Below are 57,671 nucleotides of genomic sequence, written 5' to 3'. Positions count from 1 at the left end.
GCGATTGCCACACGCTGCTTCTGTCCACCGGAGAGTTGGGAAGGATAAGCGTCTGCCTTTTCCTTCAGTCCTACGATCTCGAGCAGTTCCATAGCGCGCTTTCTGGCTGTCTGCTTCTTCACACCCACGATCTCCATGGGAAAGCATACATTGTCCAGAACACTTCTCTGCATGAGCAGATTAAAATGCTGAAAGATCATCGCAATGCCTGTACGAACCTTACGAAGTTCGGCCTCAGTCAGTGTCGAAAGATCCTGATCTTCTACGACTACGGTTCCCGTGGTGGGCTTCTCCAGATAGTTCAGGCAACGTACCAGGGTAGATTTTCCGGCACCACTCATACCGATGATGCCGTAGATGTCTCCCTTGTTGATATCCAGGCTGATACCCTTTAAGGCTTCTACCTGATTATCTTTACCAATAAAAGTTTTTGTTACATTCTTGATCTGAATGATCGGTTCCATAAGTTCCTCCATTCCAGGTTCGCGCTTTTAAGGGGAGAAAAGCGCAAATTCCTTGAATTCCTAGTACCATGCCATACATTCTAACACAAGAATGCAAGTCTGTCCAGTTCTGCAAATTTCGTCTTAAGCTTCTGCAAACATAGGGGTGGACAGGTATCTGTCACCGGAATCGGGAAGCAATGCTACGACTGTTTTGCCTGCATTTTCAGGGCGTTTTGCGATCTGTGCTGCTGCGTACAGAGCTGCGCCGGAGGTGATTCCTACCAGGATACCTTCCTTATGAGCGATGAGGCGGCCGGTGGTAAATGCCTGATCGGTAGTAACGGTAAAGATCTCATCATAAATGCCGGTATTCAGAACGGAAGGAACGAATCCTGCGCCGATACCCTGCAGCTTATGCGGTCCGGGCTGTCCGCCGGAAAGTACGGGAGAATCTGCAGGCTCTACTGCTACGATCTTCACATTGGGATTCTTGGATTTTAAATAAGTACCAATGCCGGTCACGGTTCCGCCGGTACCTACACCCGCTACGAAGATATCAACCTTTCCATCAGTGTCTTCCCAGATCTCAGGACCGGTGGTAGCTGCATGTGCGGCAGGGTTCGCGGGGTTATCAAACTGTCCGAGGATTACAGCTCCAGGGATGGACTTTTCTAACTCCTCTGCCTTGGCGATAGCACCCTTCATGCCCTTGGCGCCTTCGGTCAGTACCAACTCTGCACCGTATGCCTTCAGGAGGTTACGGCGCTCCACACTCATGGTCTCGGGAAGGGTAAGAATGGTTCTGTATCCCTTGGCTGCAGCCACACTTGCCAGGCCGATACCGGTGTTGCCGGAGGTGGGTTCGATGATGGTGGAACCTTCTTTTAAAATACCCTTCTTCTCGGCATCTTCGATCATTGCCAGTGCGATTCTGTCCTTAACGCTTCCTGCGGGATTGAAGTACTCCAGCTTTGCCAACAGTTCTACGCCTTCGATATTCTGGTCTTTCAAGTAATTGTTTACTTTTAAAAGGGGTGTATGTCCGATCAGCTGGGTTGCGGATGTGTAAATCTTACTCATAATGAAATCCTCCTTATACTTGAAAATTGTGTTCGCTTTCCATTTCCTACTTATCTGATAGGGATGTTATGAATTTATGCTATACTATTCCGCTAGGAATGTCAACAATTATTTTATATTTTTTTTGGAATTGTGCCAGAGGAGAGAAGATGGTATGATTTATACAATTAGTCCGTAGCCTCCATTGGGGCCAGGAGCCGCTTTTGCGTCTCCGTAGTCACGACAGCAGGTAAGAAACGCGGCACGCTCATACTTTAGTACGATGCGCTCATGTCGCAGAGCGTAGCGGTACATAAGCGTGAAAAGTACTTGCGCAATGCGTCCCTTAGGACTCTATGATACCGACGTCTGCTTACGGCCTGCTTATTCTTACCTGCTGTCGTGACTACTGGGTTATTGTCATATTTTATGATACCAGGGTCAAAAGGTCTAATCCCATATGAGCTTGCTCATAAATGGGTGAAAGACCTTGGGACCCGCCCCGATATGAGCATAAAAGTGGGATGATAATCCCACGGTATGCGAATATTGGGTAGGGTGCTATGTGCCAGTGGCACATGTCTAGCACGGACCGAAGCGGAGCGGAGACGTGGGAGTGCGTAGCACGGAACAATCCGTAGGCATCAAAGTCGGGGGCTTTTGGCCCCGACATCATTTCAGGGAAATATTGTAACTCCCTTTTTACAAAAGTGTGTCTGATGCATATTAACTCATAATTATACGAAACACCACTTTTTATTCATTTTCTATTCATTTCTGGCTAATGAGTATTCATTTTTACTCTAAGTTGTCGTGCAATTTATTAGATTGGAATTTTGAAAGAGCCAGCACCTTGAATGGACTGGCTCTTTCAATATCTCATGTAATTGACAAATTGGAATTGTTCTGCTTAGTTTGGCAACTCGCTTTCTTCAACGGGAACTGCCTCTAAATCAGTGTTGCTCCAATAAGAGCTAATATCTGCACTTGTAAAGTATTCAAAATTATCTGTGGAAGATTTCAGATTGCCTGTCTTTACTCCATAGCAACCATAAATCAGTTCATAACTTGTTCCATCAGAAAGATTAAATCTGAAACTGGTTATCTCTGCTCCAGCGGTTTCCTCTACTTCTTTGAGTTCCAAGGATAGCCCCTCAAACATATCATACAAGTTCTTTATGGTTTCTTCGGCAACAATGACCTTCTTTTCTGCTGACACAGGTGCTCCAACAAAGTGATACATTTCTATATTTTCAACATCACCTACCTCAAAAGGCAAATCAATATTGACTGTCTTGTTGTTGCACCCAACCAAGCCAAGCACACAAACCACTGCTAAAACTAATGCTATCAACTTTTTCATACAATCAACCTCCTTCGTCAAATTCCGATTGAGATTTCACCTGTTTTAAGAAATTTAATAACTGTTATATTTTGTTATCAAATTCTCCGCAATCCCTTGAAAACACTGGATTTGCCGCAGGTGAGCTTTCCCTTATTGTTTTCCTTGTGTTATATCTTCCCATATAAGTTTACGAACTCTGATAAGGGAAAATACAAGGGCAAGAAAAATCTATAAAACAGTATAACACAAAATAAAACTGACATGGTGAACTGATTGAAATGCTTCTTAATTTTTACAATTAATGATTGATTGAATAATAAGGAGATGGAATACGATGAGAACAATATTTGCAGAATACAATCCACTTTTTTTAATAATATTCTCGTTCTTCCCACCAGTCTTTCACTTAACATCGGATTCCAATATAAATCACATTCTCAGGCAATAACAGTACAATAAGATTTATCGGATATTTCAACAGACGCTTATAACAATCCACTGTATATTTTTAAATCTTCATCCTTAAACACATTAAAGATTACCTTTTTTATTCTGCTGTCTTTGTTAAGATACTGCTTTACAGTGTTCGTTGCAATCTCGGCAGCTCGTTGCTGTGGAAAATGGAATACACCTGTAGACAAACAACAGAATGCAATAGATTCCACACCAGTATCAGCTGCAAGCTTTAGGCACTCTGTGTAGCAGCCTGCCAACAGGTCTTCATCTTCTTTTGTGACTTTCCATTGTATAATAGGTCCTACCGTATGAAGAATATATTTTGTCGGAAGATTGTATCCCGATGTTATCTTTGCTTTGCCGGTCTCTTCTTCATGCCCCTGCTTTGTCATAATTTCATGCATTTTCAGACGAAGTTCCATTCCAGCATAAGTATGAATAAAGTTATCAATACAGGCATGCATCGGTGAAAAACAACCAAGCATCTGTGAGTTACACGCATTCACGATCGCATCACATTTCAAAGTGGTAATATCCCCCTGCCAGATATATAATCTCGAATCGGATTTTACAGGTGCAAGCGTGTCAACATCTGTGATTCCACGCTCTATATTTCTTTCTGTAAGATACTCATCCTGTATTTTCAAAAAATCATTACTGATTGGTCTTGGCGGTCTGACATTCATAAGTGAGCGGAGCAGATTTTCCTGCCCCTGCTTATCCGTAGGAATGTTCTGTCTGCCAAACGGTATTTCTTCTTTTAAAAGATACTGAATCAGATATTCTCTTCGCTCATCCTGTGTCATAATACCAGCCCCCTTATATCAGTAATTGCCTTTGCCATATCACCGCCAATACCGATTGCACGTTCCCCGAAGCTTTCCGGAACTACCGCTTCATCCATATTCAGGCGTATCAAACTATAAGACGAGTTCTCCCTCACCATCTTTTCAAAAGGGAAACGTATAATAATCGGCGTATTAAATCCAACTCCAAGTTCCAAAAGAACAACCTTTTTATCTTTATTCTGTTCCAGAAAACCCGCATACCTGTCAGCTGCCTCATGCCACGCTTCATCTTCCACAAAATAATTATCACAACGGAGATTCATAGCCATATTGCCGCCACACACCGGACATTTTGGTACAAGTTCTGATGGAATCAGGCAGTCTCTTCTTGCTTTATCCATTTTACGAAACAGGTCTTTTGCATCGTAAGTCTTTGGATGACAGGCTTTCTGGCACTGGATTTTCCCATAATCTCCCTGTGTTGCAAATATTCTTTTTTCATCGAATCCCGCTTTATAAAACTGATGATCCACATTGGTTGTAAGTACAAAATATTCTTTGTTCTTTACAATATCATGAAGCTCTGTATAAAGCGGCAATGCCGGAGGATCAAAGCGGTTCATCAATGCATGTTTTGACCAGTATCCCCACTTTGTCTCCTCAGACGGATATGGATAAAATCCGGCTGCATACATATCTGTCATGTAGTACTCACCGTATTTTTTTATAAATTCTGCAAAATTGTCTGTAAACCTTTTACCACCATATTGGATTCCCGCAGCTGTCGATGCCCCGGCTCCTGCCCCGATTATAACACAGTCTGTATTTCTTATATTCTTTGCTGCCCTGTCAATCTGGTCTTCATATGCATCTTTTTGGAATACATAATCCCTTGCCGGAGTACTACATAAAAAGTTTCTCCAGTCAGCATGCCCTTTTCTGATTTTCTTAAAAATCATAATGAACCTCTTTTCTCAATACACTGCTTCAGACAAATTTCTGCACATCTTCCGCAATGCAGACAATGATTCTGGTTGATAGTAACCGGAACTGAAGATATATCAATGCATTTTTGCGGACATACAGAGTAACACAGTTTGCATCCAATACATTCTTTTCCAATAAAATACCCTGTCTGAACTGCCTCGGTTTTTCCAATTGTTATAGTATCCCTCACAATATTTGATGGATTGCTGATATCAAAATACTCTCCCTGTGCCTCATACAGCCGAAACACTTCGATTGCGTCTTTCGTATCTCCCGGATAGATTTTCTTCATATATGGATTTTTTTCAAACATAATATCAAGATTCTTTTTTCCGATGTTCTTTATTTTTCCACGCAGAGACACCGCAATTTTGTCTTTTGTTGCGGATATTGCCACATACTGCTGCTCCATTAACTGGTCATAAAATGCTTTTCCCTTTGCTGTAAGGAAGTACACACCTTCTTCATCATAGTACATCATATCTATGATTCTTGTCTGAGGATGTCCATCTGAACCTATCGTTGCAACTGTTGTTGAATGAATTTCATCCACCAGAAGTTTAAGATAATCCATTTTTGTCATTTTAAAGTCTCTCCTTTTAGTATCGGTGTAAGTTTTTTATATATCATCATGGCAATTGCTCCAATCACCAAGCCTTTTAAGATATTAAACGGCAATGCATTGAATAGCACAACGTCCAGCTTGGTCTTAATAAATGGCAGAAATTCGCCAAATGATGCAATCAGCTGCTCCAGCGGCATAAATGTTTCAAACAGTGGAAGTAGAATAAAATAATTTGCAATCGCTGCCGCTATTCCCATAACCACACTTGAAATAACACATGCCCACTTCGCCATTTTCTTAGTCTTTTTGTATTTGTATATAAAACCGGCAGCCAGTACATAGGATGCCCCCATCAGGAAATTGGCAAGTTCACCAATTCCTCCTGTTGATGTTGACAGAAGCTGTAATATATTTTTTATCAATTCTATCATCACTCCTGTAACCGGTCCAAAAGCAAACGCCCCAATCAGTGCAGGTAAATCTGACAGATCCATTCGTGCAAATGATGGACTCAAAGGAACCGGAAACTCTAAAAATGCCAACACATATGATATAGCTGCCAGTAGAGCTGTCATTGTTATCGTCCTTGTAGAAACTAAATTTTTTCTTGTTTTAATAGTTGCTGTATTGTTACTCATAAATCTCCCTTTTGTGAGATATGCCTGAATTTAAAAACAGCCCGCAGGACGGGATTCCCTGCGGGACTTGTTTTATCATATCTTCTCTCATCCGGACTTTACCGTCGGTTATGGAATTGCACCATATCAGCTTTTGCTCGCAGACTATACTGCCGGTCAGGAATTACACCTTGCCCCGAAGACTGTAATTTTTTCTGTTAATTATCTTTAAAATTCATAAGGTGGATTTCCAGAGAAATCTGCGATTAAACCATGCGGATTTTCAAGATAGAATACCTCAAAAATAGGATTATCTGCTGTCTGGTACTGTCCCTTAACGATAGGATTGTTCATGCATCCTTCCTTTACACTCTTGTTGTCCTCAAATACTGCTTTGCCATGAAGGCGAATCCATGCGTATTCAGGGGAAGATACTGATACTTCTACTTCAGGATTTGCTAACATATCCTTGTAAACATCCTTTGTGTTGTTAGTACAGAACCAAAGCTTTCCGTCCTGCTCAAAACAGAACATGAATGGACGGCATTTTGCCTTTCCATCTCTTCCGACGGTTGCTAAATACTGAACCGGGTTTTTCTGTAAAAATTCTACTAATTTCTGCATTTTATATTACCTCCTCGATATGTTGTAACAATGATTATTACATCTTGTAGCTATACAATATCATCCGCTTAATGTAATGTCAATAGTTACATCAAACTTTTTGTAACTTTTTTTGTTACAACTCCTTTTGAAGATTTTACATTGATTATGAAAAACGAAAAGGCTCCGGAAATTGTGATGATATAATCACTCATCCGAAGCCTTCTGTAGGCTACTCTTCCTCTGTATACACTGCAATATCTTTTTTCACATCAGCAAGTGTCATTTCTGAAAGTTTTTCTTCCATTGCCTTCTGTACTTCTAACAGTCTCTTATCAAGAACATGGTGAATATTCTTTCCTACCGGACATTTCTGATTGGGATTCTCATGAAAATGAAACAGTTCTTCATCTGGTGCACATTCCACTGCTTTATACACATCAAGGAATGTAATCTGCTCCAATGGTCTGGTAATTGTCACACCGCCTGTCCCTCTTGCAACTTCAATAAGACCAGCAGCCTTTAATTGTTGCAATATTTTACGAACAATCACCGGATTAGTTCCAATGCTTGCTGCCATAAAATCACTAGTCATCTTCTGATCCGAAAATGTATCTATACAGGCAAACATATGGATTGCCATTGTAAATCTGCTTGAAATCTGCATTATAAACACCTCTCTTTGACAGTAATCATATCAAAAAACAGATGTAATTTCAATGGTTACATTGTTGTTGAAAACTTAATATAAATACAATCAATAGTCTGCTTTAGAAAAAACAGGAAGATACTTTACAAAATCTTCCTGTTTTCTTTTTGTTTTAGTAATATCCTCGTTCCTCCCGCCAGTCTTTCACATAACATCGGATTCCGATATAGACCACGTGCACAAGAATTAACAGTAGAATAAGGTTCATCGGAATGATTGATTTTATCCATTTTCCGAAGTAGATTGCAATAGTTGTACTCGTTATCGTCACCATAATACTGATGATATCCCAGCAATATTTCCGGTAGATTTTCCCCACCTGATAACCAATCCAGACTATAAGTCGCCCCTCCTCATCGTTACAAATAGCAACAAAGAAAAAAACAATTTTATGGTCTATCGACATCTCGCCAAATGGAATTTACCTAACGCAGCGATGCCCCGAACGCCCTTAGTTCTTCTCTCTTTTTCTCGCTCTTGTTTTCAGACCCATGTGCTGTAAACACACCCATGTTTTCAAGTCCAAGATAATCCAGAAAGTCTCCTTTGAACGAGAAAAGAGCACCCTCATACATATTAGCATCTCCGGAGCTAAGTATCATGGCAACTTTTTTCAAATTCTTCGGTTCTCTCGGATATGCCGCAGAATAAAATCTGTCGATTACACATTTTAGCTGACCGGATATGCCGTGATAATAAATGGGCGATGCAATAACAAGCATTTCTGCTTCTTTCAAAAGATTATATACTTCCTGCATATCATCCTTCTGAATACACTCACCGTGTCCTTTGCTATGACAGTATTCACATGCCAAACACCCACCTATCTTCTTTTTGCATACATCCACCACATCAACGATATGTCCTGCACTCTCAGCTCCTTTCTTAAATGCATTAACCATATCTTTTGTACTTCCCTGTGGATGTGGACTTCCATTTAATACTAATATCTTCATTTCCATCACCTTATCTTTTTATTCTTCAATCTTAGTAAGAGTACTATTTTACAATCTGTTTCGCCCACTTTTGAATTTCGTTATCAGAAGTAATCTATTTTTCTTCATTAAAGCGTACATTGAGTCCCGCATGAACCGTTTTTTTAGACATAAACCAATAAAATATAACACAAAATGCTAAAGCAAACACAACACCAAAAACATTTTGAATCACTCTAAGACTAACCGCTCCTTGTAGTCCATAAGTCTCTGCAGCAATGGCTAAAGCACCAAATGTGTTAAATACTGCCTGCCAGCCATATTGTGCTGAAAATCCTACACCGATTCCACCAAGAATTCCTATATATGCATAGATTGACGAAGGAAGCAGAAAATATAATACTGTAAAACATATAACACCTGCAATATTTCCGACAATCCTTTTACGGACTCTGTAGTGCATATCTTCCATAAACGGCAAAATCGTGGACATGGCCGCAATACCAGCCCACATTGCACGTGGCATATTACAAAGTTCTGCAATGCAAAGGACAATCGGTACGCATAAAATCTGACATATCTGCCATTTTGTTCTGGAAGAAGTGATATCAAATTCTTGTATCAGATCTTTCAGATTTCTTTTATAGGTTCTGTTTTTATGATTTCGATAAAATACGAAGCAGGTAAGTGCTGCACCTAAAGCCATTCCGACTAATCGCATCTGATAGCTTTTTCCCGTAACATCATAACCATATAGCAGTAGATACCCAAGAACCAATGTAGATTGATTAAACATGAATGGATTATGGCATCCGAACAGAATCAACACAGCCAGTGCCGCAATATTTAACAGCATTCCCAATACCGGTGAAAACTGATTTGCTAAATGCGGACATACAGTCATAATTACAAAGAACAAAGCCAAAAGCATCGTAGATTGTCCGGTGTGGATCCCCAGATCCGCATTTCTAAACACCATGAGACATAATAAGACTACTACACCTACAATGCTGTTCTCCTTTCCAAATAGGATGCTGAAAATACTAACAAAGAAAAAACAAAATGCCATTGTAACAGCTATCTTCACCAGATATACCCACATATGATATAATTTTTCTTTTAGTGTTTCACTCTTTTTCAACAGGTTTTTAGAACCTGCCTGATTTAACTGCAACTCCTGATAAAATGTCATGTAATTCCTCCTCTATCTGTTTTTCTTAAACTTATATGGCCTCATCTTTCTGTATTGGAAGCTCTATAACAAATCTGCATCCACCATATTCACGGTTTTCTGCTTTGATTGTTCCTCCGGCACTATCTACAATCCGTTTTACAAGTGCAAGACCCAGGCCATTTCCTTCTGCTTTATGAGATCCATCTACCTGATAGAACTTGTCAAATATTCTGGATTTTACATCATCCTCTATTCCTGGTCCTTCATCTTCCAGAATGAACTTAACAGAATCCTGTTCTTGTTTCAGAAACATCGTAATTGTCCCCTTTGAAGGACTGAACTTAATCGCATTATCCAAAAGATTTATCCAGATATGCATAAAAAGTCCTTCATTCCCAGTATATTTAACTTCCTCCAATTCTACCTGAAAACCAATTTCTTTTTCTGTCCATTTTGTTTCCAATGAAAGAAATGCCTGGCGGATCTGTTCATCCAGACGATATTCTGTTTTTTTCATTGGTATATTCTGATTCTCTAACTTGGATAACAGCAAAATATTACCAACCAATCCGGAAAGTCTTTGGGTGTTAAATAAGATTTTTTCTACATATTCCTCTTGATCCGGAGACAGTTCTTCTCCCTGAAGCAGCATTGTATATCCTTCAATGGCATTGATCGGGGTCTTAAACTCATGAGAAACATCAGATACAAAATCCATCTGCAGCACCTCTGTTGCACGAAGTTCTTTTGTCATAACGTTAAAACTCTGATAAGATTCTCCAACTTCTGCTATACGGCTGTTCGTTTCCAAATGCTGTTCAAAATCTCCCCGAGAAACTTCCTTCATTGCTTTACTAAGTCTGGTAATTGGTTCCAGTAACTTTGCATTAATAAAGGAAGTGATCAGCCCTGCAATCAATGTATTGAAAATCAAAAGCCAGCCAAGCACAGGTATGCTGCCCGGCAGATGAAAAAAATGATTCAAAAAAGCAAATAATAAAGCAGATATGACTGTTGAAAATACAAGTGCCAGCCAGATTGCACCAGTCAGACAGGATCGGATCCGCAATCCTTTTTCTTTCTTTTGTTCCATTATTTTTTCACCACCTTGTATCCAATTCCACGCATTGTTACGATTTCAAAATCAGGGTTATCTTTAAAACGCTCTCTGATTCTTCCTATATGTACCTCTATCGTATGTGGGTCTGCCTCCGTCTCGTATCCCCATACTTCATCCATCAACTGTTGTTTTGTAAATGTTCTGCCTGGCGAAGCTGCAAGCTTATATAAAAGCAGGAATTCTTTTTTAGGCAAAACAAGACTTTCCTTATCAGTTATAACCGTCATTGCATCATAATCAAACTCTGTTGAACCGATCACAATTTTGTGTTCATTCAGTATCTGTGCACGGCGAAGCAGTGCTCCGACTCTTAAAACCATTTCATTCACATTTACCGGTTTTACCATATAATCGTCACTTCCCGAAAGAAATCCCTGGCGCATATCATCAAAGGAACCTTTCGCAGTGATCATAAGTACCGGTATCTGATATCCTGCTGAACGGAGTTCCGACACCAGTTCATAACCATCCATAACCGGCATCATAATATCGGAAATGATCAGATCAATATACTCTTTATCCAATATTTCTAATGCCAGTGCTCCATCCGATGCACTTTTGACCTGATATCCATTCTTCTCAAGCACTTTTTGGAATAGCTGGCTTAATTCTTTATCATCTTCTACAATTAATATTTGAAACACGATCTTCTTCCTCCTTTATCAGAACAGATATCTTGCCCATCCAAGCAGATGCTGTACCAAAAGTATGTTTCTCTGACGCTTCTTTGTCAATTCAATTGGCTCTACATGATACGGATCACGATAGGTTCCATCTTCCAATACCTGTCGGGACACTCTTTCATATTCCATCATGCCTTCTTCCAACTGTTTATTAATCTCTTTGCTACGTATTACAAGCATCAGTTCCGTATCCAGATACGTGCTTCTCATATCCATGTTAAAGGAACCGATTACGGATAGATCATCATCAATCAGGATGCTTTTTCCGTGGTAAGAATAGCCGCCTTCATACTCCCAGATATCAATTCCTGTATTTAAAATTCTGTTTCTGTTTCTCGCATAATCAGCAGAACCAAACGGATTTCCATTGTTGGCAACCGAATTGGTCATGATAGAAAAATCCGGAACTCTCTCCGCAATCTCTTTCCATGTATTATACATCATATCATTGCAAATAATATATGGTGTATGAATTTTCACGCGCTCTTTTGCATTTTTCATTAGTTCTCCCAGTTGATACCAGACTACTGGTTCCTTGGAACCTGTGTGGATAGGATTTGACACTAATGCAATCTTTTCTGTCTCAAAAGTTTCGTCCGTGTAATCGGTATCGCAGATTCTTTCCTTATTCTCTTCAAAATATTTCTGATAGCCGTTCTGCAGCTCTAAAACTGCGTTCTTTACAGATTTTCTATTTGCCGGTTTTTTATTGTCATGAAAATAACCACTGTCTTCTTGTTCCCATATCGTTTCAAAATACTCTAACAACTGGTTAACTGAATTTTCTTTCTCAGGTTCATCGCAAACCACTAACACGTCTCTGTCATAGTTCTTATGTCCCGGAAAATCACCCAGGAAATAATTGTATGTATTTCTTCCCCCAAGAATATATCTCTTTCCATCTGCAATCAAATATTTATCATGCATTCTACCCATCATTTTCCACGGTTTCAACGGATTGGCCTTATTATATAGTTTAATTTCAACATTCTCATGGGAAGATAATCCATAGAAATACGGATTTCCTTCCATATCAATCCAGCTCTCCATTCCATCTACTAACAGACGAATATGTACACCCCTGTCTGCCGCATCATGCAGTGCTCCTAAAATCAATTTTCCACTTTCATCGGATTGAAATGCAAAAGTAGAAAGAATAATTTCCTTTTTTGCATTCTTGATCAAACGCACTCTTTGTAAAAGCGCTTCTGGATTCTTTTCTATGATTACTGCCCGTTCTGTATTTTCACTGCATTCGTTCCATGACCCATTTTTTGTTTCTTTTTTGGTTGTATTGGACACTTCCGGCTGCTTTTTATATGCAACGCAGATTCCGAGCAATTCATAAAAAGCCACACATAAAAAAATTGCCAGTATAACAAGAAGGATTTTACATATTTTATACTTTTTCATTGTACATCACCTGATTCCTTTTTATTTCATACTTATACAATACAAAGTCAATCTCAATTTAACCTCAACAAGGTTTGTTTTTTCATCAATGCAAAATCTTCTTTGTACAACAGACTGTTAGATATAGCAAAAACGGCCTTTCAAAAACAGTTAACTTCTAAATCAACTGTTTTTTGAAAGGTCGTTTCATCAGATTCTTATAGCAATCCAGCAAATAATCTCATAAATAATTGTCCCAGTCGCAAATATGCACTTCGTCCGGTTTGATATTGGTCTGTCACATCACGACATTCTCCCATCGTTCTTATCAGATCATTTTTTATTTCCACAACTGCCTGACAATCTGCCATAAAACAGCCGTTTTCAAAATGGTGATATAAACTTCGATAATCCAGATTAATTGTTCCACAAGTTGCCATACAGTCATCTGCCACACTCATTTTTGCATGACAGAAACCAGGAGTCCACTCATAAACACGAACACCATGTTTAACCAATCCATGATAAAAAGAACGAGTTATATTATAAATGAATTTTTTATCAGGGATACCAGGTGTGATAATTCTTACGTCTACCCCTCGCTTAGCAGCCAGACATAACGCATGCGTCATTTCATCTGTTATGATTAGATATGGAGTCATAAACCAACAATATTTTTCAGCTTTATTTATCATACTGATATAAACTTCTTCTCCTACTTGCTCATTATCCATAGGGCTGTCTGCATAAGGTTGAACAAACCCAGTTTGCTGTGCCGCATAATCATAGTGGAAAAGGTATTTACTAAAATCAGAATCATTAGCATCCTTATCACTTACTGCATTCCACATTTCCAAAAATGTCACCGTAAGCGACTGAACAGCATCTCCTTCTAAACGAATACCTGTATCTTTCCACTGTCCATACGGGTGTGTGTAATTAAAATATTCGTTTGCTAGATTATATCCACCTGTAAATCCGACTTTTCCATCAATAACTGTTATTTTTCTATGATCACGATTGTTCAAAAACAGATTTAAACCTGGCATAAACGGATTGAATACACGGCAATGAATTCCTATTGCCTCCATCTTTTTCACAAAATCTGTGTTAATAAAGCCTATAGAACCCATATCATCGTAGAATACTCTAACTTCCACACCTGCTTTTACTCGCTCTTCCAGAACATCTTGAATCTTATGCCATGCTTCAGCGTCTTCTATCGCATGATATTCCATAAAGATAAACTTCTGTGCTTTCTCCAAATCCTTAAGCTGTGCCTCTAATCCTTTCACCGCTTCATCAAAATACACAATATCCGTATTCTGATAGATTGGATACTGCGAATTTCTTTGTATGTAACTTGCTATATTTCCTGCTTTCGGAATTGTTTCTTTTATTCTGCTCAAACACTCCTGACTGTCCGGAAGCATTGGTAACAATTTGCTATCAATTTCTGCATATCGCTCACGCATTTTATGTGTGCCACCATTCAAACCAATCAACAAATACAGGCCTACACCCATAATTGGGAAAATTAGAATTAAAATGACCCAAGGCATTTTCATAGAGGATGTCTTATTTGATGCGTACAATCCCAAAACCAAGATCCCACTCAAAATCCTTGTAAATAAATTTATGATTTCTGCATATTCATTCAAGCGTGTTACGATAGTAATAATAAAAATCACTTCCAGAAGAATGCAGATTATGGAAAAACACAGCCGTTTTACCCCATTTTTTGTTTTTGCTTTGCCCTCTAAAGTATCTTGTTTCATATATATTCCACCTTCCTACTTGCTCAGTTTTCTCCCTAAATTTCGTGTAACATACCAAAGTTGATGTTCCAATGTTGCCCAGAAATCCATACCATTGGTTCGAATCTGTAATTCTACACGCATAGGTGTTTTACCCTTAGCAAAAAATACTGGTATTTCAACAATCATATGATAGCTTCGATAACCATTCGATTTTGGATTTTTTATATAATCTTTTATTTCAATAACTTTAATATCATCCTGTTATCCTCCCAAATAGATTGAAATATGTCAATGAGTTTTTTTCTTGAACAATAGTAGAGCACAATTCTTTTATTTTCACTCTTTTTTGAAATAGAACAACACCACAGCAACAACTCAAATCGACTTAAAATTCCAGACTATTCGCATTCAGCAAGAAATACTTCATTCCCATGATGACAAAACCTTCATCATTTCTCCAAGGCTTTTTGCTGCCATTTACAATGACGATCTTCTTGAAAGAGTCCGGGATATTACGCAGAGAATTGAACTCCTGCGTCTGTTTTTCTTCCGAAGTCATGTCATATGCAACCTGGATATAGTATCTCTGGTTTCCTTGATTCACCACAAAGTCAACCTCCAACTGCTTGCGAACACGTTTGCCCTCTTTATCCTTATCGAAGATATCCACGACACCCACATCAACATTGTAGCCACGGATCAACAGCTCGTTATAAACAATGTTCTCCATGATATGAGTAGGCTCCTGCTGTCTGAAATTCAGACGTGCATTTCTCAGTCCCAGATCCGTAAAGTAGTATTTCAGATTTGCACCGATATACTTTCTGCCCTTAATATCGTATCGGCTTGCCTTGGAAATCAAAAAGGCATCTGTCAAATAGTCGATATGCTTGGAGATGGTTTTATTAGCATAAGTCATCTGGCGCTCACTGGCAAAGGTATTGGCAATCTTTGAAGGGTTGGTCGGTGCGCCGATTGCAGATGCAAGCACATCAACCAGAATCCCAATCTCATCCACGTTCTGAATCTTATTTCTTTCAATAACATCCTTCAGATAGACATTTGCAAAGATGTTCTTCAGATAGTCCGCTTTCTGTCGTTCGCTCTGGAAACTTACGATCTGCGGCAATCCTCCGTAGATCATGTAGTCATCCCATGCATCATCATAATCGCCGTCATAGACAGAATAAAACTCTGCAAAGGAGAGAGGGTAGATTCTAATCTCATCACCTCTGCCACGGAATTCGGTCACAATGTCGCTGGACAGGAACTTGGAATTACTTCCGGTGACATACACATCAATATTGCTCATGCGGAGCAGGCTGTTCAGCACTTCCTCAAATTGTGACATAAACTGCACTTCATCAAGAAGCAGATAGTATTTGCCATCGTCTTTCATGGCATCTTTGATGTACTTGAAACACACCTTAGGATCTCTTAGTTCCTCATTTTCAATACCGTCCAATGCAATCTCAATAATATGATCAACATCAACGCCGTTCTCCAGTAAGTATCTCTTAAAGATGGTAAACAGCAAAAAGGATTTGCCACATCTACGAATGCCGGTAATCACCTTTATCATTCCATTATCTTTTCGCAGGGTCAGCTGCTGTAGGTAAGCGTCTCTTTTAATCTCCATCGTTACGTTCCCCCTTTCCGTGCATCTGCACACTTTTTAGTAATGAGATTCTATCACAGAACGACGTGAATTTCAATATACATTCCCATTTTATGTGCATCTACACACTTTTATGTAATGTTGATAAATATATTTTCAGATTTTTTTGATTGCAGTGTCTATAATCGACTACTCCAATCGTTATTATAGGTAAACAACAAAAAGAAGATGGTTTCGATGTTTCATTAAATATGTTCGTTAGTCTTTTACGTTGTATGAATGAAAGGGGGCACATTTTATGAAGAAGATTATGAGTCTTTCTTCTGGACTGCCAGCTGATGAAACTCCTCAGACAAGTATACTCGTATGACGAAGACTGTGAAATACCACATCCAGCAGTCCTTCCCTTATTCTGTAGCTTTATTCATTGTTAATGGCTCGCCTGCTGATATTGCTTTCTGATTGAACGAGGGTTTCCTTTTTTGATTGGGAAAACGCAAATTCAGACAATATATGATGACAAAATCCGCATTCCATCTTTCCATAAAAAATACAGCCCTGCCATAAACAGGACTGTATCATAATACCACTTAAAATTACTACTTATCTTAAGGAGCAGCTCTATGTCTGTATCCCGAAAGAACACAAATTGGCAGAATATTCTCAGCTGAGTCTTTCACAGCTTAACGGTTTTAACTGCCTTCTTCGTGATGAAATCGGTTTCTGGACAAATCTGGTAAAGAGCAAAATGCCAGCATCCCGCTTTCTGATACAGACGGATGAATTTGAGTTTGAAGAATTGGTCAGGACTTCCACATTATTATGTTTTTCCAGCAGTAAAACACCCGGCTCAGAGCAGACTCTGAAAGGACGGAAACGGATTCCCCTAACTGATCCTGAAGTAAATGTTACCTATCACCTGATTAGTTCCGCTATGCTATTTAGACAGATTGAATATTTTCAGGCTATCATTGAAACAGGGAACTTTTATCAGGCTGCTGAAAAATGTAATGTTTCCCAATCAGCTATTTCCCAACAGATAAAAAAGCTGGAACAGGAGCTTGGGGTAAAACTTCTTGACAGACATAACCGGACCTTCTCACTGACACCAGCAGGAGAATAGGTGTAATGGTGTCTTGGCATCCTACGAAGTATATAAATGAAAAACTCTGGGTCACGTTTCCCCTTAAAGGCTGTACGAGTGTAATATTCATCTGCTTGTGTATTTCCTCTAAACAATTCTGTATATCCATACATGGTCATTATGGCTTGGTTGACCTTAGTCTTTGCCAGCCAGACTGTTTTTGTAGATAAGTCACAATTCTTTGCAATCTTTGATATTGATAGTTCCTCTACAAAGCCTCTTAACATTTCTTTCCATGTGTCCTCTGAAAGATGAGTGTATCGAAGACTGTCTCCATAATTTTCAGACCATGAACTATTACAATCTTTACATCGGTATCGTTGCATACCTGTGCTGGTATATCCATTTTTCTTGTAGTTGACTGAACCACACTTGATACAACAATAAACCTTGCTGTTTTCTTTTGACACAGGATGCTTATTTGATTGTAGAGGTGTTGTAGGTTCTGTATTTGATATGTTCCTACTTAGTTGATGATAGAGCTGTTTTTGTTCCTCTGGTGTAAGGTTATCTAAAATATCTTGCAGTTCTTTATTGGTGAGTGCCATGGCATGAACCTCCTTGCATAAACAAAATTCATACCCTTAAATGCACCCTATGAATATAAAAAGGCTTCCCAGATTATCTGGAAAGCCTTATGGTATTGTATTTGAATTTGGACTACTTGATTTTCTAATTGCATACGCAATTCGTGAAATGTATAATTATACTGTTGATACATCAGACACACAAATGTAAATAGGGACTATTGTAATATAAAAATATATTAAATTAAAAGGAGCCACTCAACTACATGGCAGATAAAATTTACCGCGTTCCTACTATATATAATGAAATGAAAAAAACAACTGCTCCTCTGACAGTCCGGGTGCCGGGTTCGAAGAGTATCACGAACCGCAGTCTCCTGCTGGCTATGCTGGCAGATGGCGAATCGACCTTGCGCGGAGTATTGTTCTCCGATGATTCCAGGCATTTTCTGCAGTGTGTACAGGATCTGGGATTCGAAACAACAGTGGATGAAGACAGCTACGTGGTCACTGTCAGGGGCCTGGGCGGAAAAATCCCCTGCTCCGATGCTTCCCTGAATGTAGGCAGTGCTGGGACCGCAGCCCGTTTTCTGACGGCTACCCTGGGTGTCTCTGAAGGAATCTTCCATATGGATGCCTCCGAACAGATGCGCAAACGTCCCATGGCTCCGCTTTTATCCTCTCTGAAAGAGCTTGGCTGTGAGATCACCTGCGAAAGGGAAGACGGACATTTTCCCTTTATTCTGACAGCCCACGGGTTCAGACAGGATCATATTTCCATCGATATCGGACACAGTAGTCAGTTTCTCAGTGCCCTGCTGATCGCTTCCACTTTATCTGCGGAGGATTTCACGATCCGGTTGAAAGGTACCCACGGTATGGCTTATATCGAAATGACACGGAAAATGATGGAGCAGTTCGGTGTCAGGGTGGAACATCCCGCCGCAGATCAGTTCCGTATCTGCACCGGTCAAAAGTATCGTGCACTGGATTATCAGATTGAACCGGACGTCTCCGCCGCCTGCTATTTTTATGCAATGACACCGTTACTGGGTATTCCCGTATGTGTGGAGCATGTGCACTTTGAAAGTCTGCAGGGAGATGTGGAATTCTTACATATTTTAGAGAAAATGGGCTGTACCGCACAGGAGACGGAAAATGGGGTACTCCTGCTGCCTCCCGCAGGGCAGACGGATACCGGAACGCAGGTTCCTGCCTTCCATGGCATCACCGTGGACATGTCTTCCTGCTCCGATCAGGCCATCACTCTGGCAGCTATTGCGCCTTTTGCTGACAGTCCCACTTGTATTACAGGCATCGGTCACATCCGTTTCCAGGAAAGTGACCGTATCCATGCCATCTGCACGGAACTGACCCGCATGGGCATCCACTGCGAAGAGACACAGGACAGCATCACTATCTATCCCGGCATGCCGCACCCCTGCTCCGTAGCGACCTACGATGATCACCGCATGGCCATGGGCTTTGCCCTGACCGGGCTCCGGGCCGAAGGTATCGTGATCGACGATCCCGGATGCTGCCGCAAAACTTTCGAGAACTATTTTGAAGTACTGGATCAGGTGATTGCGAAGATAATCGAAATGTAGGAATAGAATCTATAAGTGGTTGCGCTGTGTTGCTTGCGAGGTACACAGCCAGGGGAGCCCATGCGTGGGCTCCTTTTTCACGTACAATTCACAAAGCATCCCGATATACCCGCATCACATTTCCCCAGAAAATCCCATCCAGCTGATTTTCCGTAAAGCCGGCTGTTTTTAGTCTGTCCCACAATACCGGCATTGCCTCCGCACCGGGAAGCGCCGGATTTGTGGGGATGCCGTCGAAGTCACTGCCCAGACCCAGTATTTCCATACCGCCGACATCAGTGATATGTCTTGCCTGCCGTATCAGTGCTTCCCACAACACCTCTGGATCTTTGCTTCCGCCATCCACCAGAAATTTATCATAATAGTTCAGTCCCATACAGCCGCCCCGCTCCGCCAGTCTGCGGACCCGGTCATCCGTCAGATTCCGGAGGGACGGACATACAGCCCTTGCGTTGGAATGGCTTGCCACGAAGGGCTTCTTCGTACATTCCCATACATCGTCAAAGCCGGCATCCGACAGATGGGAGACGTCCGGGATCATTCCGAGACGCTCCATCTCTGTGACAAAATCGCGGCCGGTTTCCGTCAGACCACACGCCGCATCCCTGCCATCGGATCCACGTATCCCAGTCTCACCTTTCTCCGTCCCTATCGCCGTTGTCGGATTTTCCCCCGCACAGCTGCTCCTCCCGGTTCCCGGTATTTTCTCCTGAACAGATTTCTCCGTCGGTCTCCCATCTACGTCGCCCCTGCTCTGCCCAAGACACCGACGCGTGGCTGGCCACCCCAGTTCATTCCGATAATTCCAGGTTAACGTCAGCATCCGCACCCCCATGTCATACAGTTCCCGTAGCCTCTCCAGACTTCCGCCGCAGACCGCCCCTTCTTCCACCGTCAAAAGTGCCGACAGTTTCCCACAGGCTTCATTTTTCAAAATGTCTTCATAGCACAGTACCGGGACAATCCGGTTCTTGTTTTTCTCCAGCTCCGTCCGGTAGACCTCATACAGAGCACACACCCGCTCCCAGGGTGTCGGTGTGCACTTTCCGATATCCACAAACAGGGCGAAATTCTGCAACAGATATCCGCTCTCCTGCATCCGCTTAAGATCCAGATGGCCGCTGTTTTTCCAAAGTTCCCCACCCCGGTCCGCCAGTTCGGATATGGTGTCGCAATGCATATCTATGATCTTCATGTTTTCTCCTGATCCCCTATGAAAAAGAGAGCATCCACAGCTCTATGTTCCTGCCATGAATACTCCCTCTTACTTTCTTTGTTCAATTTATGCTGTTGTCAGCAAAAAATACCTTAGTTCTCTTCACCCTTGACTGCGAAGCATACGCCGGTATCGTCGGGCTTATCCTCATCAAACTTGTAGTCCTTGCCGGGCAGGATAGCGTTCAGGATAATGCCGGTCAGCGCACCTACTGCCAGTCCGGACAGGCTGATGGTGATCTCGCCGATATGGAATGCGATAGCGCCTGCTGCACTGTAGTTGATACCGATGGACAATACCAGGATCAGAGCGGCGATGATAACGTTACGGCTCTTGGTAAAGTCTACCTGAGTCTCTACGATGTTACGGACACCGACTGCAGAGATCATACCGTACAGTACCAGAGATACACCACCGCAGGTAGCGGTAGGCATACAGCCGATCAATGCTGCTACCTTCGGAGAGAAGGAAAACAGTACAGCGAAGCCTGCTGCAATACGGATAACTCTGGGGTCGAATACCTTGGTCAGAGACAGTACACCGGTGTTCTCACCGTAAGTGGTATTCGCAGGAGCACCGAACAGGGATGCAATAATGGTAGCCAGACCATCACCTAACAACGTACGATGCAATCCGGGTTCCTTGATATAGTTGATACCAACGGTGGAAGAAATAGCGGAGATATCTCCGATATGCTCTACCATGGTAGCCAGTGCGATCGGCATAATAGTGATCACGGAAGTGATTAACAAAGAAGTGTTGCCGTCGGACAGTGCCCAGAAAGCGGTCTCATTCCAGTGGATAGGAAGTCCGAACCATGCAGCTTCCGCAACGGGTGTGAAATCCACGCGGCCTAAGATAGCTGCCAACACATAAGAACCAACAACGCCGATGATGATCGGAACGATCTTCACCATTCCCTTACCCCAGATATTGCAGATCACTACCAGTGCAATAGCGACCACTGCGATCAGCCAGTCTGCGGAACAGTTGTTGATAGCGGACTGGGACAGGGTCAGACCGATGGCAATGATGATAGGTCCGGTTACGATGGGCGGGAAGAAACGCATTACTTTGCCGGTACCGAAGATCTTGATCAACAGGGATAATACCAGGTACAGCAGACCTGCACAGGCTACACCGAAGCAGGCATAAGGAAGCAATGCGGAATTGTCCGCACCGTCTGCCATAGGTGCGATTGCGGCATAACCGCCTAAGAAAGCAAAGGAAGAACCCAGGAATGCGGGTACCTTTCTCTTGGTCAGCAGATGGAACAATAAAGTTCCCAAACCTGCAAATAACAGTGTTGTGGAAACATCCAGACCTGTCAGCATGGGTACCAGAATCGTGGCACCAAACATTGCGAACATGTGCTGAAGTCCCAGCAGAAGCATCTTGGGCACGCCCAAGGATCTGGCATCGTAAATGCCATTTTCGCCGAGTGTAGTCTTCTCGCTCATTTTTTTCCTCCTGTGTCATAGACATGTGAACATGTAACTATTTTTCGTCGCATAAATTCGGGCAGATAGTCCTCTACCTGCCCACACCTATGTGACCTTATTAGTTACATGATAGCTTTTCATCGTTCCACAGTCAAGAAAAAATTTATTCCACTGCATGTTCTTTCAAAAAGTCCAGCCAGATGGGAATATACTGGGCCTTCAGGTGCACTCCGTCATAAGTATAGGATGCCACCATTCCTCCGGTCTCATCACAGATCATCGGATTCACATCCAGGTAATATATCTTCTCATCATCCGCCAGCTTCGCGATTTCTTCATTCCTGGCTTCGATGCCCTCATTGGTAATATAGTCTCCCTGCCCGGAGCGCTCCGTGGTCACCTTCATGATCGCCTGCAGGTAGATCACCGCATCGGGCTGCAGCTGTTGCAAATGCTGTACTGCCTCCCCGTAAGCCTTCATGAAAGATTCCACCGTACCGGTTCCCATCTCGTTAATACCGATCATCAGATAGATCTTGGCAAACTGTCTCTCCGACAAGGCTTCCTCCACCGTGATCTTTTTCTTCTGTCCAGGCACCGATACAATGGCACTGTCGAACATCTTGTAGACTGTCAGTCCGGTGGAAGCATAAAACGTGGATGTCTCCTCCAGTCCGCCGTACTCATACATGCCTACCGTCCGGGAATCCCCGATAAATACCGCATCATCAAAATAACTGTCATCCACCGTGTGATAGACCACTTCCTGCGGTATCTCTTCCACAGGAACCGTCGCGGCGGGATCCTGCGTCTCTGTTCCGGTGGCCTCCGGCATTGTGGCCTCTTCTCCCATGGCGGGACTCTGCACCGTACCCATCGTCTGATCCGTCTGGTTCCCGTCACTCACTGTATCTCCGGTCTGTACGTTTTCCCCCGGCACATTGCCGGATACGGATCCCGTTGCATCACTCTGTTCCCCGAATATTCCCGGCCATTTTCCTTCCACCAGCTGCTCCGCCAGAAGCACTCCTTTCGTATAGGTCTCCTGCAGCGGTTCCGTATATACCTGCCAGTTATCCGTCCAGGTAAAGAATACAATTCCCGCCAGCAAAAGACATCCCAAAAAGGAGTATTTATGCAATTTTTCCTTCATTTTCGACCAAATATTTTTATTTTCTGCATGATTCATTGCATAATGACCTTTTCCTAAAAGCTAAAATACATAAAAGGATTATTTCCTTCTAATAAAAGTCTCCAGATGCAATACCAGAAGAGCCCCGCCAGAAGCACCTTCACCGGCAGCTTATCCTGCCACTTATGGTACAGCTTCTCAATGACCGGTGTGCAGGCCAGTCCAGAGACCAGAAGCAGTCCTCCATAGGTACTGAGTGCCTTCCAGGCATCCTCGTAACCGCCGCTGAAGCCCGGTACCAGCCACAGCATCTTATCCAGATAGACCTGTAACTGTGACAGGTCCGTGATAGCAAAGCACATCCAGCTCATTGGGATGACCAGCCACAGATAAATGTGCGGCAGTACCTTCATTTTATGTACAAATTTTAATCTGCCCAGCTGCCGTTCCAGTACGATGCAGATCCAGAGCAGTCCGCCCCAGCAGAAGAAGTTCCAGCCGGCACCATGCCAGAAAGCGGTCAGCATCCATACCACCAGGAGGTTAAAAATCGTGCGAAGCTCTCCCTGTCTGCTGCCGCCTAACGGAATATACACATATCGGCAGAACCACTGTCCCAACGTCATATGCCATCTGCGGTAAAAATCCCGGACACTTCTGGCCATATAGGGTCTGCGGAAGTTGGCCGGCAGTTCGATCCCCATCATCCGGCCCAGTCCCATGGCCATCAGGGAATAGCCCCAGAAATCAAAATAGATCTCCATGGAATAGGCGATGGCTGCCAGCCATGCTAACGGTGTCGAGATGCTTTCAAATCCGGTCACCTGCACCTCGTGCCACAAGATTCCCACCCGGTCTGCCAGTAGCACCTTGGCCGCCAGTCCCAGAATAAACAGCTTCATACCGTCTTCCAGCCCCCGCACCGTGAAAGTGCGCTCCGTCAGACTGTCCGAGATATCGCCATATCTTGTGATCGGTCCGGAGATCAGTTTCGGGAACATGCTCACATAAGTAGCAAACTTCAAAAAAGAATACTCCCTGCTCACCTCTCCCCGGTACACATCGATCTGATAAGACAATATCTGGAAGGTGTAAAAGCTGATCCCCAGCGGCAGCCCCGCAGAGCCTCCCCAGTCCTTGAACCAGAGCAGTACCGCCAGATTCGCACCAAGTGTCAGGATCAGCAGAAGCTTTTTCCGCCACAACGTCTTAGGACTGCGTTTTGCCAGATGAAGACCCAGAAAATAATTGCACAATATAGATATCATTAAAAGGGGAAGATACCTGACGTCTCCCATGGCATAAAAAACAATGCTTCCCACGAGCAGTGTCAGGTTCCTGTATTTGCGAGGTGTGATCCCGTAGACGATCAGAAAGATCGGCAGGAACCACAGCAGAAATTCAATGCTGCTGAATATCAAAAAAATCACATCTTTCTATTTCTGTTTATCTGTCTTACTATCATAGTAGCTTGAAACCGTTTCTATTACAACAAAACAATTCTTAATTTTAAATGACAGAATTTTACAACTGCTTAATCTTTTTGCAATTTTTCACCGCATCGTTTACAATAGTTTTAACACCACAGGGCTGCGCCCGAGAAAGGATATTTTCCATGAAAGAACAGTTATATACCATCCCTTTAAACGATGCCGTAAATGCACAGGACGAATGCCCTTTCTGCTTTATCCACCGCAGTATTGAACAGAATCTTCTGGATTTCGTGTTAGGCTCCGGTTCCTCTTATATGGAAGCGGACATCCGCGAACAAACCGACAAAGCAGGCTTCTGCCGGTATCATTTTCAGAAAATGTTCGACTACGGCAATACTCTGGGCAATGCCTGGATCTTAAAGACCCACTACCAGCGCATGATCCGGGAAATGCAGCAGGAATTTGCCTCCTTCCGCCCCGGCAAAAGCTCTCTCCTGGGTAAATTCAAAAAAGCCGAAAGCAATGAAAATACCATCGGCATGTGGATCCGTGCAAAAGAGGATTCCTGCTATATCTGTTCCCAGTATAAAGATACCTACGCCAGATATCTGGACACCTTTTTCTACCTGTGGAAAAATGATGAAAACTTCCGCAATAAAGTCATAAACGGCAAAGGCTTCTGCCTGCCCCACTTCGGCGATCTCTGCGAAGCCGCTGACCGCAAACTTTCCGATAAGGAAAAACAGGACTTTTACGATCAGTTGCTGCCGGTCATGGAATCCAACATGCAGCGCATTTCCGAAGACGTCTCCTGGCTGGTGGAAAAATTCGACTATCGCAACAAAGACGCCGACTGGAAGAGCTCCAGGGATGCCATCCAGCGCGGTATGCAGAAATTAAAAGGCGGATATCCCGCAGATCCCGCCTATAAGATGTCTAAATAGCCACAAAATTTTATTCAAAAATACGATGCAATTATGATGCTATTTTTCCGTAATTTCTTCGTCAGAGGGCTGTCCGGACCGTTCCGCCAGTCTTCTGCTTAATTGCAGATACTCCAGAATTTCCTCATACAGCATCTCCGGCTGAAAGGCATCTTCCAGGATTCTCTCGTTCATCAATCCCTTAATGGTCAGTTCCATCATCTTACGAAGTTTCACCACGTCTTCCGCAGCCGCATATTTTCCCAGATCCGCTCTGGCATAAATATTCTCATAAGCCTCTTCCATCTGCTGTTTTCGCTCTTCTACCGCCACCAGTGCCTCATTGACATTCTCTGCCTGTGCCCGGTTCAGGAACGGCTGCAGATAAGGATAGCCGCACATGGCATGCATTTTCCCGGTCTCCACCTGCTGCATCAGAGTGAACAGATCCGTCTCCTTCGCATCTACCGCTGTGGACAATTCCAGCAACAGATACCGTACACTGTAGTCATAGACAAAAGCATAGACTCCCAGCTTGTTCTCAAAATAATGAAATAATAATCCCTTACTGATGGCTGCCTCCCGCACGATATCATCCGTACTGGCATGACGGTAACCGTTCAGGGCAAATACCTTCAGAGCTGCATTGATCATCCGGTCCTGTTTTTCTTTTTTTAAATCAAAAAATTTCTCATTCATATCGCAACATATCCCTTTTCATTTTCATCAATAAGGTTTATTATGTAACTGTATGGGCATATGCATGAAATTCAGACCAGTTACATACACTACAACATGGAAGGAGCAACCCTATGGCTAAAAAATTTGGCAAATTTCTGCTGTTTACCGCAGCAGTAGGTACCGCAGCCGCAGCTGCTTACTACTATATGCAACAGAAAGATTCTCAGCTGAAGGAATCTTCCGATGCAGATGATGATTATGATGATTTCCACGAGGATCTGGACAAGAGTACCGAGTTCTCCCGCAATTATGTTCCTCTGAATACACCCGTGCAGACCTCTGCCCCGAAGGAAGAGACAGGCACAGAGTCCACACCGGCTTCCGAAGAGGCGGCACCCGCTTCCGCAGAGGCATCTGATTTCACACCGCTCACCGATCAGGCTACCGGATTGTCCGGCGAAGAGGGCGAGACCGTCGAAGACGTGGAAGAGTTCTTCGATGAAGAAGATGCCGAGGACGAAGAGCCTCCCGTAAATGAAGAATAATCGTTCTATTTCGAAGGTCTCAGAGCCATGCTTTTTGCAAGCGTCTGAGACCTTCCTGCATTTCCGCCTCATCAATACTTCCAAAGCCCAACAGCACGGTAGCTTTCCGCATTGTGGCTTCCACCATATTCTCTGACATCCCATAGGCTTTCACTTTCTCCGCCGCTGCTCTCTCCAACAGTTCCTGTTCCGTGACATTCCCTTTCGCTGTCAACAGAAGATGCAGTCCCGCATCCTCTCCGGAGATCACAAACTGCTTCTTAAACGGTTCCAGCCCGGCCAGCAGCAGGTCATGTTTGGCCCGGTAGCGCATCCGCATTTTATTCAGATGCCGCTCGAAATACCCGTCCCGGATAAATTCATTCAGGATCCGCTGGTCGATTCTGGACACCGTGCAGGAATAAAAAGAGCAATCCCTGCGGTAGATATCCAGCAGATCCCCCGGCAATACCATATAGCTGACACGGATTGCCGGTGCAATAGCCTTGGAAAATGTACCGATGTAGATCACTTTTCCCTTTTCATCGGAAGATTGCAGGGAAGGAATAGGCTTGCCCCGATACCGGAATTCACTGTCGTAATCGTCCTCGATCAGATAACGATCCGGCTCCCTTTCCGCCCAGCGAAGCAGTTCTGCTCTCCTGCCGATGGTCATGACCGCACCGGTGGGATACTGGTGGGAAGGCATCACATAGGCCACTCTGACAGGCAGTCCCGAAAGTCTGTCCGCCCGCATTCCCTTATCATCCATGTCTACCGTGTGAATGCGATAGGCAAAAGATTCAAAGATGCGGTATGCCCGCTTGTACGTGGGATTCTCCATGGCAATGCCCACATGTCTGCCCAGTATTTTCTCCAATAGCAACAGCAGATAATCGTTTCCTGCTCCTACAATGATCTGTTCCGGGCGGCAGTTCACCCCCCGGGAAGAATGCAGATACCGGCTGATGGTCAGCCGCAGATCATAATCTCCCTGAGGTTCTCCCTGCGCAAACAGGTCACTGTTGTTGTCATTCAGAATATTCTTCGTGATCCGCTTCCATACGCCCACAGGGAAACCGTTCATATCAATACCATAAGGAGAAAAATCAATGCATCCCTCTTCCGGAACAGATTCTTCTCCTGAAGTGTCCGGCTCCGGTTCGTTCTCTTCCCGCGGTTCCATGGCAAATATCCCTTCCAGACGGCAGACAAAATAGCCCTTATAAGGTCGTGCCTCGATATATCCCTCGCTTAACAGTTGGTCGTAGGCATAGTCCACAGTGCTTCTCGCCACCTGCAGATATTCTGCCAGAGAACGCGTGGAGGGAAGCCTCTCTCCTGCCAGAAGCTTCCCTTCCCTGATTTCCTGTCGTATATGCTCATATATCTGCTGGTACAGACATTTGTCACTGTCTGTACGCAGCCGGATCGTCATATCATACATACGGTTATCCTACTTTTTCTGGTTCTTCAGTTCTTCCAGAATCTGGTCTTTTAACTCTCTTGCCTTGTCCTTAGTCCGGGCATTGGCGGAAGGGGACGTCAGGATCGTGGCTACCATACGGCTGGCCACATCATATTTCTGGAATCTGGCAGCCAGTACCGCAATGAGGAATTCCACCGTGATCTCGTCCATACCGCACATGGGGAATCCTTCGGTCTGCAGGGCCTCCGTAAAACCAGTGTAAGCGTTCTTCAGATAAGTCTCCTCCATGGTCTTCACTTCCCGGAGTCTGGCCATATCCGTATCCCCGGACTCTTCCAGATGCTCCTGATAACCACGCATCAGCCATCCGCTCTTCAGACAGATATAAGCCTTTTCACTGGCATGGGCCCGTTTTACCACAGCGTTGGCCAGGCAGAGCTTATAGCGCTCAATGGCTTCTTCATAGCTGTAAATATCGTCATCGTAGGTATGCAGCTGCACTTTACTGCTGATATTTTCCTTGATCTGCTTTATATAAACCTTATTCAGGCTGTTGAAATACCGGTTCAGTGCTGCATAGCCGCAATGCGGACACAGAATAACATCATATTTCACCGCATCAATGCCTTCGTATTTTGCACGAAGATCCTGATCGGTACTTAAAAGTCTTGCCTTTCCGGTCTTCATGATCTTCGCCGGGAAATCTTCTCCGCAGACAGGACAGGTAAATGTCTTGTCAAAGATCAGATCCTTTTCTTCTATTTTTGGGGCCTCGGCTGCTGCCTTCTCTTCTTTTTTATCCTGTCCGTAAATATCCATGTTCTCCAGGTCATCCAGACCCAGACCGGCCAGTCCAAACAATTTGTCCGACATATGTCTCTCCTTTTCTTTTGTACTGTCCATTCCCGGTGACAATACGAATACAACTTTCCCAATTCCCCTTATCGGTTGTCCTACTGCTTACTTAGTCAGTACATAAGAACTCTTCAGAGATACGATACGGTTAAATACCAGTTCTCCCGGCTTGGTATCCTTGTAGTCCACGCAGAAGAAGCCCTGTCTTACGAACTGGAAGCGGTCATACGCCTGTGCCTGTGCAAATGCAGGCTCCAGACGGCACTCTGTCAGTGTGGTCAGAGAATTGGGGTTCAGATTCAGACTTCCGTCTTCATTGTATACACCCTTCTCTTCATCGATGATATTCTCATACAGGCGCACCTGTGCTTTTACAGACTGCTCTGCATTTACCCAGTGGATCGTTCCCTTTACTTTACGTCCATCGGGGCTGTTGCCTCCGCGGCTCTCCGGATCGTAGGTACCATGTACTTCCACGACTTTTCCGTTCTCGTCCTTGACACAGCCGGTGCATTTTACGAAATAAGCACTCATCAGGCGCACTTCGTTGCCGGGGAACATACGGAAATATTTCTTGGGAGGCTCTTCCATGAAGTCCTCTCTCTCAATATACAGTTCTTTGCCGAAGGGAACCTCGCGGCTGCCCAGAGCTTCGTTTTCCGGATTGTTGACTACAGGCAGCATCTCCGTCTGTCCTTCGGGATAGTTGTCAATTACCAGTTTCACAGGATCCAGAATAGCCATCATGCGGGGTGCCTTTGCCTTCAGATCCTCACGGATACAATACTCCAGCATTGCATAATCTGCGGAAGACTGTGCCTTGGAGATACCGCACAATTCTACGAACTTCTTGATGGATTCCGGTGTGAATCCTCTTCTGCGCAGTGCTGCGATGGATACCAGTCTGGGATCATCCCAGCCGTCCACGATGCCCTGTTCTACCAGCTTCTTGATATAACGCTTACCGGTCACCACATTGGTCAGGTACAGCTTTGCGAATTCGATCTGCTTGGGAGGATGAGGATATTCCAGTTCTCTTACCACCCAGTCATATAAAGGTCTGTGATCCTCAAATTCCAGCGTACAGATGGAATGGGTCACGCCCTCAATAGCATCCTCGATGGGATGTGCGAAATCGTACATAGGGTAAATGCACCATTTGTCACCGGTATTCTGGTGAGACATATGTGCCACACGATAGATGACGGGATCTCTCATGTTGATGTTGGGAGAGGCCATATCGATGCGGGCACGCAGTACCTTAGTGCCGTCCTCGTATTTGCCGGCCTTCATATCCTCGAACAGTGTCAGATTCTCTTCTACGCTTCTGGTGCTGCCGGGATCTTCCTTGCCGGGCTCGGTCAGGCTTCCTCTGTATTCACGGATCTGCTCCGCACTTAAGTCAGAGACATATGCCTTGCCTTTTTTGATCAGCTTTACGGCTGCTTCATACATTTGGTCAAAATAGTTGGATGCGAAAAAGAGTCTGTCCTCCCAGTCTGCTCCCAGCCACTTTACATCAGCCTTGATAGACTCTACGAACTCTGCCTTCTCCTTGGTGGGGTTGGTATCGTCAAAACGCAGATTGAATTTGCCGTTGTATTTCTGGGACAGGCCGTAGTTCAGCAGAATACTCTTGGCATGTCCGATATGAAGATATCCGTTGGGTTCCGGAGGGAAACGGGTGTGTACAGTATCGTATACGCCCTCCGCCAGATCTTTCTCAATGATCTGCTCTATAAAATTCTTCGATTCCTTTACTTCTGCGGAATCTACGATTTCCTTTTCGATCTCGCTCATGGTAATGTCCTTGCCTTTCGTTTACTTAATACTGTTTTCGTATCCTTTATCTTACCACACAAGAAAACTTTTATAAACCCTTCTCTTCAAAATAATTCAGCAAATTCTGCTCCGTCTCGATGAAGATATTGTGCAGATCATCCTCACTGGCCGCCAGATAATCTCCGGCCCTTCCGGTCATATAGCCGTCCTCGTCCCATACCGGGAACACTTTTACCCCCTGTGTCACCCGGATGGCATAGATGCGGAACTCATCCTTCGGCATGCACATGCGCACATATTCCGTGATCAGATGATTTCTGCCGTCCGTACCGTCCTTGACCCTGGGAATGTATGTCATATTCCTGCAGTAGTCCTCGGACACCGGAGCGTCGGACAGTTCCAGGATCCTGTGGAACCGCTCTCCCGCCACCCTGTGAAGTTCACCGTTTCTCTCCAGCGTGTAGCAGATATTCTGTCTAGTATCGATGTCCATGGTGCCGTTCTGGGTGCGGACGGACACCACCCTGCCAAGCTCCGCCAGATCAGAGGCCCTCACACAGGCCAGAGGGATTTTCTTTCTCTGATATCTTGTGCCCTCACTTACCGGGAATGCCCGGTCTTTGGCGTAGAGGATCCGGAACGTATCGAAATACTGCGTCATGCGGTTATTGAAATACGCTTCGGAATGCAGTGTTGGATATTTTTCCTCATATAATTTCATACTGATGTAGCCGCCGGCCTTCTCGTAATGTCCGCCGCCGGAACCGATGCCCTCCGAAAGATAATCCGACAGTTCGCTGGCATTGACCTCCCGGATACAGCTTCTGACGGAAAATTTGTATCCGCCGCTGTCCTCATTATAGACCACGCAGGTATTGACGCCCGCCACCTGCAGGAGGAAGTCGCTGATCAGGCCAAGTACATTGGGATCACAGGGCTGGGAATGGATCACGGCGAACTGGTAATCGTCGTTATAATTGCAACGCAGCATTGCCACACCGGCAATTTCCAGCTCTCTCAGGGAAATATTGGAATTACGGAACAGGGATATCTGGTTCTTATCAAAATTCAGACTCTCACGCATATCCATGTCCACCGGGTTCGACAGTTCGGAGAACTGGTTGGTATCCATATACAGGCCGTAATACAGCGCAGTTCCCAGATCTCTGTTTTTTTCCACGGGATAATGCATTTCCTGCAGCATTGTCCACACCAGGGTTGCACAGCTTCCCATATTGGGCTGCAGACGCATCCGCTCGGTGCAGATGACTTCCAGTGGATGATGGTCGATGACAGCGATCTCCTCCGCCGGGATCTTCGTCACATTGCCGGCACCGTACTGACAGTCCACCGTGATCAGCAGTCCGTCTACTGTATCTTCCATCTGAGGCTGGTACTCCAGCGGAATGTGCAGTTTCTCCACCATCAGCATCAGGTTGGCCTTTCTGACTTTATTCCGTCCGGAATACAGCAGCCTGGTATCCTTTCCCTTGTCCCGGAAAAAACAGTACAGCCCATAGCCGGAGGCTATGGCATCCGCATCCGGATTGTCGTGGCACTGGATCGTCACATGGTCATAGCCCAATAATTCATCCAGCATCATTTCTCTGCTCTTTGCATCCCCTCGTCTGTCCATAACTACGCTTTCCTCTTCTTCCTCAAAAAACTATTCAGAACCACATTCGCAAAATCGCCTTTTCAAGGCTCACCTTTTGCTCATGTGGTTACCTCGCCATATAAATCTCTAAAAGTCTGACCATAAATGGTCAGCTTATTACAGATTTACATGGCTCTGAATAGTTACAGGCAGGTCCTGTTACAGTCCTGCCCGCAAAATCTGTCTTAGTGGTGGAACAGACGGATGCCCGTAAATGCCATCACCATATCATATTTGTCGCAGCATGCAATAACATCGCTGTCACGCACGGATCCACCTGGCTGTGCGATGTATTTTACGCCGCTCTTATGTGCTCTCTCGATGTTATCGGAGAAGGGGAAGAATGCATCGCTTCCCAGAGTCACATCCTGCATCTGATCCAGCCATGCTCTCTTTTCTTCTCTGGTAAATACAGGGGGCTTTACCTTGAAGATACCTTCCCAGGTACCGTCCGCCAGCACGTCCATGTACTCATCGCCCATGTAGACATCAATGGCATTGTCACGGTTGGCTCTGCCCAGGCTGTCTACAAACTGCAGGCCCAGTACCTGGGGAGACTGGCGTAAGAACCAGTTGTCTGCCTTGCTGCCTGCCAGTCTGGTGCAGTGGATACGAGACTGCTGTCCTGCACCGATACCGATAGCCTGACCATCCTTGACATAACATACGGAATTGGACTGGGTATATTTTAAGGTGATCAGAGCGATCTTCATATCGATCAGGGCACTCTCCGGGATCTCCTTGTTCACAGTCACGATATTGGACAGCAGATCGCCGTTGATATCCAGTTCGTTACGCCCCTGCTCGAAGGTGATGCCGTATACCTGCTTGCGCTCGATAGGAGCAGGCTGATAGGAAGGATCGATCTGGATGATGTTGTAGGCGCCTTTTTTCTTCTGCTTCAGCAGTTCCAGTGCTTCGTCGGTGTAGCCGGGAGCGATGACACCGTCGGATACCTCTCTCTTGATCAGGCGGGCGGTATCGGTATCGCAGATATCAGACAATGCAATGAAGTCACCGAAGGAGGACATTCTGTCTGCACCACGTGCTCTCGCATAAGCACATGCCAGGGGAGAAAGCTCTCCCAGATCATCCACCCAGTAGATCTTCGCCAGAGTATCACTCAGAGGAAGTCCTACCGCAGCACCGGCCGGAGACACATGTTTGAAAGAAGTGGCTGCGGGAAGTCCTGTAGCTTCCTTCAGCTCTTTTACCAGCTGCCAGCCGTTGAAAGCATCCAGGAAATTGATATATCCGGGCTTGCCGTTCAGCACGGTCACCGGCAGATCACTGCCGTCTTCCATGAAGATTCTGGAAGGCTTCTGGTTCGGGTTACATCCGTATTTTAACTGAATCTCGTTCATCTTATTTTTCTCCTATTCTATTCTACGATATTAACTATTCAGAACCTGCATTCGCAAAACGCGTCTTCACAACCTACTTTACATATTCTTATTCACGATCTTTGTCTCATATTTACCGGTCTCGATATCAATGAAACGTACAAACAGAGAGACCTTGTTATCCTCATTCAGGCTGTTCCACAGCATATCGGTAAAAGCATCCATATCATCGGGGATCTCTACCAGTTTCGGCTCGCCCTGGAAGCTGGGCAGCGGATTGCCGTCGTGCATATAAGTGTGAATGAAACGTCCCTCTCCGGGAAGAGGATTCTCATAAGCATAAGTGAAACGCAGACAGGAATCAGGATTGCCGTTGTCACTCTTCAGAATGGACATAGCGTAATTGTACTTGCCGTTCTCGATGTGCATGATACCGGAAATTCTCGGTGTATAGTTGGGGCCGTCCGGCTCGAATTCTCTGCTGCGCAGGGACTGCTCAAAGGTCAGCTGTTTGTCCATTCCCTCGTAGATAGTATCTGTCTGGTCACCGTTGGTCACGATGGTCTTGTTACCAAGGACACGTACGGGTGCGTAGATGATCAGACTGGGATCTTCCAGTTTGGAAGGATCGAAAGCCTGGGTACGGATTCCCTCTCCTTCTGTCACGAACACACGATTGCGGCTGTTGGCGCTTCTTCCCATGATGAAATAAGCGGTCACGGCATATTTACCGTTAGCAGAACGTCCGATCACGATACCTCTGCCGGGATAAGCATTGCTTTTCAATTCCTGTTCCAGTTGTAACATAGTTTTTCCTCCGTTTACTATATATCGCGTAACTATTCAGAACCTCGTTCATAAAATCGCATCTTCGATGCTTTTCTTTTACTCATTGAGGTTACTTCGCCAAAAAATATTGCCGAATGTTCTTACGAATGCCAGCATTCGACGAACACCTGTCAATATTTTATGGCTCTGAATAGTTACAAAAAACCGCCTAAGCACCAGAAATAGACGGTGCCCAGGCGGTCGGCTTTCACTATTCTACACTCCCTGTGGGTATCTCCACTGCAGCAAGCTGCGCTCCGCCAGTCGTGTAGCTGTTTTAATAGTAGCATGGTTCCCCGATACTTGACAAGAGGGATTTTGATAATTTTGTTGCTTCCGTAACAGTTCTGCCCCAAAACATTCATAAAAGCGTCTGCTGCGCAGCCGTCGCTGCTTTGCAGCTCATCTTTTATTCATGTTTTGGGCGCTCCGCTCATAGAATAGCAAAAGCGATGCTCCGTGTGCAAGCACCCGATCATCGCTTTTACTATTCTATGGCTGAACTGTTACTTCACATATTTTGCCTCAAATGCATGCCTCTCCAAAGGACGGTCAAAATAATAGCCCTGAATGTATTTGACCTTCATACCCTGCAATACTCTGAACTGCTCCGGGGTCTCGATACCTTCCACGCAGACGCTGACGCCGATGGTCTCCGCCAGCTCCGCCACCATTTTGATAAAGGACTGGGAGTAGGCATCCTCCGCCAGATCTTTGACAAAGCTCTGATCCACCTTAATGACATCAATGGGAATCTCCCGGATATGATTCAGGGAGGAGTAGCCGGTACCGAAATCATCCAGCGCCAGCGAAACACCCAGAGATTTGATCCGGTTCAGGATCTCCTTCATGCGCTCCATATCGTTGATGGCGAGGCTCTCTGTCACTTCCAGGGTCAGATTCTTCGGGGACAGACCGGTGTCCGCAAGCGCCTTTTCCACCGTCTCCACGATGTCCGGCTGTAGGAGCTGTACTACGGAAAGATTTACGTTCACTTTATAATTCGGATAACCGGATTCGTTCCAGCGTTTGCAGCGGGTGCAGGCCTCGGTCAGCACATAATTGCCGATGGGATTGATCAGTCCCAGATACTCTGCCAACGGGATGAATTCCGCCGGGGAGATAAATCCCAGCTTTGCACTGTTCCAGCGGATCAGTGCCTCAGCTCCGGCGCAGACATCCCTGCCGCCCTGAATATCAATGATGGGCTGATAATAGACCTCGAACTCCCGGTAGCCCTCCACCGTGGCATCACGCATGTTCTTTTCCATATCCAGGCGGCGTCCCGATACGGAATCAATGCCCTCGCAGTAGGTTGCCACCCGGTTCTTACCGGTCTTTTTTGCTTCGTACATGGCAATATCCGCTTTTTTGATCAGATCAGCCACGGAATCCCCGGCATCCGGGAAAGTGACGATACCCATACTCATAGTACAGTAATAATCCGCGTCCTTCAAAAACCAGGGCTTGCTGAAGATCTTTTTAATATCTTCCACAATATTTTCAAACCGGGAATAGCTGTCGGGCGGGATCACGATGACAAATTCATCGCCGCCCATGCGGTAACAGGTATTCTCGATGCCGTTGATCCGTTTTAATGCATGGGAAATGGATTTTAACAGCACATCTCCGTACTGGTGCCCCAGTCCGTCGTTGATATGCTTGAAATCATCCAGATCCAGATACAGCAGAGCACCTTCGCCGCCGGTCTTCTTCGCCTGATCGATCTGTCTTGCCAGATCCCTCTCACAGCACATACGATTATACAGTCCCGTCAGGAAATCCGTATAGGCCTGCTGCTCGATGCGGCGCTGGTACAGTTTTTTATCTGTAATGTCATACAGAGAGTACAGATTGGCCTTTTTACCGTCCACCCAGGCAATCTCCTTGCACAGCAGATCGTACCAGGTCTCCTTCTCCGCATGGTAGACTACACTGACTGACTTGGTTTTTTCCTTGCGGACACTGCTCTGTAACAAAGCATCAAAATTGTGATCCAGCAGTTCCTTGGCAAAGGTATTTTTCAGGATCTGGTTGGCAAACAGCATCCGTCCTGTGGTCTGGTCTGTCACATAAATGGCACAGCCCACGTTGTCCAGAATCTCCTCCAATGCTGCGTAGGAACCAGCCAGGGAATTCTTCTGGATCCTTCTGGTGAGGATGCTCTGCAGGATCTTCACTGCATCCGCTGTGAACTTGATCTCCGCCATGCTCCACACATGCCCCTGGGTTCTATGATTCAGAGACAGCACCATATTTCCGCTCTCCTGCTTCAGGATCGGGAAGATCATCACGGCCTTCATGCCGATCTCCTCGATTTCCTTCGAGCCGGCATTGCCCAGGCTGTCCGTGGATACCACCAGTGGTTTCTCAGCATAAAGGAAGGAATATACTTCCACTCCGTTTATCTTGTCAAAATAAGAAATCTGTCCCGGGGCACGCCATTCACAGACCACGTTCATGGTATCTGTGTCGGAATGCAGTTGAAAAATATCCGCAGTATCTACACGGATATGCTCTGACAGGATCTTCAGCCACTTATTCATGGCAAGTTCAATCTGTTCATCACTGTCTAAGAGCTGGACGATCTCCGTGGTCGCCTCAATAGTATGGAGATTCCGACTCATCTCTTCCTCAGCGGAACGGCTCCTTCTGCTCTCTGCCTCCGCGCTGAAGCAGGACATACGATCTCTGTAAATATCTACGCTGGTATCCCGCAGCAGATCCAATATCTGATAAAAGGAAATGGTGTCGATCTTCTTCAGATCATACACCTGCCAGTACAGGATCGTGTTGTTCTCCACACTGACAGCCACTGCTGCCACATGTCCGCCGTCCGGCAGTTCTTCCACCACCTGTTCCTCCAGTGAACCGGCCTGCACTCTGTCCAGTGCCTGTGCTGCTTTCCTGCGATATTCCGTACTGATCGGATCTTCCCCATCCGGTCTCTTCCATGTCTTGTCCACATACGGCTCCGTCAACACCTGATTCTCATTGTCCAGGCAGACAGCTGCCACGCCTGTCACCTTGCAGAATTCATTCTGCAAATGCTGCAGACGTCTGGGATCGATCAATTCTCGAAATGAAATTTCAGCCACTTTTTTGCTCCCCTGCTTCTCTTTTAAATATTCGGGGAATACGCCCTTCCTCGGCACCCGAACAAATATATTTTACCATGTGACGGGAAATTCATACAAGATATTATTTTACATTTTTTGCCATATTCGTTATATTGCTTGAAAAATTGCAAAGTTTTTGTCAATTATTGCAAATATTTTGAGATTCAAATGATTTCTTTTTCCAAAAAGAGGCGGTTGCAAGTCAGACTTACAATCGCCTCTTTCATTATAGCCTTATTTTCACAACTTATTTATCATCCACGCTGTAGTTCGGAGCTTCCTTGGTGATATGGATATCATGAGGATGGCTCTCCTTCAGGGATGCTGCAGAGATCTTCACGAATCTGCCGGTCTCCTTCAGAGTCTCGATATCCTGTGCACCACAGTAACCCATACCGGAGCGGAGACCGCCCAGCAGCTGGAATACGGTATCTTCCACGCTGCCCTTGTAAGCCACACGGCCTTCAACACCTTCGGGAACCAGTTTCTTCGCATTCTCCTGGAAGTAACGATCCTTACTGCCGTTCTCCATGGCTGCGATGGAACCCATGCCACGGTATACCTTGTATTTTCTACCCTGGAACAGCTCGTATTCTCCCGGGCTCTCCTCACATCCTGCGAACATGGAACCCATCATACATACGTTACCACCGGCTGCAATAGCCTTGGTGATATCTCCGGAATACTTAATACCACCATCAGCAATGATGGGAATACCATATTCCTTTGCCACGCTGTAGCAATCCATGATAGCGGATACCTGAGGAACACCGATACCTGCAACGACACGGGTGGTACAGATGGAACCGGGGCCGATACCTACCTTAACCGCATCTGCGCCGGCCTCGATCAGGGCACGGGTAGCATCACCGGTAGCCACGTTACCTGCGATTACCTGCAGATCGGGATATTTTTCCTTGATCATCTTCAGGCAGTTCAATACGTTCTGGGAATGACCATGTGCGGAATCCAGTACAATAACATCAACCTTGGCTGCTACCAGAGCTGCCACACGATCCAGTACGTTGGCGGTGATACCTACACCGGCGCCGCAGAGCAGTCTGCCCTGGGAATCCTTGGCTGCCAGAGGATATTTGATGGTCTTCTCAATATCTTTGATGGTGATCAGACCCTTTAAGTTGAAGTCCTTATCTACGATAGGCAGCTTCTCTTTTCTTGCCTTGGCCAGGATCTTCTTTGCCTCTTCCAGAGTGATACCTTCGGGAGCGGTGATCAGGCCTTCGCTGGTCATGGACTCTTTGATCTTCTTGGTGAAGTCGGTCTCGAACTTCAGATCACGGTTGGTGATGATGCCGACTAATTTTCTGCCCTCGGTGATAGGCACGCCGGAGATACGAAACTTAGCCATCAGAGCATCTGCATCTGCCAGAGTATGTTCAGGAGACAGAGAAAACGGATCGGTGATGACACCATTCTCGGAACGCTTTACCTTATCTACCTCTTCTGCCTGTGCCTCGATAGACATATTCTTGTGAATGATACCGATACCACCCTGTCTAGCCATGGCAATCGCCATACGATGTTCGGTAACAGTATCCATTCCTGCGCTCATCATAGGAATGTTCAGCTTGATCTTCTTTGTCAGCCATGTGGTCAAATCCACCTGATTAGGGACTACCTGAGAGTAAGACGGTACGAGCAGTACGTCATCAAAGGTAATGCCTTCACCAATAATCTGTCCCATTTTCTTTCCTCCTGTGTTCATTTGATAAGATTTGTGAATGATATCTTGTTGTGTTATAAGTTGTGATTATATTACATATTCGTTGTACTTATAACATTTCCATGAGTTTAGCAGAGTTTCGTAGGACTGTCAACCGGATATCTTATATTTTTTATCATTTAGCAATCATATTACCGCGTTTATTTCTGTTTCTGCAATAAAGAAGGTCCGGCGTATCATGTACACCAGACCTATATTTTTGACTCGCCAGGCATTCAACTGCTTTGATGCTGTTCCCTGCACCGGACTGTTGCGAAATATTATTCGCTGAACACTTTGCGGGGTGCCATGTTTTTGAGCACCTTGACCAGCTCCTCATTAGGGCTTAAGAGGATCTTCTCGCCACCTTCATAGTACATAGCATAACGCCCGTCCGGCTGCAATACCTCGCCGATACTATAATCCTTTTCCTTCACCTGACGGTTTTTGAAGTTATCCAGATGATAGGAGTAAACCGGTGCAAATACCTCCATGCGGTCAAGGCTGTAAGTACCGACACGCTTTCTCTTGCTCTTAGCCATGATCTTGTCCACGGACAGTTCCTTGTCCAGATAGAGGTATTCATATTCCAGATCGGTATACATATTCAGGAAATAAGCTCCCACCCCCGCTGCCAGTGCCACCGGCAGGAAAATGATAAACACGAACATTACCAGACAGCTCAGTACTGTCAGTGCGATCAATAATACCTTTAAAATTTTTGCCCAGGTGGGCTGTTTTGCTTTTACCAGACATTCTACGTAAGAATCACTCATTTTTTGTTTCCTTTTCTCTTCGTTTATTTTATGCAGAGCCTATTCCCTCTTAAGGAAAGCCTTCTCTTCCGGGCCGGTTCTGAAATTGCCCGCGCCGTTCTTCCGTTTCTTTGGGAAATCTCTGTTTACGGCTGTCCGGATTCTGTTTTCTCCTGACAATCGTTTTCTTTTATGATATATCATCTTCACAAAACTTGCAAGGCATGCCCGGATTTTCCCGGCGATTTAATTGTTTTTTTAGATTCCCCTCACACTTCGTTCATTGACTTTCAGATAGCGAACCTTTATCATTAGTATATTGTGAAGAAATTTACCCGGAATGTGGCGTTCTGCCATATTTCGGCAACAGAAAGGCGGATCTCCCCATGGCAGTAATGGATGAATTCAAAGAAGAACGAGAGGCATTGAAAAACGGTACGCCAAAGCAGAAACTGGCGTATTTCTGGTATTATTACAAGTGGCATGTGATCATTGCCCTGGTGGTGATCATTATGATCGTCAGTTTTGTAAAACAGCTTACAGACCGGAAGGATCCCTCTTTTTATGCCGTGATGCTGAATGCCAGCCTCTTAGATCAGATGACCTCGGAACAGCCGGATTTTGTTACGGATTTTGCAGAAAAAGAGGGCATTGATCTGAACACCAGCGATATCACTTTTGATACTTCCATCCGTATCGTGGAAGACAGCATGGATGAAACTTCTATCACTTCTTCCCAGAAGCTGATGGTGTATGTGGCAGCCAATGAATTGGACTGTATGATCACAGATTTCACTTCTTTCCAGAAATATGCCAACAGCAGCATGTTTCACGATCTGCGGGATATTCTCACTGATGAGCAGATACAGGCACTGGAACCTTATTTCTATTATGTAGACAGAGAAGTGGTACTGGCCATCGAAGCAGCCAACGATGATATGAATACCGATTATACCCCAGACTATCCCGATCCCCTCCACCCGGAGGACATGCAGGATCCCGTACCGGTAGGCATCTGCCTCTCAGACTGCAAGGATCTGACTGATACTTATTACTTCCGTGGTGACGGCATCGTCATGGGCATCTATGCCAATGCGGAACATGTGCAGACCGCGGTGGATCTGGCGGAGTATCTGTTGAATAAATAGAAAGTTAGCATAGCTACGAGCCATGCAAAAATAGAGTGGAACACCTCGATGGGCGCTTGCGCACAAGCGAGGCTGGTTCACTCTATTTTTATACCGTGCGTCCCGCCTTATCGGACGCACTTGACAGCCGTCTATGAAATAAGATTGACAGCGTTCCTTGCTGACAATCTTATGAATAATGTGGCTCATTGCGGAGGGTTTTATCTTCGGGACATAGTAGAAGAAAAATGTAGATTACGCCCCGCTTGTCAGAAACTTCCGGGGCTCAACAGAGAAAAAACATGGATTACGCCCCGCTTGTCGCAAACTTCCGGGGCTCAACAGAGAAAAAACATGGATTACGCCCCGCTTGTCGGAAACTTCCGGGGCTCAACAGAGAAAAAACATGGATTACGCCCCGCTTGTCGGAAACTTCCGGGGCTCAACAGAGAAAAAACATGGATTACGCCCCGCTTGTCGCAAACTTCCGGGGCTCAACAGAGAAAAAACATGGATTACGCCCCGCTTGTCGCAAACTTCCGGGGCTCAACAGAGAAAAAACATGGATTACGCCCCGCTTGTCGCAAACTTCCGGGGCTCAACAGAGAAAAAACATGGATTACGCCCCGCTTGTCGCAAACTTCCGGGGCTCAACAGAGAAAAAACACGGATTACGCCCTGCTTGTTGGAAGCTTCCGGGGCTCAACAGAGGAAAAACACGAATTACGCCCCGCTTGTCGCAAACTTCCGGGGCTCAACAGAGAAAAAACATGGATTACGCCCCGCTTGTCGCAAACTTCCGGGGCTCAACAGAGAAAAAACATGGATTACGCCCCGCTTGTCGGAAACTTCCGGGGCTCAACAGAGAAAAAACGTAAATTACAGGGCATTTCGTAACGTAAGCTATAATAAACGCCGCGATGCCCACTGCGGAAGGATGTTCCGTTTGCTGTGGACGTTCGTGGATTTGAAACTGCCATCCGCAATGAACCACGCTATTCATAAGATTGTCAGCAAAGAACGCTGCCAATCTTATTTCATATCGCGGCGTTCGCCGCATCTCGGCATAAGTAAAGACAGCGAATTGTGCGCAAGCGCCCATCGCTGTCTTCACTATGCCTATGCGCGGCTATGCTTTCGTAACTTTCCAGTTACAGCAGTTCCTTCAGCATCTGGTTGACGCTGGCGGGGTCTGCCTTGCCTTTCATGGCCTTCATGGTCTGGCCTACCAGGAAGCCGATGGCTTTCTCCTTGCCGTTGTGGTAATCCTCGACAGACTGGGAATTAGCGGCAATGACTTCCTCCACGACTTTACGCAATGCGCCTTCGTCATTGACGGTCTTCAGTCCCTTCTCCTCCACATACTGTTCGGGATCTACATCTTCCTCAAACATCACCTGGAATACCTCTTTTGCTACAGAAGAGTTGATGACTTTGCCGTCTACCAGTGCGATCAGCCTGCTCAGATGCTCCGGTGAGAACCGGATGTCCTCCGGCTCCATCTCTTTTTCTTTTAACAGGCGCATAGTCTCCACCATCAGCCAGTTGGACACCTTCTTGGGCTGGCTTCCCAGTGCCACGGAAGCTTCAAAGATATCTGCCAGATGCTTGGAGCCGGTGATGATATCGATATCATATTCCGGAATATCGTATTCTTCCTTGTAACGCTTCATCTTCTCGGTGCGGAATTCCGGCTGTCTGCTGCGGATGCTATCCAGCCACTCATCGCTGATATAGACCGGTACCAGGTCGGGATCCGGAAAATAACGATAGTCCTGTGCATCCTCCTTGGAACGCATGGCGTAGGAATATTCCTTATTATCATCCCAGCGTCTGGTCTCCTGAATGACCTCTTTGCCGGCCTCCAGCAGATCGATCTGTCGTTCCCGCTCCCCCTGAATGGCTCTGGCGATGGCCTTGAAGGAATTCAGGTTCTTCATCTCGGTACGGGTTCCGAACTTTTCCGCTCCCACTTCTCTCACGGACAGATTGACATCGGCACGCATGGAGCCTTCCTGAAGCTTACAGTCGGACGCTCCCAGATACTGGATCAGCAGACGTAATTTTTCCAAATAGGCAATGACCTCCTCCGCGCTGCGCATATCCGGCTCGGATACGATCTCGATCAGAGGCACACCGGAGCGGTTGTAGTCCACCAGTGTGCAATCTTCCCAGTCGTCATGCACCAGTTTACCGGCATCCTCCTCCATGTGGATCTCGTGGATACGCACCGGCTTCGTGTAAGCGTTGCCGTCCTCTCCCGCTACCTCGATTTCAACCGAGCCATTCCTGCAGATGGGCAGATACAACTGAGAGATCTGATAGTTTTGAGGGTTATCGGGATAGAAATAATTTTTTCTGTCAAATTTGCAATACTGTGTAATGGTACAATTCGTCGCAAGGCCTACTGCCACCGCATATTCTACCACCTGCTTATTCAGCACAGGAAGAGATCCCGGCATACCGGTACATACCGGGCAGGTGTGGGTGTTGGGTCTGCCGCCGAACGCCGTGGAACAGCCGCAGAATATTTTCGTCTTCGTGGCAAGCTCTACATGCACTTCCAGACCAATTACTGTTTCATATTGTTTTGCCATGTTGCTTACCTCCTCTGCTCATAGGTATAGGCTGCACGGATCAGTGTCTTCTCTTTGAAGCAGTCACCGATCAGCTGCATGCCGATAGGCAGTCCCTTGGAATCCGTGCCGCAGGGAACGCTGATACCGGGCAGTCCCGCCAGGTTGATGGAGATGGTGTAGATGTCTCCCAAATACATCTTGATGGGATCCGCCAGACTGCTGCCCAGCTTCGGTGCGGTAGTGGGTGCCACCGGTCCTAAGATCACATCGTATTTTGCAAAAGCTTCGTCAAAAGCCTTCTTGATCAATGCTTTCACGCGGAGTGCCTTCAGGTAATAAGCATCATAATAACCGGAGCTTAATACAAAGGAGCCCAGCATGATACGACGCTTCACCTCGGGTCCAAAGCCCTGGGAACGGCTTCTCTTGTACATGGTGTGCAGGTCCTCCGCATCCTGTGCACGGTAACCGTATTTTACACCGTCGAAACGCTCCAGATTGGAGCTGGCCTCTGCTGCTGCGATCGTATAGTAAGTGGGAATCGCATAGTCTACCAGACTTAAATCGAACTCCTCCACTTCTGCCCCCTGTGCTTTCAATACTTCCGCTGCTGCCAGTACCGCATCCCTGACCTCGGGATCCAGTCCTTCTCCAAAATAGTCTCTGGGAATACCGATCTTCATTCCTTTCACATCCGCTACCAGTGCGGATGTAAAATCCGTATCCTCCCGCTTCATGGAAGTGGAATCTTTGGGATCATGGGAAGTGATGGCTTCCAACACAGTGGCACAGTCTGTCACATCCTTGGTCAGCGGTCCGATCTGGTCAAGAGAGGAACCATAAGCGATCAGTCCGTAACGGGATACCGTTCCGTAGGTGGGTTTCATGCCGACCACCCCGCAATAGGATGCGGGCTGTCGGATGGAACCGCCGGTATCGGAACCCAATGCTGCAAAGCATTCTTCCGCTGCCACTGCCGCTGCAGAGCCGCCGGAGGAACCGCCGGGCACATGCTCCGGGTTTCTGGGATTCTTTGTCACTCCGTAATAAGAAGTCTCCGTGGTGCTGCCCATGGCAAACTCATCCATATTGGTCTTGCCCAGAATCACTGCGCCTGCCTTTTCCAGATTCAGCACTGCTTCCGCACTGAAGGTCGGCACAAAATTCTCTAAGATTTTAGAAGAGCAGGTGGTCAGGGTTCCCTCGGTGCACATATTGTCTTTGATAGCAAAGGGAACCCCGGCCAGAGGCCCGGTCAGTTCGCCTGCTTCAATCTTTTTCTGTACTTCCGCCGCCTGCTGCAATGCCTTTTCCCGTTCTACGGTCACATAGCAGTGGTAGGTATCTTCGCTGGCTGCGATCTTATCCAGAACGGCCTGCGTGGCTTCCACCGACGTAGTCTTACCTTCCCGGATCGCCTTAGCCAGCTCTACTGCTGTCTGGGATAAAATATCCATATCCATTCTCCTTTTTTAATGTCTGATGGAAAACCATTACCGCCTAAATGCTGTAACCAGATTATAAAGCGGTATTCTACCCGACTTCTAATCAAAAGTCTTTGGTACCACAAACATGTTGTCCTTCTCGCCGGGTGCATTGGCCAGGGTCTGTTCACTCTCATCCCCATTGGTCACCACATCCTCACGGAAGACATTCTGAACCGGGAATACATGAGACATAGGTTCCACTCCCGTTGTATCCAGTTCGCTTAGTTTGTCGATATAGTCCAGCATTCTGCCCATATCCTTTTTCGCCGCTTCCTTCTCTTCATCAGAAAGCTCAAGTTTTGCCAGAATGCCTACATATTCTATGGTCTCGTCACTGATCACGTTCGCCATACTGATCCTTTTTCCTTTCCATTCTGCATGTTTTCAGGTGCTTTCCTACGAAACTCATAGCACCCTGTGCAGTCACAAATTGACACGTACTATCAGAGTTTCTTCACGAAAGAGCCTCTGCTCTGAGTAATCAGAAGTTCTTTCCGCACTAATCTCTCACTTTAATGTGTACCTCACGCAGCTGCTGTTCCGTCACTTCGCCGGGAGCCCCGCACATCAGATCCTGTGCATTGCCGTTCATAGGGAAAGCGATCACCTCACGGATGTTATCCTCGTTCCGAAGCAGCATGATCATACGATCCACGCCGGGAGCCATTCCCGCATGAGGGGGAGCTCCGAACTGGAATGCCTGATACAGTGCTCCGAACTTGGTCTTTAATGTCTCTTCGTCATAACCTGCGATGGCGAAAGCTTTTTTCATGATCTCGATGTCATGGTTACGTACTGCGCCGGAGGAGAGTTCCACACCGTTGCATACGATGTCGTACTGATAAGCCAGGATCTCCAGCGGATCCATGGTGTTCAGTGCTTCCAGACCGCCCTGGGGCATAGAGAACGGATTGTGGGTGAATCCGATCTGCTTCGTCTCGGGATCCAGCTCAAACATCGGGAAATCGTTCACATAGCAGAAACGGTAAGCATCCTTCTCGATCAGATTCAGTTTCTCGCCCAGCTCAGTACGGATATGACCGGCATAGTAGTTCGCCTTATCCTCTTTGTCCGCAATAAAGAAGATGGTATCTCCGGCAGAAAGTCCTGCCATTTCTGCCAGTTCTCCCTTCATCTCTTCGGGAATAAATTTATCGATGGGTCCCTTGTAGCTCATATCCTCTGCCACTTCGAGATAACCAAGTCCACCCATACCAAGAGAAGTTGCAAAGCTTAGCAGCTTCTCATGGAAGCCTTTGGACATCTCCGCATGTACCTTGATGGCACGGACGGTTCTGCCGATAAACGGCTTAAACGTACATCTCTGGAAGAACTCCGTCACATCCATAATTCTCAAAGGATTGCGCAGATCCGGCTTGTCACAGCCGAACTCCAGCATGGCCTGTTTGTAACTGATGATAGGGAACGGTGTCTCGGTGATCCTGCTGCCTTCGGGAGCAAATTTCTCAAAGGTATCATGCAATACTTCCTCACCAACCTTGAAGACATCCTCCTGGGTTACGAAGCTCATCTCGAAGTCCAGCTGATAGAACTCTCCGGGAGATCTGTCTGCTCTGGCATCCTCATCACGGAAGCAGGGAGCGATCTGGAAATACTTATCGAAGCCGGAAGCCATGAGCAGCTGCTTATACTGCTGCGGTGCCTGGGGCAGCGCATAGAATTTTCCTTTAAATTTTCTGCTGGGAACAATATAGTCTCTGGCGCCCTCGGGAGAAGAAGCACACAGGATCGGAGTCTGGATCTCCAAAAATCCCATGTCTGTCATCTTCTGACGCAGATAACTGATCACCTTGGAACGAAATACAATGTTATCCTTTACTTTTGCATTTCTAAGGTCAAGATAACGATATTTTAATCTGACATCTTCCCGGATCTCTTTAGACGTCTGGATCTCGAAAGGAAGCTGTTTATATACTCTTCCCAACACATCGATCTTGTGTGCTTCCAGTTCGATGGTGCCGGAAGGAATCTTCGGATTGTAGGTCTCTTCGTCCCTGTGCTCCATGAGACCGGTAATGGACAGGCACATTTCCTTGGTGATGCCCTTTAAAAGCTCCGGCTTACGGATGACCACCTGTAACACACCGTACATATCCCGCAGATCGATAAAGGATACGCCGCCGTGGTCACGGATGTTCTCCACCCAGCCTGCCACCTGCAAAGTCTGTCCGATCTGCTGTTCACTGATCTCTTTCATTGTTAAATCTCTGTACATATCGCACCTCCTGTTATATAGTGTCCCGAATGTGCGCTCCCTGTACAGCTTATTTTTGAATACAAAAAGCCCCGGGACATGTTAAAACATATCCCGGGACGAATCATCTAATCCGTGGTACCACCCGAATTGACAGGCGCCTTTGCCTATCCACTCTTGTCACTTAACGCGTGCAACGTGTCATCCTAGCTGCATTTTGATTTCTGCAGTTCAGATCACCTGCTCCGGAGTGTTCCCTTCGCCAACTTCCGCAAACAGCGCTCTCAGTCGGTGACGCTGTATTCCTGTCGTTTTCCTTGGCAAGAGTCTCTTTCATAGCATTTACAAAATAGTTTTTCAACTTAGGTTTATAATATTCGCACAAATCAAATCTGTCAAGCGTTTTTTATTGTAACAGTTCAGCCATGGACATATCCGAGCGCAAAAATCATGCTTGCATGATTTTTCGAACGAATATGTTCATGAGATGAGCGCCGGTTTATGAGCAAAGGTAGTCACGAAGTGACGGAAAGCGTGTCAACGCGACTTTGCGAATGGCGCGGGCTGAACGGAAGATTAGTTGCTGCAACTTTAGTTGCATGCACTCTTGAACTGATTCCAGATCTCCGCATGCAGATCCTCTGCCTCCTGGGAGATATTCTGCACGATCTCGCCCTCAGCTGCATCTTCCGGCAATACGATCATTTTCTTCATGTCGTCGGAAATATACTCTTCCGCAGCTTTGTTGGTGCAGTAGTAGCCGATATACTCATAGCATTTCGCCGCATTCTCAGGATCGTTGATATAGTCCAAAAATGCATAAGCCGCATCTGCATTGGGTGCCTGGGAAGGTATAAATCCGGCCATGATGCCGAAGCCCAGTCCCTCCTTGGGATATACCACTTCCAGATCCGGTCTCGCCTGCAGTGCCGCAGATACCTGGGAAGTATACAGGAACGCTGCTGCCACCTCACCGCTGATCAGATAATCCTGCGTATTATTGTCATTGATCACACGGATATTGGGAGCCAGACTCAGAAGCTTCTCTCCTGCTGCCCGGATCACATCCAGATCCTCGGTGTTGAAGGATTCTCCCATGGTCTTTAAAGTGATGCCGTCGATAACACGATAGTTTGCCGTCAGTGCCACGTTATTTTCCAGTGCCGGATTCCACAGATCCTCATAGCCTGTGATCTTCACATCCGTCAGTCCCGGATCGTATACGATCAGAGGAATGCCCGCTCCGTAGGGCACGGTATATTCGTTCTTCGGGTCATAGAACTGAGACATAAATACAGGATTCAGGTTATCATAAGTACTGATTCTGGAAGTATCCAGCTTCTGAGCCAGGCCCTCCTGAATGGCCAGCTCAATGATATAGTCATCCGCAATGACCAGATCGTAATCACCGCCCTTGGTTTCTTCCAGCTTCGCCAGCATATCCTCATCATAGTCAAAATTAGAATAATTGATACGGATACCGGTCTCTTTTTCAAAACCATCTAAAATCTCCTGGGGGAACATGCCGTCCCAGGTATAGAGATTCAGTTCTCCCTTATCTTCTTTACCGCCTGCTCCACAGCCGGTAAACAACGTGACCAGCATGGTCGCTGCCAACAGCATTGCCAGCTTTTTCTTCATAATCTCCTCCTTCGATACAGTTCTCCTGCATCATCTGCTATACATTTTTATGTTGTTACTTATCCGCAATTGCATTTGCGGAATCGTTCTTTCCTCATTTTCCCCCGGCAGCTTTCTCTACAGCTGTCTGCGACTTACGTCCCAGCACATACGCCCCCGCCAGACACAACAATATCACAAACAGCATGACCGTGGCAAGTGCATTGATCTCCGGTGTCACACCGGTCTTTAATTTCGTGTAGATCTTCACCGGCAGGGTATTGACCTTCGGTCCAGTGACAAAAATACTGATCACCACATCGTCGAAGGACATGGCAAATGCAAGCAGCACTCCCGACAGGATCGCCGGAAGAATCTGTGGCAGGATCACATCCCTAAATACCTGCCACTTCGTAGCTCCCAGATCCAGCGCCGCCTCTTCCAGAGACCGGTCCATTCCCACCAGTCTCGCCCGTACCATAGTGAACACATAGGGCACACAGAACGTGGTATGGGCGATCACCAGCGTGACCATACCAAAGGGCAGTCCCATCAGGGAAAATACGGACAAAAATACCATGCCCAGAATGATCTCCGGGATCATGATGGGGAGTGTGGACACATAGGCCACTGCATCGTCCAGTTTCCGTTTTCTGCGGCTCATCCCCAGTGCTCCCGAAGTGCCGATCAACACCGCAAAGGCACAGCTAAGTACCGCAAGGATCAGGCTGTTGATCAGTGCTTCCCCCAGATCTCTGTCCCGGAACAACTCCCGGTACCATTTCAGGGAAAAGCCTTCCCACACAGAGGTCAGTTTGGAAGCATTAAAGGAATACGCCACCGTCAGCAGGATTGGAATATAGGTCAGCACTGTGATCACCGCCACATATACAAAGGGCCATTTTTTCTTTTTCATACACTACATCATCCCTTCCAGCTGTGAGGTTCCGGTGATCTTGCGGTACAGACGGATCATCACCGAAGTCAGCACCATCAGTACTGCGGACAGCGCCGCCGCAAAGGGCTGATTCCGCCCCTTGGTGATCTGTTCCTGGATCACACTGCCTACCAGCACGATCTTATTGCCGCCCAGAATATCCGCTATGAAAAACAGTCCCATGGACGGAATAAAGGACAGCACCACGCCGGACAAAAGTCCCGGCAGCGTCAGCCGGAAGCTGACGGTCCAGAAGGCTTTCCACGCCGAGGCTCCCAGATCTCTGGAGGCTTCCACCAGAGAGGCATCCAGCTTCTCCGCACTGGAATACACCGCCAGGATCATAAAAGGCAGTAGCGAATAAACCATTCCCACTACCACTGCCGGATAAGTGTAAAGCAGCTTTAACGGCTGCTTCGTCAGGTGCAGCCCCATCAGGATCTTATCCAGTACACCATTGCTGCGAAAGACAATAATCCAGCCGTACAGGCGGATCAGCGCACTGGTCCAGAAAGGGATCATAATGAGCAACAGCATCCTGCGCTTCCAGACAGCGTTCATTTTTGCCATGAAATAGCCGTACGGATATCCGATCAGCGCCACGAAAAAGGTGGCGGTAAATGCCAGCTTCAGAGACTGCCAGAAAGTATCCAGATACAGCGGTTCCAATATTCTTTTGTAATTGTCCAGCGTGAACGTAAAGTCCACACCCCAGACCTGTGCTCTCTGTAAAAAGCTTAACAGAAACAGATACAGGATCGGCAGTGCCACAAACAGAATCGTGAACACATACATAGGGATCATCAGTCCGACATTCCCGCTTCTCCTGCGTCTGTTACTTGTGATTTTCGTCTTTGTCATTATCTATTACCTTTACTGCGTCTTTCGCATCCCAGCCGATCTTCACCTGCTGTCCCGGCTGTAAGTCATTGTCGATTCCATAGCGGCTGGCGGTCAGAGTCTGTCCGTCCGGCAGGCCAAACAGAATGCGCAGCTGCCCTCCGGCAAAGCTTTTTTCCACCACGACAGCCTCCTGTGTGCAGACTGCCTCCCCGTTCATCAGAATGTTTTCCGAGCGGATGGCAAAAGTCTCCCCATTTTTATGCAGAATATTCGCATTTCCCACAAAATCCGCCACATAGCTGGTCTGCGGCTGATAGTACACCTCATTGGGCGTCCCCAGCTGTTCCAGGATGCCTTCGTGCATGACACCGATGCGGTCCGACATATTGATGGCTTCTTCCTGATCGTGAGTGATGTAAATAAACGTGATCCCCAGCTGCTTCTGCAGACGTTTCAGTTCCAGCTGCATCTGCCTGCGCAGCTTCAGATCCAGTGCTCCCAGCGGTTCATCCAACAACAGCACCTTCGGCTCATTGATCACCGCTCTGGCAATGGCAATGCGCTGCTTCTGTCCGCCGGAAAGCTGATCCGGCATCCGTTTTCCGTACTCTTCCAGCTGGACCAGACGAAGTGCCTGTTCTACTTTTCTCTCGATCTCTGCCTTCGGAACTTTGCGGATCTTCAATCCATATCCTACGTTGTCCGACACATTCATATGCGGAAACAGGGCATAATTCTGGAACACCGTATTGACATCCCGTTTGTTCGGCTCACGGTTCGTAATGTCCTGTCCTTCCAGGATCACCTGCCCGGCATCCGGCAGCTCCAACCCTGCAATAATGCGTAAGGTCGTGGTCTTGCCACAGCCAGAGGCGCCTAACAGCGTAATAAATTCTCCCTGTCCGGCTTCTAAGTCAATGCCCTTTAATACTTCTGTATTGTCAAATGATTTCCGGATCTGCCGAAGTTGTAATATACTTTCGCCCATGCACCGGCTCCTTTCCTCATTTTCGTATATCATTTTTGATACAGATTCTACCGTATTTTTTTATCTCAGTCAATCCTTTATCCCCAGGCAATAAAAACGATAAAAACAGGCTGCCGGCTTCAGAGCCGCCAGAATATCAGGCATTAAAAAATGCCAAGCCACAGGTTTTCATCCTGGGCTCAGCACCATATTTTACAACTCAACAACCCGGTCATTCACCTGTGTAAAGCTGCCTCCGTCCATATTTTTACGTACAAAGGGAACCCCCCTGCGCACATAGTATACATTATCCTGAAGCAGGGCATCCGGATTCTCTGACGGGCTGATCGTACCACCGAGATCATCATAGCTGATATTATCGCGGAAGGTATTATGGATCGCCTCCTGCAGACAGAACATCACACAGCCTCCCTCATTCTGCCTGCTGTAATTGGATTCATACACCGTTCCGTCCCCGGAATCCGCATCATATGCCATGCCGTCCTGATTGAGTCTGGTGTCCGTGACTTCATTATAACGAAACAGGGCATCCTTGCATTTCCAGGGCCAGATCCCGGCTGCCACTTTTCCCATCCGGTCGCCCGGCTCGCAATAGATCCGGTCATTGATCTCGCAGGCCACAGAGTCTGCCATATTATGCTCCACCAAAGGACGCAGGGCATACATCGGCGTGATCCCATCCCCACCGGCCTCTTTTACATAATTATTCCGTATCTGCATATTTTCATGTCCATAGTTCAGAAAAACGGCTTCCGTAAGCTCTGCCCCCCGGAACTTATCATGGGCATAGGTATAGCCTGCTGCAATTCCCCAGCGGCTGACCCGGTGCACGAAGCATCCTTCAATAACGATATCCCGATACCGTGCCACACCCGTCAGCTCCTCACATTCCGGACGGAGCGCTGTCATATAGATCCCACCGTTGTTCATGTGTTTATCGTAGACATTCCCATGGACATCATGGATCCACAGATTCCTAAGTGTGATGCCGCCCCGCACCCCTTTGTCCTTAGCCACCACAGCCACACCGGTACGGTTCATTTTCTCACCCAGACTATAACGCTCTCCCGGGATCATGCTGCCTTCATTCGTGATCTCCAGATCCTCGACCACAATATGCTCCGCATCGTACAAAAGCACTGCGGAAGATACATAGCCGTGATACACATGCGTAGGTGCATCCAGCGGGGTCCCATAATCCTGATACCAGATCCCCTGTCCGCAGGCATCGATCCGCGGCGGTGCATCTGCTGTGCCGTACGCTCCGATCACGATCGGTGCCTCTTTCGTACCGCTGTCTGTCACATGCAGATATTGTCCGTAAAATACACTGCCCCGCTCCAGCAGGACACGGTCGCCCGGCTGCAGGTGTCTTCGATTGACAGCAGACAGACTGGCAAACGCCGTACTGCATGTGCGTCCGTCATTTTCATCACTGCCTGTTCTCTGACTCACATAATATGTCGCAGATAAGCTTGTCATATGCATCCTCCCGTAACCGTTTCTCAATGATCTGTGACACCTCCTCATAGGTAAAATAATCCCCATGATAGCGTCCGAACAGATCTCTGTTCTGTTCGTAAAAATCCCGTTTCTCCTGCTCCGTGAAATCCGGGCAGAAGCCACCTTCCCGGACCTTCTCACACGGCTGCACAAAATCCAGCTTCAGGCGGGTCAGCTCATATTGCAGATACGCCGGTGCGGAAAAATAATGCGGTCCGTAGAACCGCTGTCCTTCCTGTTCCATTCTCCGCAGCTCTTCATTGTGCTTCTGTCGTCGGGTCTCCAGACCCTCCATGGTGGGATCCTCGATCAGGCCCATTCTATGCGCCAAAAGGAAGGCTCCCTGAGCCTTCCTGATATGCGCCTGTGTCATAGTTTCCTGTTTTGGCATTTTCTGTTGCATTATTTCACTGCTCCCGTAATTCCATTTGCAAAGCTCTTCTGTAAACACAGGAAGATGATCGCTGTAGGAAGTGTACAGATCAATACTCCCAGCATCAGCATACCATAATCCACACTGTATCCACTCTTCAGATTGGCTACTAACATCGGCATGGTGATCGCCTTGCTGTCCTGTAAAATGATCGTCGGCCACAGATAATTATTCCACGCATTCATAAATGTAACCGTCATCGCCGCTCCATAGGTAGATTTCATCACCGGGATGAACATCCGGAAGAAAATCTGTATTTCGCTCAGACCTTCCAGTCTGGCAGCCTCGATAATATCATGAGGGAAAGAACGTGCCGCCTGTCTGAAAAGCATGATCATAAACGGAGTCGAGATGGATGGCAGTGCCAGTGCGATCCAGGTATTTACCAGCTTCCAGGAGGTAAACATCTTGAACAGGGGGATCATGATCGCTACGAACGGAAGCATCATTGCCAGCAGCAGAATACTCATCAGAATATCCTTGCCCTTATCATGATAGATCTCAAATCCATAACCGGCAATGGAACAGATCAGCAGTGTCACAACCGTGATCACGATCGCATTGCGGAAGGAATTAAACATTGCAAGTCCGAGATTCTGCATGTCGACCAGGGTCTTGAAATTCTCGATCATATAGGTACCCGGGATCAAGCGTCCTCTTACCACATCAATACTCTGGTTAGTCGCGCCGCACAGCATATAATACAGCGGAAATGCTGACAGAAAACTTGCTATCACTAAGATCGTGTAGGAAATCATTTGTTTGAATTTAGTCACGTTTGTCACCCACCTTCATCTGAATTGCAGACAGAACCGCTACCATCACAAGTATGCATACAGACAACGCTGCCGCATAATTAAATTTCGGTGTCTCCACAAAGGAGATATTGTAGATGTAATGCGCCAATGTCATTGTAGATTTTCCGGGACCGCCTGCTGTCAGGTTCATAGACTCATCGAACAGCTGCAGTGTTCCCGAAGTAGACATGATCGCCGTCATCAGAATGGTCGGCTTTAACAACGGTATCGTGATCTTCATAAACTGCTGGAACGGTGTCGCGCCGTCGATGTAGCTTGCCTCATATACAGAATAATCGATATTCTGTAATCCTGCCAGATAGAATACCATATTATATCCGGTCCATCTCCAGATCAGTGCGATCACGATGACCCAACGCGCCGGCCATGTACTCTGGAACCAGTCCACAGAAGACAGTCCGATGGCCATCAGCACTCTGTTGACCACTCCATCCGGAGCAAACAATGACTTAAATATCATGGAATAAGATACCAGTGACGTTGCACACGGAAGAAAGATCAAAGTGCGGAAAATACCTTTCCCTTTTATCTTAGGATTATTCAGCAGCTGCGCCAGCATCAGTGCGAGCACAAGCATGATCGGTACCTGAATCACAAAATAAAAGAAGGTATTGAACAAGCATTGCTGGAATGTTTTATCCTTGAAGATTCTGGCATAATTCGCTACACCATTAAAGACTCCTCCTGTCTTCCGGAAAGAAAGAAGGATGGCCTGTGACATCGGATAGAAACAAAATACAAATATTAAAATCGATGCCGGGAGCAGGAATGCCCATCCGGTCAGATTATGCCTTTTTTCCAAACTTAATTTTGCTTTCTTCTTTTCCATGTTTCTCTCCTACAACAGTACCGGGAACGCACTGCTGCACCCCCGGTACTATCCAGTTTCCATACTCTGGTGATTATTCAGCGATATTAAACTCTACGGTATCCTGAGCGTTTTTGATCTCTGTATCGATATCAGCGTTCTTCTGGACAACGTTGGTGATTGCATCTGTCAGTGCGCTTCTGATGTCAGAGTAGTATGCACCGTAGTCAATTCCGGGAACATGTCCGGCGAACTCTACGATATCCTTGTACACTGCCTGACCGCCGTAGAACTCATTGCCCTCATTATAGGTCTCAGACTGTGCTGCGGGCAGGTAACTTGCGATCGCTCCTGCATTTACCAGCAGATCATCGTATAAATCTACATCCGCACCAAAGGTAGCGTTCAGGAAATCAAATGCCAGATCGGTATTTTTGCAGTTAGAAGATACTGCCCAGCTTGCACCACCGCAGTTAGCGTAGTTGGTTGCGCCTTCTACATCATCTAACTTAGGCATATTCACGATTGCCCATTTACCTGCCTGATCCTCTGCTGCCTGAATGGAGGACATGATCCAGCAGCCCTGGATAACGCCTGCAGCAGTACCCTTGTTCATGGAAGCGATATACTGATCCCAGTCGGTATAATCTGCCATGATTCCTTCATCGATCAGCTGCTTATAGGTCTCGATTGCTTTCTTCAGTGCTGCGTTGTCAACCAGTGTCACCTTTCCATCCACCATGGGAGAAGCGCCTGCAGACTGTAACATCTCGATCACAATCTCAGAACCGCCGGAGCAGGTCAGCATGGGAACATCATTCGCAGCCATTACCTTCTTGGACAGCTCCATGAACTCAGACCATGTGGTATCCTTGAAATCTTCTACCTTAAGGCCTGCTGCTTCTACCATATCGGAACGGATCGCCATGATGGTAGCACCATTATCAAAAGGAATACCATAATGTGTTCCATCTACAGTGGAGTCAGCCAGCTTACCCATAGAGAACTGGGAGAAATCAATTCCGCAGTCATCCAGTGCTGTGAAGATTCCGGGATAATTGGTTGCATTTTTGTGGAAGGAATAATCCTGCATCAGGAAGATATCCGGTAATGTGCTGTAATCACCGGCTTCAGCCGCTGTGATCAGAGCAGTCTCGATATCGCTATATACCTTCTCCTGAATGTCTAACTTGAAGTTAGGATGATCCACCTGATATGCCTTCTCTGCCTGCTTCATTGCATAGACATTGAAGTTAGGATCCCAGCACCATACGGTCAGTGTCTCGTCTTCTGCGGAAGCAGTTGTTTCTGCTGCTGCCTCTGTTTCCTTGGATGCCTCGCTGGATGCTGCGCTCTGCGCATCATTTTCGGCAGGCTTGCTGCCACATCCGGCCAGCATGGACATAGCCATTGCCGCTACTAAGAGCACGCTTAATACTTTCTTTTTCATCTTAAATAACCTCCTTATACTTGTAAAGTACTTCCTTATAAAATATGAAACGCTTTTTGCCTTCCATAAGTTACCTGTCTTCGATATCGTCCACCCAACGCATTTCGCCGGGTTTCAGATCCAGCACATACGCACATTTTCCTTTGATATACAGCTCTGTGTGCTGTGCCTGTGCTGAGTTGTTGATCACTGCGATCTTGCCGGTCTTCTGGAATACCGTTACTTCGGTATCCACATTCGTTACATAGTAACGCTTCATCTCCTGCTCCATGCCGGCTGCATAATAGATTGCCCGAAGCAGAAGTCTGCAGTTCTGAGGAGAATACGGAAGACCTGCAAAATACACACTGTGTCCTCTGCCATATTCATTGACCACCAGCTGGCTGTATTCCCCATCCATCGCAAGGATCTGATAATGTCCGCCCTGTGCATAGACGCGGCTGGTGCCCTCGCCGAAATCTAAGCTTCCGTCAATATCCTCTAAGA

Annotated in this window: 51 protein-coding genes, 1 pseudogene and 2 riboswitches (2 of these 54 cut by a window edge); of the genes and pseudogenes, 6 read left to right on the top strand and 46 right to left on the bottom strand. The window is 46.2% G+C overall.

Going from position 1 to position 57,671, the window contains the following annotated elements:
- The 18 genes and pseudogenes from DW835_RS01880 to DW835_RS01790 form a co-directional block, all read right to left on the bottom strand.
- Nucleotides 1–464: the 5' end (the start) of an ATP-binding cassette domain-containing protein gene (locus DW835_RS01880; protein WP_118730578.1), read on the bottom strand. 547 nt of this gene lie to the left of the window's left edge; the window shows 464 of its 1,011 coding nt (coding positions 1–464); the start codon lies at nucleotides 462–464; its stop codon lies off the left edge, out of view.
- 123 nt (nucleotides 465–587) lie between these two features.
- Nucleotides 588–1,526: a cysteine synthase A gene (gene cysK, locus DW835_RS01875; RefSeq protein ID WP_118539279.1), complete on the bottom strand. Its 939-nt coding sequence runs from the start codon at nucleotides 1,524–1,526 to the stop codon at nucleotides 588–590.
- Nucleotides 1,527–2,415: 889 nt separating this feature from the next.
- Nucleotides 2,416–2,868 (bottom strand): hypothetical protein, encoded by a 453-nt coding sequence (locus tag DW835_RS01865; protein WP_117467023.1) that lies wholly within the window; start codon nucleotides 2,866–2,868, stop codon nucleotides 2,416–2,418.
- A 467-nt stretch (nucleotides 2,869–3,335) separates the two neighbouring features.
- Nucleotides 3,336–4,112, bottom strand: a complete 777-nt coding sequence (locus DW835_RS01860; protein WP_118504352.1) for a protein-ADP-ribose hydrolase — start codon at nucleotides 4,110–4,112, stop codon at nucleotides 3,336–3,338.
- Nucleotides 4,109–5,053, bottom strand: a complete 945-nt coding sequence (locus DW835_RS01855; protein ID WP_118730577.1) for a Sir2 silent information regulator family NAD-dependent deacetylase — start codon at nucleotides 5,051–5,053, stop codon at nucleotides 4,109–4,111. The genes DW835_RS01860 and DW835_RS01855 overlap by 4 nt, the downstream gene beginning before the upstream one ends.
- Nucleotides 5,050–5,664, bottom strand: coding sequence for a 4Fe-4S binding protein (locus tag DW835_RS01850; RefSeq protein ID WP_118504348.1), 615 nt, complete (start codon nucleotides 5,662–5,664; stop codon nucleotides 5,050–5,052). Before DW835_RS01850 ends, DW835_RS01855 begins: the two co-directional genes overlap by 4 nt.
- Complete coding sequence (locus DW835_RS01845) at nucleotides 5,661–6,284, bottom strand: ECF transporter S component (RefSeq protein WP_118730576.1); 624 nt, start codon at nucleotides 6,282–6,284, stop codon at nucleotides 5,661–5,663. Before DW835_RS01845 ends, DW835_RS01850 begins: the two co-directional genes overlap by 4 nt.
- 75 nt (nucleotides 6,285–6,359) lie before the next feature.
- A riboswitch (FMN riboswitch) is annotated at nucleotides 6,360–6,471 on the bottom strand.
- 20 nt (nucleotides 6,472–6,491) lie between these two features.
- Nucleotides 6,492–6,887, bottom strand: coding sequence for a pyridoxamine 5'-phosphate oxidase family protein (locus DW835_RS01840; protein ID WP_118730575.1), 396 nt, complete (start codon nucleotides 6,885–6,887; stop codon nucleotides 6,492–6,494).
- A 211-nt stretch (nucleotides 6,888–7,098) separates the two neighbouring features.
- Nucleotides 7,099–7,533: an Rrf2 family transcriptional regulator gene (locus DW835_RS01835; protein ID WP_009243644.1), complete on the bottom strand. Its 435-nt coding sequence runs from the start codon at nucleotides 7,531–7,533 to the stop codon at nucleotides 7,099–7,101.
- Between the two features lie 154 nt (nucleotides 7,534–7,687).
- Nucleotides 7,688–7,981: a DUF6040 family protein gene (locus DW835_RS18280; RefSeq protein ID WP_243029030.1), complete on the bottom strand. Its 294-nt coding sequence runs from the start codon at nucleotides 7,979–7,981 to the stop codon at nucleotides 7,688–7,690.
- 19 nt (nucleotides 7,982–8,000) lie between these two features.
- On the bottom strand, nucleotides 8,001–8,531 hold the full coding sequence (locus DW835_RS01825; RefSeq protein ID WP_182430199.1) for a flavodoxin family protein: 531 nt from the start codon (nucleotides 8,529–8,531) through the stop codon (nucleotides 8,001–8,003).
- 94 nt (nucleotides 8,532–8,625) lie between these two features.
- Nucleotides 8,626–9,702: an FUSC family protein gene (locus tag DW835_RS01820; RefSeq protein ID WP_118668642.1), complete on the bottom strand. Its 1,077-nt coding sequence runs from the start codon at nucleotides 9,700–9,702 to the stop codon at nucleotides 8,626–8,628.
- Nucleotides 9,703–9,733: 31 nt separating this feature from the next.
- Nucleotides 9,734–10,777 carry a HAMP domain-containing sensor histidine kinase gene (locus DW835_RS01815; RefSeq protein WP_118730573.1) on the bottom strand — a complete coding sequence of 348 codons (1,044 nt, stop codon included), beginning with the start codon at nucleotides 10,775–10,777 and terminating at the stop codon, nucleotides 9,734–9,736.
- Nucleotides 10,777–11,448: a response regulator transcription factor gene (locus DW835_RS01810; RefSeq protein WP_008115849.1), complete on the bottom strand. Its 672-nt coding sequence runs from the start codon at nucleotides 11,446–11,448 to the stop codon at nucleotides 10,777–10,779. Before DW835_RS01810 ends, DW835_RS01815 begins: the two co-directional genes overlap by 1 nt.
- An 18-nt stretch (nucleotides 11,449–11,466) precedes the next feature.
- On the bottom strand, nucleotides 11,467–12,900 hold the full coding sequence (locus DW835_RS01805; RefSeq protein ID WP_118730572.1) for a phospholipase D family protein: 1,434 nt from the start codon (nucleotides 12,898–12,900) through the stop codon (nucleotides 11,467–11,469).
- A 197-nt stretch (nucleotides 12,901–13,097) separates the two neighbouring features.
- Complete coding sequence (gene cls, locus DW835_RS01800) at nucleotides 13,098–14,657, bottom strand: cardiolipin synthase (RefSeq protein ID WP_014080824.1); 1,560 nt, start codon at nucleotides 14,655–14,657, stop codon at nucleotides 13,098–13,100.
- Between the two features lie 57 nt (nucleotides 14,658–14,714).
- Nucleotides 14,715–14,900: pseudogene (locus DW835_RS01795) on the bottom strand (GTP pyrophosphokinase family protein); the annotation flags it as partial.
- Nucleotides 14,901–15,024: 124 nt separating this feature from the next.
- Nucleotides 15,025–16,278, bottom strand: coding sequence for an ATP-binding protein (locus tag DW835_RS01790; protein WP_008400146.1), 1,254 nt, complete (start codon nucleotides 16,276–16,278; stop codon nucleotides 15,025–15,027).
- Between the two features lie 727 nt (nucleotides 16,279–17,005).
- Between DW835_RS01790 and DW835_RS18670 the strand changes: the two genes are divergently transcribed.
- Together DW835_RS18670 and aroA are read left to right on the top strand one after the other, a co-directional pair.
- Nucleotides 17,006–17,380: a LysR family transcriptional regulator gene (locus DW835_RS18670; protein ID WP_320443456.1), complete on the top strand. Its 375-nt coding sequence runs from the start codon at nucleotides 17,006–17,008 to the stop codon at nucleotides 17,378–17,380.
- Nucleotides 17,381–18,194: 814 nt separating this feature from the next.
- Nucleotides 18,195–19,535 (top strand): 3-phosphoshikimate 1-carboxyvinyltransferase, encoded by a 1,341-nt coding sequence (aroA, locus tag DW835_RS01775; protein WP_118730571.1) that lies wholly within the window; start codon nucleotides 18,195–18,197, stop codon nucleotides 19,533–19,535.
- An 88-nt stretch (nucleotides 19,536–19,623) separates the two neighbouring features.
- On the opposite strand, the gene DW835_RS01770 is transcribed toward aroA, so the two are convergent.
- From DW835_RS01770 to DW835_RS01755, 4 genes are all read right to left on the bottom strand, one after another.
- On the bottom strand, nucleotides 19,624–20,730 hold the full coding sequence (locus DW835_RS01770) for a dipeptidase (RefSeq protein ID WP_118730570.1): 1,107 nt from the start codon (nucleotides 20,728–20,730) through the stop codon (nucleotides 19,624–19,626).
- A 113-nt stretch (nucleotides 20,731–20,843) separates the two neighbouring features.
- On the bottom strand, nucleotides 20,844–22,211 hold the full coding sequence (locus tag DW835_RS01765) for a uracil-xanthine permease family protein (protein WP_118505454.1): 1,368 nt from the start codon (nucleotides 22,209–22,211) through the stop codon (nucleotides 20,844–20,846).
- A gap of 145 nt (nucleotides 22,212–22,356) precedes the next feature.
- Nucleotides 22,357–23,346, bottom strand: a complete 990-nt coding sequence (locus DW835_RS01760) for a GDSL-type esterase/lipase family protein (protein ID WP_182430198.1) — start codon at nucleotides 23,344–23,346, stop codon at nucleotides 22,357–22,359.
- A gap of 53 nt (nucleotides 23,347–23,399) precedes the next feature.
- Complete coding sequence (locus tag DW835_RS01755; protein WP_242993724.1) at nucleotides 23,400–24,755, bottom strand: MBOAT family O-acyltransferase; 1,356 nt, start codon at nucleotides 24,753–24,755, stop codon at nucleotides 23,400–23,402.
- Between the two features lie 185 nt (nucleotides 24,756–24,940).
- Here DW835_RS01755 and DW835_RS01750 point away from each other — a divergent pair, with 185 nt between their 5' ends.
- Nucleotides 24,941–25,702 (top strand): DUF6062 family protein, encoded by a 762-nt coding sequence (locus DW835_RS01750; protein ID WP_118730568.1) that lies wholly within the window; start codon nucleotides 24,941–24,943, stop codon nucleotides 25,700–25,702.
- A gap of 39 nt (nucleotides 25,703–25,741) precedes the next feature.
- Here DW835_RS01750 and DW835_RS01745 read toward each other — a convergent pair whose 3' ends face one another.
- Nucleotides 25,742–26,380, bottom strand: coding sequence for a TetR/AcrR family transcriptional regulator (locus DW835_RS01745; RefSeq protein ID WP_022312127.1), 639 nt, complete (start codon nucleotides 26,378–26,380; stop codon nucleotides 25,742–25,744).
- Nucleotides 26,381–26,493: 113 nt separating this feature from the next.
- On the opposite strand from DW835_RS01745, the gene DW835_RS01740 reads away from it, so the two are divergent.
- The gene (locus tag DW835_RS01740; protein WP_022312126.1) at nucleotides 26,494–26,907 is read left to right on the top strand and encodes a hypothetical protein; all 414 of its coding nucleotides are present in this window, start codon (nucleotides 26,494–26,496) and stop codon (nucleotides 26,905–26,907) included.
- Between the two features lie 19 nt (nucleotides 26,908–26,926).
- Here the strand turns inward: DW835_RS01740 and DW835_RS01735 are convergent, their stop codons facing one another.
- From DW835_RS01735 to DW835_RS01695, 9 genes are all read right to left on the bottom strand, one after another.
- Nucleotides 26,927–28,333: a PLP-dependent aminotransferase family protein gene (locus DW835_RS01735; protein ID WP_022312125.1), complete on the bottom strand. Its 1,407-nt coding sequence runs from the start codon at nucleotides 28,331–28,333 to the stop codon at nucleotides 26,927–26,929.
- Nucleotides 28,334–28,342: 9 nt separating this feature from the next.
- Nucleotides 28,343–29,188, bottom strand: coding sequence for a DUF2225 domain-containing protein (locus DW835_RS01730; protein WP_118730567.1), 846 nt, complete (start codon nucleotides 29,186–29,188; stop codon nucleotides 28,343–28,345).
- Between the two features lie 87 nt (nucleotides 29,189–29,275).
- Nucleotides 29,276–30,970 (bottom strand): glutamine--tRNA ligase/YqeY domain fusion protein, encoded by a 1,695-nt coding sequence (locus DW835_RS01725; RefSeq protein ID WP_118730566.1) that lies wholly within the window; start codon nucleotides 30,968–30,970, stop codon nucleotides 29,276–29,278.
- Nucleotides 30,971–31,040: 70 nt separating this feature from the next.
- Entirely contained in the window at nucleotides 31,041–32,588 is a 1,548-nt protein-coding gene (locus tag DW835_RS01720) for a DHH family phosphoesterase (RefSeq protein WP_118730565.1), read from the bottom strand.
- Nucleotides 32,589–32,794: 206 nt separating this feature from the next.
- Nucleotides 32,795–33,973, bottom strand: coding sequence for a phosphoribosylaminoimidazolecarboxamide formyltransferase (locus DW835_RS01715; protein ID WP_022312121.1), 1,179 nt, complete (start codon nucleotides 33,971–33,973; stop codon nucleotides 32,795–32,797).
- 78 nt (nucleotides 33,974–34,051) lie between these two features.
- On the bottom strand, nucleotides 34,052–34,759 hold the full coding sequence (locus DW835_RS01710; RefSeq protein ID WP_117467003.1) for an IMP cyclohydrolase: 708 nt from the start codon (nucleotides 34,757–34,759) through the stop codon (nucleotides 34,052–34,054).
- Between the two features lie 205 nt (nucleotides 34,760–34,964).
- Nucleotides 34,965–35,058, bottom strand: a riboswitch (ZMP/ZTP riboswitch).
- A gap of 228 nt (nucleotides 35,059–35,286) precedes the next feature.
- A complete protein-coding gene (locus DW835_RS01705; protein ID WP_147353691.1) occupies nucleotides 35,287–37,878 on the bottom strand; it encodes an EAL domain-containing protein in 2,592 nt (863 codons plus the stop codon).
- Nucleotides 37,879–38,146: 268 nt separating this feature from the next.
- Entirely contained in the window at nucleotides 38,147–39,604 is a 1,458-nt protein-coding gene (guaB, locus tag DW835_RS01700; protein ID WP_022153023.1) for an IMP dehydrogenase, read from the bottom strand.
- Nucleotides 39,605–39,903: 299 nt separating this feature from the next.
- Nucleotides 39,904–40,398: a hypothetical protein gene (locus DW835_RS01695; protein ID WP_022312117.1), complete on the bottom strand. Its 495-nt coding sequence runs from the start codon at nucleotides 40,396–40,398 to the stop codon at nucleotides 39,904–39,906.
- A gap of 365 nt (nucleotides 40,399–40,763) precedes the next feature.
- Between DW835_RS01695 and DW835_RS01690 the strand changes: the two genes are divergently transcribed.
- Nucleotides 40,764–41,525, top strand: a complete 762-nt coding sequence (locus tag DW835_RS01690) for a hypothetical protein (protein ID WP_118730564.1) — start codon at nucleotides 40,764–40,766, stop codon at nucleotides 41,523–41,525.
- A gap of 333 nt (nucleotides 41,526–41,858) precedes the next feature.
- Entirely contained in the window at nucleotides 41,859–42,401 is a 543-nt protein-coding gene (locus tag DW835_RS01685; protein WP_147353690.1) for a hypothetical protein, read from the top strand.
- Between the two features lie 254 nt (nucleotides 42,402–42,655).
- On the opposite strand, the gene gatB is transcribed toward DW835_RS01685, so the two are convergent.
- The 14 genes from gatB to gnpA form a co-directional block, all read right to left on the bottom strand.
- A complete protein-coding gene (gene gatB / locus DW835_RS01680) occupies nucleotides 42,656–44,101 on the bottom strand; it encodes an Asp-tRNA(Asn)/Glu-tRNA(Gln) amidotransferase subunit GatB (RefSeq protein ID WP_118730562.1) in 1,446 nt (481 codons plus the stop codon).
- A gap of 5 nt (nucleotides 44,102–44,106) precedes the next feature.
- Nucleotides 44,107–45,540 carry an Asp-tRNA(Asn)/Glu-tRNA(Gln) amidotransferase subunit GatA gene (gene gatA, locus DW835_RS01675; RefSeq protein WP_118730561.1) on the bottom strand — a complete coding sequence of 478 codons (1,434 nt, stop codon included), beginning with the start codon at nucleotides 45,538–45,540 and terminating at the stop codon, nucleotides 44,107–44,109.
- Nucleotides 45,541–45,627: 87 nt separating this feature from the next.
- Complete coding sequence (gene gatC, locus DW835_RS01670) at nucleotides 45,628–45,921, bottom strand: Asp-tRNA(Asn)/Glu-tRNA(Gln) amidotransferase subunit GatC (RefSeq protein WP_118502249.1); 294 nt, start codon at nucleotides 45,919–45,921, stop codon at nucleotides 45,628–45,630.
- 148 nt (nucleotides 45,922–46,069) lie between these two features.
- A complete protein-coding gene (gene aspS, locus DW835_RS01665) occupies nucleotides 46,070–47,806 on the bottom strand; it encodes an aspartate--tRNA ligase (protein WP_118730560.1) in 1,737 nt (578 codons plus the stop codon).
- Nucleotides 47,807–48,376: 570 nt separating this feature from the next.
- Nucleotides 48,377–49,426, bottom strand: coding sequence for a spermidine/putrescine ABC transporter substrate-binding protein (locus DW835_RS01660; protein ID WP_118502245.1), 1,050 nt, complete (start codon nucleotides 49,424–49,426; stop codon nucleotides 48,377–48,379).
- 94 nt (nucleotides 49,427–49,520) lie between these two features.
- Nucleotides 49,521–50,321, bottom strand: coding sequence for an ABC transporter permease (locus DW835_RS01655; protein ID WP_118502243.1), 801 nt, complete (start codon nucleotides 50,319–50,321; stop codon nucleotides 49,521–49,523).
- Between the two features lie 3 nt (nucleotides 50,322–50,324).
- Nucleotides 50,325–51,203: an ABC transporter permease gene (locus tag DW835_RS01650; protein ID WP_118502241.1), complete on the bottom strand. Its 879-nt coding sequence runs from the start codon at nucleotides 51,201–51,203 to the stop codon at nucleotides 50,325–50,327.
- Nucleotides 51,178–52,173 carry an ABC transporter ATP-binding protein gene (locus DW835_RS01645; protein WP_118730559.1) on the bottom strand — a complete coding sequence of 332 codons (996 nt, stop codon included), beginning with the start codon at nucleotides 52,171–52,173 and terminating at the stop codon, nucleotides 51,178–51,180. The genes DW835_RS01650 and DW835_RS01645 overlap by 26 nt, the downstream gene beginning before the upstream one ends.
- A gap of 192 nt (nucleotides 52,174–52,365) precedes the next feature.
- A complete protein-coding gene (locus DW835_RS01640; RefSeq protein WP_118730558.1) occupies nucleotides 52,366–53,655 on the bottom strand; it encodes a polyhydroxyalkanoate depolymerase in 1,290 nt (429 codons plus the stop codon).
- Entirely contained in the window at nucleotides 53,606–54,067 is a 462-nt protein-coding gene (locus DW835_RS01635) for a hypothetical protein (protein ID WP_118730611.1), read from the bottom strand. Before DW835_RS01635 ends, DW835_RS01640 begins: the two co-directional genes overlap by 50 nt.
- Before the next feature lie 11 nt (nucleotides 54,068–54,078).
- The gene (locus tag DW835_RS01630) at nucleotides 54,079–54,885 is read right to left on the bottom strand and encodes a carbohydrate ABC transporter permease (protein WP_022312863.1); all 807 of its coding nucleotides are present in this window, start codon (nucleotides 54,883–54,885) and stop codon (nucleotides 54,079–54,081) included.
- The gene (locus DW835_RS01625) at nucleotides 54,878–55,756 is read right to left on the bottom strand and encodes a sugar ABC transporter permease (RefSeq protein ID WP_022153577.1); all 879 of its coding nucleotides are present in this window, start codon (nucleotides 55,754–55,756) and stop codon (nucleotides 54,878–54,880) included. Before DW835_RS01625 ends, DW835_RS01630 begins: the two co-directional genes overlap by 8 nt.
- Nucleotides 55,757–55,829: 73 nt before the next feature.
- Nucleotides 55,830–57,185 carry an ABC transporter substrate-binding protein gene (locus DW835_RS01620; protein WP_118502235.1) on the bottom strand — a complete coding sequence of 452 codons (1,356 nt, stop codon included), beginning with the start codon at nucleotides 57,183–57,185 and terminating at the stop codon, nucleotides 55,830–55,832.
- A gap of 70 nt (nucleotides 57,186–57,255) precedes the next feature.
- Nucleotides 57,256–57,671: the 3' end of a 1,3-beta-galactosyl-N-acetylhexosamine phosphorylase gene (gene gnpA, locus DW835_RS01615; RefSeq protein WP_118730557.1), read on the bottom strand. 1,762 nt of this gene lie beyond the right edge of the window; only the last 416 of its 2,178 coding nucleotides appear in the window; its start codon lies beyond the right edge, outside the window; its stop codon occupies nucleotides 57,256–57,258.

The organism is Clostridium sp. AM34-9AC (genome assembly GCF_003480225.1).
Lineage (GTDB): Bacteria > Bacillota > Clostridia > Lachnospirales > Lachnospiraceae > Acetatifactor > Acetatifactor acetigignens.
Note: the sequence above shows the minus strand (reverse complement) of the source record. Positions and strands in the feature narration are given on the sequence as shown.

Coding starts and splice junctions, on each gene's coding strand:
- DW835_RS01620 (WP_118502235.1), bottom strand. CDS start 57,185: ATGAAAAAGAAAGTATTAAGCGTGCTCTTAGTAGCGGCAATGGCTATG.
- DW835_RS18670 (WP_320443456.1), top strand. CDS start 17,006: ATGCCAGCATCCCGCTTTCTGATACAGACGGATGAATTTGAGTTTGAA.
- DW835_RS01845 (WP_118730576.1), bottom strand. CDS start 6,284: ATGAGTAACAATACAGCAACTATTAAAACAAGAAAAAATTTAGTTTCT.
- DW835_RS01740 (WP_022312126.1), top strand. CDS start 26,494: ATGGCTAAAAAATTTGGCAAATTTCTGCTGTTTACCGCAGCAGTAGGT.
- cysK (WP_118539279.1), bottom strand. CDS start 1,526: ATGAGTAAGATTTACACATCCGCAACCCAGCTGATCGGACATACACCC.
- DW835_RS01770 (WP_118730570.1), bottom strand. CDS start 20,730: ATGAAGATCATAGATATGCATTGCGACACCATATCCGAACTGGCGGAC.
- guaB (WP_022153023.1), bottom strand. CDS start 39,604: ATGGGACAGATTATTGGTGAAGGCATTACCTTTGATGACGTACTGCTC.
- DW835_RS01815 (WP_118730573.1), bottom strand. CDS start 10,777: ATGGAACAAAAGAAAGAAAAAGGATTGCGGATCCGATCCTGTCTGACT.
- gatC (WP_118502249.1), bottom strand. CDS start 45,921: ATGGCGAACGTGATCAGTGACGAGACCATAGAATATGTAGGCATTCTG.
- DW835_RS01760 (WP_182430198.1), bottom strand. CDS start 23,346: ATGAAGGAAAAATTGCATAAATACTCCTTTTTGGGATGTCTTTTGCTG.
- DW835_RS01765 (WP_118505454.1), bottom strand. CDS start 22,211: ATGAGCGAGAAGACTACACTCGGCGAAAATGGCATTTACGATGCCAGA.
- DW835_RS01860 (WP_118504352.1), bottom strand. CDS start 4,112: ATGACACAGGATGAGCGAAGAGAATATCTGATTCAGTATCTTTTAAAA.
- DW835_RS01625 (WP_022153577.1), bottom strand. CDS start 55,756: ATGGAAAAGAAGAAAGCAAAATTAAGTTTGGAAAAAAGGCATAATCTG.
- DW835_RS01695 (WP_022312117.1), bottom strand. CDS start 40,398: ATGAGTGATTCTTACGTAGAATGTCTGGTAAAAGCAAAACAGCCCACC.
- DW835_RS01645 (WP_118730559.1), bottom strand. CDS start 52,173: ATGGGCGAAAGTATATTACAACTTCGGCAGATCCGGAAATCATTTGAC.
- DW835_RS18280 (WP_243029030.1), bottom strand. CDS start 7,981: ATGTCGATAGACCATAAAATTGTTTTTTTCTTTGTTGCTATTTGTAAC.
- DW835_RS01655 (WP_118502243.1), bottom strand. CDS start 50,321: ATGAAAAAGAAAAAATGGCCCTTTGTATATGTGGCGGTGATCACAGTG.
- DW835_RS01850 (WP_118504348.1), bottom strand. CDS start 5,664: ATGACAAAAATGGATTATCTTAAACTTCTGGTGGATGAAATTCATTCA.
- gatB (WP_118730562.1), bottom strand. CDS start 44,101: ATGGCAAAACAATATGAAACAGTAATTGGTCTGGAAGTGCATGTAGAG.
- aroA (WP_118730571.1), top strand. CDS start 18,195: ATGGCAGATAAAATTTACCGCGTTCCTACTATATATAATGAAATGAAA.
- DW835_RS01650 (WP_118502241.1), bottom strand. CDS start 51,203: ATGACAAAGACGAAAATCACAAGTAACAGACGCAGGAGAAGCGGGAAT.
- gatA (WP_118730561.1), bottom strand. CDS start 45,540: ATGGATATTTTATCCCAGACAGCAGTAGAGCTGGCTAAGGCGATCCGG.
- DW835_RS01715 (WP_022312121.1), bottom strand. CDS start 33,973: ATGAACGAGATTCAGTTAAAATACGGATGTAACCCGAACCAGAAGCCT.
- DW835_RS01835 (WP_009243644.1), bottom strand. CDS start 7,533: ATGCAGATTTCAAGCAGATTTACAATGGCAATCCATATGTTTGCCTGT.
- DW835_RS01790 (WP_008400146.1), bottom strand. CDS start 16,278: ATGGAGATTAAAAGAGACGCTTACCTACAGCAGCTGACCCTGCGAAAA.
- DW835_RS01685 (WP_147353690.1), top strand. CDS start 41,859: ATGGATTACGCCCCGCTTGTCGGAAACTTCCGGGGCTCAACAGAGAAA.
- DW835_RS01730 (WP_118730567.1), bottom strand. CDS start 29,188: ATGTCGGACAAATTGTTTGGACTGGCCGGTCTGGGTCTGGATGACCTG.
- DW835_RS01840 (WP_118730575.1), bottom strand. CDS start 6,887: ATGCAGAAATTAGTAGAATTTTTACAGAAAAACCCGGTTCAGTATTTA.
- DW835_RS01745 (WP_022312127.1), bottom strand. CDS start 26,380: ATGAATGAGAAATTTTTTGATTTAAAAAAAGAAAAACAGGACCGGATG.
- DW835_RS01820 (WP_118668642.1), bottom strand. CDS start 9,702: ATGACATTTTATCAGGAGTTGCAGTTAAATCAGGCAGGTTCTAAAAAC.
- DW835_RS01660 (WP_118502245.1), bottom strand. CDS start 49,426: ATGAAGAAAAAGCTGGCAATGCTGTTGGCAGCGACCATGCTGGTCACG.
- DW835_RS01725 (WP_118730566.1), bottom strand. CDS start 30,970: ATGAGCGAGATCGAAAAGGAAATCGTAGATTCCGCAGAAGTAAAGGAA.
- DW835_RS01865 (WP_117467023.1), bottom strand. CDS start 2,868: ATGAAAAAGTTGATAGCATTAGTTTTAGCAGTGGTTTGTGTGCTTGGC.
- DW835_RS01690 (WP_118730564.1), top strand. CDS start 40,764: ATGGCAGTAATGGATGAATTCAAAGAAGAACGAGAGGCATTGAAAAAC.
- aspS (WP_118730560.1), bottom strand. CDS start 47,806: ATGTACAGAGATTTAACAATGAAAGAGATCAGTGAACAGCAGATCGGA.
- DW835_RS01710 (WP_117467003.1), bottom strand. CDS start 34,759: ATGTTACAACTGGAACAGGAATTGAAAAGCAATGCTTATCCCGGCAGA.
- DW835_RS01735 (WP_022312125.1), bottom strand. CDS start 28,333: ATGTATGATATGACGATCCGGCTGCGTACAGACAGTGACAAATGTCTG.
- DW835_RS01805 (WP_118730572.1), bottom strand. CDS start 12,900: ATGAAAAAGTATAAAATATGTAAAATCCTTCTTGTTATACTGGCAATT.
- DW835_RS01825 (WP_182430199.1), bottom strand. CDS start 8,531: ATGAAGATATTAGTATTAAATGGAAGTCCACATCCACAGGGAAGTACA.
- DW835_RS01635 (WP_118730611.1), bottom strand. CDS start 54,067: ATGCCAAAACAGGAAACTATGACACAGGCGCATATCAGGAAGGCTCAG.
- DW835_RS01640 (WP_118730558.1), bottom strand. CDS start 53,655: ATGACAAGCTTATCTGCGACATATTATGTGAGTCAGAGAACAGGCAGT.
- DW835_RS01750 (WP_118730568.1), top strand. CDS start 24,941: ATGAAAGAACAGTTATATACCATCCCTTTAAACGATGCCGTAAATGCA.
- cls (WP_014080824.1), bottom strand. CDS start 14,657: ATGAAACAAGATACTTTAGAGGGCAAAGCAAAAACAAAAAATGGGGTA.
- DW835_RS01855 (WP_118730577.1), bottom strand. CDS start 5,053: ATGATTTTTAAGAAAATCAGAAAAGGGCATGCTGACTGGAGAAACTTT.
- DW835_RS01720 (WP_118730565.1), bottom strand. CDS start 32,588: ATGGACAGACGAGGGGATGCAAAGAGCAGAGAAATGATGCTGGATGAA.